The sequence below is a fragment of the Aromatoleum toluolicum genome, assembly GCF_012911005.2.
Lineage (GTDB): Bacteria > Pseudomonadota > Gammaproteobacteria > Burkholderiales > Rhodocyclaceae > Aromatoleum > Aromatoleum toluolicum.
Genome location: NZ_WTVS01000290.1, coordinates 1 through 53,449, shown reverse-complemented (window position 1 = coordinate 53,449; position 53,449 = coordinate 1). Strand labels below are relative to the sequence as shown.

The following is a 53,449-nucleotide window of genomic DNA, read 5'->3' as shown; positions in this document are numbered from 1 at the left end:
GCACCCGGCTGACGCGCACCAGGGCGAGCAGGCCCGCGCGTCAGCCTCACCCTCGACCATCCAACCCAAGGACATGACCATGAGCAAGACCGCTACCGACACTGCCACCAACGAACTGATCCGCCACGCTATCGCCGCATGGGGCTACTTGGTGCGCTGGGGTTCCCGCCTGACCCTGGCCGAGTTCGCGGCCGCGATCCGCCGCCACTCGTCCCATGCGCGCGCCGAGGCCCTGGCCGCCGCGCTCGAATCGGCCACCGGCTTTGTGGCCCGCGACTGGCGCGGCTTCCGTGCCAACTGGCAATGCTGATGACCACCGCCCGCCTGCGCGGGCGGGCGCTCTTGGGGCTGCGCCCCGCCGCGCGGCATCCTGCTGGGCTTGGCCGGCACGGCTACGCCGTCCCTGCATGGCCCTTTTCCGGGTGCGCGCCGTGGGCGTGAGAGCTGGCCAGGGCTTCGGTTCCCGGAAGCCGAAACGTGGGCTTTGCCCGGCGTGTGCAAAGCGCGGCATGACGCAATGGCGGGCCACGGCTGCGGGGATGCTCCGCTGGTGCCAGTATTGCCAGCACAGCGAAGGGCAGGGCGTCTATGACCTGTTGCACCAGGATTCCCGCCGTCGTTAGGGCGTCTCCCCTGCGGGGCCGGGCTTTCGTGCTGCGCATCGAGCCGCCTGCGGCGTCTCGCCCCTTCGGGCGTCAATCCCTGACGCCTCCGCGCCGTGCCGGCGCTGCGCGCTCCGCTTGCCCGGCCTGAAGGCCGCACCGAGGAACTTTCGCGCGCGAAAGTTCGGGCTGTGGATCTGATCCGTGGTGTGCCGGCGCTGGTGCGCTGAATCCGCTACGCGCGGGGCCGCACCCCACCACTACCTCGCGCCTTTATTCGTCGTCATGGTGCCCTCCGGCCGGGCTTCTCCGGTCAAGGGCCGGGCTGCGCCCTGAAATCCTCACCCGTTCGGTGCTCGCCCTTCGGGCTGCGCTCCGCGTGCGGCCTCCGGTTTCTCCCTTGACCGCGCCCGTCCTGCGTGCCCCTGGACGCCGAGGCGACGAGGTAGATGGTGGGATGCAAAAGCCGGCCCCGCGCTCCGCTGGCCATGTGGGTAATCGACGGGGAGCAGGGGAGCTTGTGCCCCTGCGGGGCAAGAGCAACTGCAACACCTTGGGGGCCTGTTCCGGCCCCCAAACCCCGCCCCGAGGCTCCAAGGTAGCTTGCCTGAACCCCGAAGAAACACAAGCCGGGAACCCGCGAAAAATCAGGCTTTTTTCTCTCACAAACTATTGACGGTCAATAGTTTGACGGGTAGAATATAGGCATTGCTTCAGTGATGAGGCGATGCCCCGGCAGGGGTGACGGTGAGCAGACCAGACCCCAGCCGCTTAGACCATCTTCAACCCTCCGCATAAGGAAAACGACCATGCAAACGCTGACCGCCACCTATTCCCCCGAAGACAACAAGCTGCGCCTTTACCCGTCCTCACGACTGGACAGCGCGACTTATGAGCGCGTGAAGGCGGCCGGCTTCAAGTGGGCACCCCGTCAAGAGCTTTTCGTGGCCCCCATGTGGACGCCGGCCCGCGAAGACCTCCTGATGGAACTGTGCGGCGAGATTGGCGACGAGGACACGGGCCTAGTTGAGCGCGCCGAGGAACGCGCCGACCGCTTCGAGGACTACAGCGACAAGCGCGCCCATGACGCCAGCGCAGCGCGCAACGCCGTGCAGGCCATCGGGCAGCGGTTCGAGTTCGGGCAACCCATCCTTGTGGGCCATCACAGCGAACGCAAGGCCCGCAAGGACGCCGAGCGCATGGAAAATGGGATGCGCCGCGCCGTGCAGATGTGGGAAACCTCCGAATACTGGAAGCAGCGCGCAGCCGGTGCCCTGCGTCATGCGAAATACAAGGAGCTGCCCGCCGTCCGTCATCGCCGCATCAAGGGGCTGGAGGCCGACAAGCGCAAACAGGAGCGCAGCAAGCAAGAGGCCGAAATGTGGCTGAAGCTGTGGCTTGAATGCGAGGCCGAGCAAGACGCCGAGCTGCAAAAGGCCGTGGCCCTGCGCATCGCTGGCATGTGCTGGCTGCACTTGCCGCGCAAGGAAGGCGACCGCGAAGACTGGAGCCACACCCCGACCGCTTACGACGCCTTGAACGGCTCGCATCCGAACCTCTACGCGCCGCGCACCCTGGCCGAAGTGATCGAGGCCGCCAAGAAGACCTACCCGGCCACGGTTGCCCACTGTGACCGCTGGATTGCCCACTATGAAAACCGGATTGCCTACGAGCGCGCCATGCTGGACGAGCAAGGCGGTTTGAAGGCCGAGGGTTTCGACATCCAGCCGGGCGGCCGTGTCCTGGTTGATGGTGAATGGCTGGTGGTGATGCGCGTCAATAAGAAGGGCGGCCAGATCAACAGCGTGACCACGAACGCCCGTTATGTGCGCGTGCGTGGCATTGAGGAAATCAAGGACTACCGCGCGCCGACCGAGGAAGACGCCGCCAAGGTCAAGAAGGCCGCCAAGCTGCCGCCGCTGGTGAATTTCCCCGGTGAAGGCTTCATCGAAATGACCGCCGAGGAATACAAGCGCAAGCCCACCGATTACAAGGGCACCCGCACCGCGCAAGCCACGGCCGAGCATGGCGCGTACCGCTACCGCACCGCCTTTTTGGCCAATAGCGGCTATCGGATCGTGCAGGTTTACATCACCGACGCCAAGCGCGTGGACAAGCCCGCGCCCGAGGCGGCCGAGCCGGTGAAATTCGAGCGCGAACCCGTGGCCCCGGCCCCGGTGACGGCCGAGCAGGCCCCGGCCAGCACCGAGAGCACCGACAACCGCGCCGCGATGGCCGAGGACTTCCAAGCCATGCGCGACCAGCTCAAAGCCGGCGTGCAGGTTGTGAGCGTCCCGCAACTTTTCCCGACCCCGGCCGATCTGGCCGCGCGCATGGTTGAGCTGGCCGACATCGAGCCGGGAATGCGCGTGCTGGAGCCGAGCGCCGGCACCGGCCGGATTCTGGAGCAGTTGCCCGAGGGCTGCGAAGTGGTGGCCGTGGAGATTAACGCGGCCTTGGGCGGCCGCCTCGATGCAGACCGCCGCGCCGTGGTGATCGGTGATTTCCTGCAATGCACGCCCGAAACCCTGTGGGGATCGTTCGACCGCATTCTGATGAATCCCCCCTTTGCCAACGCCGACGACATCAAGCACATCCGCCACGCGCTGCGCTTCCTGAAGCCGGGCGGCAAGCTGGTGGCGATCTGCGCCAACGGCCCCCGCCAGAATGACCAGCTCCGCCCGCTGGTGGAGCAGCACGGCGGCGAATGGGAGAACCTGCCCCCCGATACCTTCGCGGAATCCGGCACCGCCGTAAATACCGCCCTTTTCACCCTGACCGCCTAACCCACCAACGCACGCGCCCCGGCTTCGCCGGGGCCTCTCAAGGAGTACGAGCCATGCAACCGAAATTCATGCCTTGGGTTGACCTGCTGCCGGAAGTGGGCGACCCGATCCGCAACGAGCGCAACAAGCTGGCCGCCAAGCTGGCCAGCGCCGAGGAACTGGAAAAACAAGCGGCCGCGCTGCGCGCGGGAGTCCGTGAGGGCCGCGCCGCCCTGCTGGATCGAATCATGAAGCAATGGACACTGCACGACATCGAGCAGGCCGCGACCGCAGCCGCCGACCGTGGCCAGCCGTTCCCGCCTGGCTTCGTGAAAGACGGCGAGCTGCGCGAGGCGCTGCGCGCCCTCGATGGTGCCCCGTCCCCGCTGGAGGTGCTGCAAGCCTTCCACGCTGGCCGCGTGATCCGGCAGCACAACCTTTTCAGCACCGCGACCGAGGAAGAACAGCGCGCCACGCTGCACCGGGTTTTCGACTGGTGGAATTACGGCGCTGTCCCGCTGCTGACCCGCTTGGAAGGCTAGGGGAGGGCGGCCGATGTCTATACAGGAGCAGGCCGCCGCACTGGTGGCCGCCGTCGATCCGGCCGCTGTCGCGGCCCTGATCGCGGAATTCCCCGAGGCCGAGAAGGTGGGCATCCGCGCCAACTGGCAAAGCCTCGATCCCCATCTAGGGCACCGCGTCCCGAAGGCCCCGGCCGACCGGGCCGAGTACCTGGCCCTGAAAATCGAGCAGTACGAGGCCGAGCTACAGCGCGACATCGCCACATATACGCGCTACCGCGAGCAGGGCCTAGCGGCCCTGTCCGCTTACGACGTGTGCATTTCCAGCGGTAACAACCCGCTGGGCGCGCTGCGCACGGCGCTGCGCCTGAAGGACGCCCACATTTCCTATGACCTGTCCATTCTGGTCAAGCTGACGCTTGAGCTGGAGGACGTGAAAACCGAGCTGGCCGAGGCGGAACCCCCGCAACTGGCCCTTTTTTGAAACGCGCGGCCGCCCGGTGGCGGCCGCAACTGGAGCACCTACTATGCCCCGCGCCCATGTCCCGACTATTGACGAAGTTTTAGCCGATCCCGCCGCCTCCCACTGGATGAAAGACGCGCTGCGCTCCGCGCTGACCCGTGACCCGGTGGACGTGGCCAACGATGCCGCCTTCCTGTGCGCCCTGCTGGACAAGCGGGCCGATGCTGCTATGGAGGCGGGCAGGGCGGCCGTAGCCGCGACCGCTCCCCAGGTGGAGCGGTAGGCCGGCGACAAGCCCGGCTGCGCCGGGCTGGAAGGGCAGGGCTTCGCCCTGCTGGCTGGGCCGGCAAGCCTGCGCGCTGCGCGCGCCGTCCTGCCGGCGTCCTTCCTTGTGTCGCTGCTGCTGGCTGGGTCGATCTTCTCCTTCCCCGTGTTCCTCTCTCTCCCTGGCTTCCTCTAACCCCTGAAATCCTGCCGGGCGAATCGTCCCGCGTTGCGGGCCGACCGGGCTGCTCCAGGTTCGCGCATTCGCGCTCATCCCCTTCGGGGACTGCTGCGCAGCCTTGCACATCCCTTTCGCTTGCGCCCTCCGGGCGCTGGCCTGTCGGCCTGAAGTGAGCTTTCGCGCGCGAAAGCTAGACAACTGCACAAAGGCGTCCGTGGTGTGCAGAGGGTGGGGTTGCCTGTCACTTCCAAGGGTATCAGTTCGTTCTCGCCGTCAAGGGCTGCGCGCCCTGGCGGGCGCTTGCGGCCGCTGGCCGTTTCACCCTTGACCGCTGCGCTGCGAACCGATCCAGAGGAAGTAGGCAATCCCGCCCACTTCCTGGAGTCCATGACATGACTGCTTCGCACATCGACCTTTTCACCATTGACGACAACGGCCAGTTTCAACTGGCCAGCGCCGGCCAAGTCATCGAGGCCGCCTTGGCCATCCTTGACGAAAAGGTGATGCGCAACGGCCTGATTTCCGCGCCGGCTGACGCCAGCGCCTTCTTCTCGCTGCGCCTTGGGAGCTTGGAGCATGAAGTGTTCGCGGCCATCTTCCTGGACGCACAGAACCGCGTCATCGAGTACATCGAGCTGTTCCGGGGCACGCTGACGCAGACCAGCGTGTACCCGCGCGAGGTGGTGAAGACCTCGCTGCGCCTGAACGCCGCCGCCGTCATCTTCGCGCACAACCACCCCTCCGGGGTGCCCGAGCCGTCACGCGCCGATGAGAACCTGACCAAAGTGCTGAAGGATGCGCTCGCCCTGGTGGACGTGCGCGTGCTGGATCACGTCATCGTCGCCGGCGGGGCGTCCGTGTCCTTCGCTCAACGCGGCCTGCTGTAGCCGCTGCCAGCCGGGTGAAAAACCCGGCAAACGCCCCTCCGGGGCGTTTTGCCCGGTAGTTTTAACGACCGTTTTTCCTGCCGGAAAAAGCGGCATTAAAACGTACCTTTTAATTACCGTCGAATCCGGTAAAATTCGCCCTTTCTGGACAAATAACTACCGTGAGGCCCTTATGAGCGAGCATCGCCCGATCTACGGCGCGAATACAGCCGTTTTGAGCGACTTTCCCGAGCCGGTGAGGGCAACCCTTCACCTGATCGAAAAAAACCCGTCTAACGAGGCCGCGCTGATCCTGCTCCAGTGCGCCGCTTCCGCCGCGCACCCGGACTACCTTTTCAGTCTGGCCATGCTCAGTGCTCTCCCCATCGAGTACAAGGAGGCCGCACTGGAGCTGATCGAGCACAGCCTGACCAGCGGTTTCACCGTGGACGAGCAAAGCGCATTGCTGCGCTTTGTGGAGCCATTGATGGCCACCGCGCTGCGCGCTCCGCGCGCCCGCTGACGCGCCGGCCCATCATGGCGCTCGACATCTTCGCGCTGCTGACTTCGGACGGCGACCACGCCCAAGCCGACCACATGTTCACCGGCAAAGCCGGCGACATGGTGGCCGTGGCCGACGTGCTCGATGCCGTGCATTGCGAGAATCGCCGGCTGCGCGCCGTGCCGGCGCTGGCCAGTCGATTCCGCAATGGCGCTACCTATCCCATTCCCTGCGTGCGACTGACCAAAGCCGAGTGCCGCGTCCTGGTGGACGCGATCACCGACTTTGGCCAATCCATGCCCAAGACCACCAAAGCCCGCAAACTCGCTGACCTGCTGGCCAGCTCCGTTTGCGTCTACTGATCGGAGCCCTTCATGGATGACAAAACCGCCGACCGAGTGATGTCCGCATCCCTCGACTATTTCAGCCGCAACACCTTCTTTGCGCTCCTGGTGCTTGTCGCCGGCTGGGGCCTTGGCTGGCTGCTGGGCTTCGCTCTCGCTCGCAGCATCCAGTCCAAGACCGGCGCGGCATTCTGCCGCCGCCTGTGCCCGATTGTGGGCGTCCTGGCCGCTTTCCCTCTCGCCTACAAACTCATGTTCTCCGCGTGAATCTGCCGTGCCTCGTTACTTCGCATACTTGCGAGTCTCGCGCGACTCGCAAGACGTGGCGAACCAGCGGCTTGGCCTGCTGGATTTCGCCAACTCGCGCGGCTACGCCCCGCTCGTTGTCGTTGAAGAAACGGCAAGTCGCTCTGTTCCCTGGCGGGAACGCGCGCTGGGCTCGCTCCTAACGGAGCAGGCCCAGCGTGGTGACTTGCTTTTAACTTCCGAATTCACCCGCTTGGGCGGGTCTCCCGGACAAGTCTTTTCGATTCTGGAGACTGCCGCCGAGCGCGGCGTCACCATCATCATCACGAAGAACGGCACCGTCATGGACGGTAGCCTGAATGCTCAAATTCAGGCCGCCGCTTTCGCTATGGCCTCCATGATCGAGGTGGAATTCACCCGTGCGCGCACCCGTGAAGGCTTGCAGCGTGCTCGCCTTGAGGGCCGAATCGGCGGCCGGCGCAAAGGCAGCACCGGCCGCCTCAAGCTCGACCCTCAACGCGACAAAGTAGGGGAGCTGCACGCCCTCGGTTTGACGACGCCGAAGCTCGCCAAATACTTTGGCGTCACCGAGAAAACCATGCGCAAGTTCCTTGCGCGGCACTTCCCCAAAAAAGCGCCGGATTGACACGGCTGGCCCTTCGGCCCAACCGTGCCAATCCGGTTTTCCCGCTCCGCTTCCTTGCCGGTCTTTCGTTCCAGCTTCGCCGGAACTCAGGCCGCAACCTCTCCGCTTGCACTGGCTCGATGGTGGCCAGCCTTCGGCCGACCACCATCCTTGCCGTATGCCTTTCTCGCGGCTCTTGATCTGGATCGCCGCGAAAGACGCAGGCCACGCAATGCGCGGCCTGGCTCGCAGTTGGTGATCGCCTATTCGCTATCGCTTCTAGGCTTTCCACTTCTCGCCCCGTAGGCTGCTACCGTTGCCATTCTGCTTCGTGTCGCCGGGCCGTCTCGGTTCCCGCTGCCGCCATTCGGCGGCCGTCCCGGCCCGTCCGCTCCGCTGCCGGTTTTGTACAACTTTCGCACGCGAAAGTCGGGGAGGCGCAATACGGCTTCCCTTGCTTCGCAGCGGTTCGCCTTGCGCCTTCTCCCGCTTTCCGTCCTGCTGTTTCGTTCCGCGCTTGTGCCGCGTCACGCAGGGCCGGAAAGTGCGAAAGGCGAGGGCGACTTCCTTCGTCCGTCGCCTTCGCCTTTCCTTGTCACGCAACCGCGCCCGTTCCGTGGCGTGTGTCGGTTGCCTTGAATTCTGAATGGCTGCACTACAGCGTGCCCCATTCCCTTTCGTGATCGTCAGTTGAAATGCGCTCCAGGATGCCGGCGCATCCTTCCGCGTTGTTTGCGTAGAACCCCACGTCGATGCCGTAGGGGTTCGTGAGCCAAATTTCCGCACCGTCCGCGTTAATCGCCCAGCCGTCAATTTCCGCGCGTCCGTGGGTCTTCAGGTGCTGGTATAGCTCCTGGCTCCCGATGCTTTGCTCCATCGTCTTCACCGTCCGTTGTTGGGCGAATCGTCCCGCTTTGCGGGCCGACCGGGCTGCTCCAGGTTCGCGCATTCGCGCTCATCCCCGCGTTGCGGGGACTGCTGCGCAGCCTTGCACATCCCTTTCGCTTGCGCCCTCCGGGCGCTAGACCGTGCCACTATCAACCGCCGCGTTTCCCACAAGCTCCACAGGCCCTCGCGCTGATCCGCTTTCCCACAAGAGGTTTCTTGTGGAAAAGCGGGCGCGACCGTTGCCTCTTGCGATATTGAGGTATCGCGGGCAACGGCTACGGGGCCTGTGGATTTGTGGAAAACGCTCGTCCGCTGCTTGCAGCCTTCTGCCCCTGGGTGAGTCAAAAACCAACCCCACCCGTTTCGTCTCCCCGTGAGGGGAGCCGACCAAAGGCGCGCCTCTGGACTCCGGGCCGTCTCTCCTGCAACCGCCGCGTTTCCCACAAGCCCCACAGGCCCTCGCGCTTTTCCAGTTTTCCACAAGAAGTCTCTTGTGGAAAACCGGGCGCGACCCTCTCCCTTTGGGATATTTGGGTATCCCCGGTCGAGGGCACCGGGGCCTGTGGATTTGTGGAAAACGCTCACTGGCTGGCCTCGGCCGTCGCTGCTACTTCAGGCGCAGTCTGAACAGGCGTCACCGGCTCTGCCGGTTTCGCTGCATCGACTACCAGAAGGGCCTTGATCTTTGGCATCGCTTCGCGCCAAAGATCAGATGGAACCGCATCAAGCCGTTCCGTCTTGATGAGTTCCATCACTGCCTTCTGGTTGCGCTCGCGTTCCTTGCGCTGCTGCTCTCGCTGTCGTTCCTCCAGCTTCCGCAGCTTCTCGCGTTGTGCTGCGATTTCTTCATCCAGCGTCTTGGCCTTGCGGCCTGACTTCGGATTCGTCGTTTCACTACTCATGGCTCTTACCTCGCGTTGTGGGTTCTAGTGGAAAACCTGCCTGATCTGGCGGGACGTGCTGCGTCCCTGATCGGCTGCATTTTACCAAATGCGCGGTTTTCTTCCACTAGGGCCTGGGGGAGAGAACGGCACCGTTCTTCCAGCTCGCAGGGCAAGCCCCGCGCCCCGGAAGAACGGTCACACACCACGCAACATGGTTGCCGGTGCTAAAAGCCGCGCTGTGGCGCGCCTTTTAGCGTGGCGACACCGAAAAGACAACGCGGCGACACCGAAAATGCTATAATGGCCTAAACCCTTATGGAGTAAAGGAAAATGCCGAGAGCGAAAGGAACAGGGAAAGGCCCAACCGAGCGGTTCAACATCCGACTCGATGAGGACACGGCGGGGTTCTATCGAACCAAGGCAAACGAGCACGGAATCAGCATTTCCGAGTTTTTGCGCCAAACGCTGGTGCAGGGCGTGATCGCAGAAAACGTGCAAGACATCGAGCAGCGGCTGCGCCGCCTTCTCGATGAAATCCGCGCTGGCGGGCAGGGTGGCGGAAAGGTCGAGATTCCCGATGAACTGTGGCTTTCGGTCTTCACTGCGGAGTACATGCTGGCGGCGATTGTTGAGGCGCGTGACGTGCAGCAGTTGTACGAAGCGCAGAACAAGGCGAAGGCAAAGCTCAAGCGAGTGAAAGGAGGCTGAAATGGCAAAGAGAGAGGAAAAGGGAAGCGCCGGTAGCTTCTCCCGTGGGGCCGAGTTGTGGATGCACCAAGCCAGGCTGTTCGTGGTGGCCATCTGGACGGTTGTGCTGATTTCCATCTTGGCCGGTCTGGCAGTCACGACGGCGTACTTCTGGAATGCGACTACCGCAGACGAAAAGTACGCGCTGGAGCGGAACGTCTTGGCGCACACGCGGGATGCGCTCTACATGACGGCCGGAAAGATGGAGCTGAACGTCAACGGCGAGCTGCGCAAGATGGAAGTTTCCGAGGTTGCCTTGCTGACCGACGACATGGCCGAAGATGCTTGGCGAAAGCTGCGCAACGGCGGCATGTTCGGCTTGCTGACTTCCATCGGTGTGGTGTTTCTGATCTCTTTGTACTGGTGGGGCTATGGCCGTGAACGGATGCAGGACAACCAACTGCGCGGGGCCAAGCTGGTGGAAGGAAAGGAGCTTGCGCGACTGATCCGACACCGCGACGAGGCAAGCCCTTATGAGATTGCGGGCGTGCCCATGCGCGTGAAGTCAGAGACGCTGCATACGCTGTTTGCCGGCGCGCAGGGTACGGGTAAGTCACAGCAGTTTTTCGCACTCATGAAACAGGTGCGGGCGCGTGGCAAGCGGATGATCGTGTATGACCCGACCGGCGAGTTCACCCAGGCGTTCTACCGTGAAGGCAAAGACATCCTGATGAACCCGCTGGACTCCAGAAGCCCGAACTGGAACATCTGGAACGAAATCGCCAAGGACTACCACTTCGACAACATGGCGAACGGCCTGATCCCCGATCCGGCCGAGTCCGATCCATTTTGGGCGCTTGCGGGCCGGATGGTGCTAAAGGACGTGATTGCAGTATTGGGGCGCGAGGGCCGCCGCACGAACCGCGACCTCTACAACGCTATCGCCAAGAGCAACCTGGACGCCATGCACGCATTGTTGCAGGGGACAGCGGGCGCAACCTATGTTGATCCCACGACCGAGCGCACGGGGATGTCACTCAAGATGACTGTTCAGAACCAGCTTGAAGCCTTCCGGTTTTTGCCAGATGAGGGCGAATCGTTCTCCATCCGAAAATGGGTACATGAAGAAGGCGATTCATGGATGTTCATCACAGCACGGGAAGCGATGCGCGAGGCATTGAAGCCCGTTCTGTCGTTGTGGATCGACACGGCAATCAAGGCCGTGCTTGACTTGGAGCCGATCCACCGCGAGCGGCTTTGGTTTTGCATTGACGAGCTGCCGACACTCCAAAAACTCGACATCCTGAAGCTGGCTCTGACGAACACACGGAAGTACGGTTTGTGCATGGTGCTGGGCGTGCAGGACTTCAGCCAGCTCTACGAAATCTACGGGCACGATCTGGCCAAGACGATCATTTCCGGGTGCCAAACGAAGCTGCTGCTGCGTGTGACGGATGGAGCTGCGGCGAAGCTGTTGGCCGAATTGATGGGACAGGCCGAGGTGGATGAAAAGGATGAAACATTGAGCTACGGCCTCAGCTCGCAGCGTGACGGCGTGAGCGTGATGGCGCGCCGACAGATGCGCGACCTTGTGCTGACATCGGAGATTTTGACGTTGCCCGATATGACCGGCTATCTGCTGGTTCCGGGCGACTATCCCATTGCCCGCGTCAAGTATGGTTACGTGCCGACAGAGAAACAGGCCAACGGCTTCATCGAGCGCGACGGCTTTGCGATCAGCTTCAAGCCGACCACGGCGGCCGCAGCGCCGGCACCCGCTCCGTCCGCCGCTGAAGTTCAGCAGCCGGCCGCGCCGGAGCAAGGCGACATGTTGGATGACGACGATATGGACGCGCCGGCTACGGTGGAGGTTATGCGCAACGAAAATGGCGATGTGATCGACAAGGCAACCGGCGAAATCATCAAGCCAGCCGAGAAGGTTTCGCGCGCGAAAGATGATGCAGATGCGAAATCAGCCGGCCAGGGCAAGAAGCCCAACCCGCTGGCGGATGCGCTATAGGAGGATACCGAATGAAAACTCAGAGACGGGCATTTCTACATTCCGTCGCGGCCGCCTGCTTGGCGGCTTTTTGCGTTTCCGTGCAGGCCGAGCCGGACTTGCTGCAACCTGATGAAGCCTTCCGGGTGTCGGCTCGCCGGGTGGATGCGCGAGTGGTGGAGCTGGAGTACATCATCGCACCGGGCTATCACCTGTACCGCGACCGTTTCAGCTTCAAAACGGACAACCCAGCCGTGACGGTGGCCGGCGTTGAGCTGCCGCCACCGCTTGAAAAGTTCGACAAGGCGATGGGCCAGAACATGCGCTACTACACCGAGCGGGTGGCGGTGCGCGTGCGCTTGGCTGGGGGCAATCAGGCCGTCAAACTGGTGGCTACGGCACAGGGCTGCGCGGCGATTGTGGGGGTGTGCTATGCACCGATCACCAAGGCTTTCAGCGTGCCGGCAATGGGAGGAAGACAGGGATGATTAGCATGAACAACGTGGGCAGCGCCGGGCAGGCACTGCACTACTTTTCCGCTGACAACTACTACACCCAGGACGAGGGCTTGGAGCATTCCGAGTGGTTCGGCAAGGGGGCCGAACACCTTGGGCTTTCCGGCAAGATTGATCGTCAAGCCTTCTTCGAGGTGTTGAACGGAAAGGTGGATGGCCAAGAGCTGGGCAAGTGGGTCAAGAACGAGGAAACCGGCGAGAAGGAACGCGAGCACCGGCCGGGCACCGACATGACGTTTTCCGCGCCCAAGAGTGTTTCTCTCATGGCCGAGGTGTACGGCAAGCGGGACGTGCGGGAGGCGCATGAGGCGGCCGTCAAGAAGGCACTCAGCCACATCGAAACCGAGCTGGCCAGGACGCGGCAAACCGTGGACGGGAAGACCGAAGCGGTACAGACCGGCAACGTGACTGTGGCCATGTTCCGGCATAACACAAGCCGCGACCTCGACCCGCAGACGCATACGCACGCCGTCATCATGAACGCCACCAAGCGGGAGGATGGGCAGTGGCGCTCCCTGACGAATGAAGAAATCTACAACGCCCAGCGCGTTATCGGGGCCATCTACACGTCCGAGCTGGCCGACCGGCTCCAGGCGCTGGGCTACGACATTCGCCGCACCGACGAGAAAGGCAACTTCGAGATTGCCGGTATCACCCGCGAGCAGATCGAGCACTTCAGCCAGCGCCGGGCAGAAATAGAGGCGGCGCTGAAAGCCAAGGGCGTGGACATCGACGATGCCAGCGCGCAGCAGAAGGAAGACGCCACGCTGAAGACCAGAGCGCGCAAGGTGGACGTGGATCATGAAGCCTTGATCGGGAGCTGGAAGGAACGAGCCAAAGACATCGGGATCGACTTCGACGCCATCCAGGCCAAGGCCGACGCGCAACGGGCGCAAGGTGGTGTGGTGCGCGCTGACAAGCTCACCGGGCGCGAGGCGATGTCCTTTGCGGCCGCACACCTGATCGAGCGCGAGGCCGTGGTATCCAAGAACGACCTCATGGCGGCGGCCATCGAGCACGGGGCAGGGCGCGTATCGGCATCGGAGGTGAAGCGGGCCTTCGACAAGCTGGAGAAGGATGGTGATCTGGTGGCCTTGCCTGACGGCAACTACACGACCAAGAAGATGCTGGGCAGCGAAATGTGGGCACTCGACCAAGTGCGCGCACAGAAGGGCCAGACGCCGAAGATGATGGAGCCGGAAGCGGTGGCAGCGCGGATCGCGCAGGCCGAGGGCCGGCAGGGCTTCAAATACAGCGAAGGCCAGAAGGAGGCCATCAGCAAGGTACTGACCACTGAAGATCGTTACGTGGCGGTGCAGGGCCTTGCCGGGACGGGTAAGACCACTATGCTCAAAGGCGTGCGCGAAATGGCGCAGGAGCAGGGCTACACGGTGCGCGGCATGGCTCCGACCGGGGCGGCCAGCAAGGTGCTGGCTAGGGAGACAGGTATTGCTACTGATACCGTCTCGATGTTCCAGATCAAGGAGCGGCAGCTACAGAAGGACATCGAGTTTGCCAAGCAGTACGCACCCGACTTCCAGCGCAAGGCGGAAGTCTGGATCGTGGATGAATCGTCCTTCCTGTCGCAGCGCCAGAAGGCCCAGCTCGACCACATGGCCGAAAAGGCCGGGGCCAAGGTGGTGTACCTGGGCGACACGCTCCAGTTGCAGGGTGTAGAGGCCGGCAAGCCCTTCGAGCTGGCCCAGCGGGACGGCATGGAAACCGCCTACATGACCGAAATCAACCGCCAGAAGACCGCCGACCTGAAGCAAGCCGTGGACATCATCACCGGCCGCGACAACCTGGGGGACGGGCAGCGTCTCACCCAAGTGGAGCTGGCCAACAACGCACGGGCCTTCGAGTACATGGACAAGGCTGGGATGATCCGGGAAATCCCCGAGAAGTCCGAGGACGACAAGGGCCGCCTGGTGGCGGCCGTTGTGCAGGACATCTTGAAGCTCGACAAGGCCGAGCGGGAGCGCACCATCGTCATTACCGCCTATAACGAAGACAGGCGGGCCATCAATGCCGGCGTGCGCGAGGGGCTGAAGGAACAGGGCGAACTGTCGCGCTCCGAGGACACACGCGAAATCTACACCTCGAAGGGGTGGACGCGGGCCATGCAGAAGGAGGCGCAATACTACAAGGCCGGCGACGTGGTGCGCTTCGGGCGGGACTACCAGCAGATCGACGCCAAGAAGGGCGAATACATGCGCGTGTCGGCCGTGGATGCCCCCAATGGCACTGTGGTGCTCCAGAAGGAAGACGGCTCTGTGATCGCATGGCAGCCGAAGAAGCACAACAAAATCGAGGTGTACGACCGCGACACCCGCGAGCTGGCCAAGGGCGACCTGATCCGTATCACCCGAAACGAAGGCGAGTTCAAAAACGGCGAGGTGGCGCGCGTCACGGCTGTGGCTGGGGACAAGGTGACGCTGGAGCTGAAGCAAGGCAAGGATGTGTCACTGCACCAAGTGGATCTCTCTCGCAACAAGCATTGGGATCATGCCTACGCGCAGACGGTTCACGCCTCCCAGGGCGCGACTCAGCACCGGGCCATCTTCCACATCCGAGCGCCTCAGACCGAGAGCGAGAAGAAGCAGGAGCGGGCGCTGGAGAACATGGCCAAGGTCTTCGGGGATCGGAGCTTCTATGTCGGGGCCACGCGCGCCTCGCATGAGCTGCGCATCTACACCAACGACAAGGCGGTGGCGGCCAAGGCGGTGGCGGCGAAGCAAGACAAGACCAGTGCGGTGGAAACGCTCCGGCAACACGAACGGGCCACGGCAATCACGGCCGACAAGGCGGGAGAACGCCCGGTGTCGCCGCAGCGAAACGGTGACGTTCAACGGTAATCCCTATAAAATGTCAACTTACGCGCGCTGGCCTTAACCAACTTTCGCGCGCGAAAGTTGGCGGCTGGTTCTGCCTTTCGCCAGTAGGCAAGTCGGCTTAGACTTGTGTGATGAACCTTTGACTATGCTAAAGAACAAGCCATGACCGACCCAAAGGACGCCGAGATGTCGGCCGATGGGCAGGGAACTAAACGCCGTAGAACTCGCAATTATGGCGACCGCCGAACGGTATCCCTGCGGATGGACCCCGAGCTGCACGAGCGCATGATGGACTTGTGCGACGATCTGAAAATACCTGCCAACACCTATATTTCGGGACTCATCGAGACCGACCTGAAGAAACGGAAAAAGTGACCGCGCCATAGACGCCTCGCCCTGTTTGCCGGGGTGCCGAGAACCCGAATATCATGTGAGGTTCATCGGTGGATTCAGGGAGAGGCGCGCGTGTCTATTATTTCAACGATCAACTGGAAACGTCTGGCTTCGGTTTTTGTGCCGGGCGTACTGATCGCAGCCATCAGCATTTATGTGCTGGGCTTTCGTGCCCCGCCTTCCCCTGATCTTAGGGTTCTGCCCGGTAAAGCACTGGCCGCCTACGACGACTTCTACCCGATCCGCGCCGATGACACCGGGGCGCTATACCTGGATCGGGAATTGTTCGTGAAGGCGGTCAACTACCTCTCTCAGCATCCCTCGCCGCGCGCCGTGGCGGATTTGATCTACCTGGGCAACTCCAACAACGTCACCCTGTTGCTGGACGGGCCGACCAAGGCCAAGTACCTCATGCTGACCCAGCAGCCCGACTATGTGGCGCTGTCGGAGGTGGATCGGGAGAAGGATCGCATCTTCCAGTCCTATGCGGACATCGTGAACGGCATTGGCCAGACGTTCGCGGGCACGCCGGTAGAGATCGTCTTGCACGACACGCGCAACCCGCTGCGCTCGATTGTGGCTGTGCAGAACCCCATTTCCGGCCGCAGGCTGGGCGACACGAATACCAACTTCGGTATCCAGCTCATCAAGAACTACAGCTATGGCGAAGGGCAGGGCCAGGGGCGTGGTGCTTCGTTTGTGAGCTACGACCTCACCCTGAAAGACGGACGCGCGGTGAAGTCCACCACGATCCCGATTTTTCACGATGTGTACGGCTTGATCGGATTCATCTGCATCAATATCGACATATCGAAAATGGACAAGAAACACCCGGAATATATCGAGCATTTTGTTGATACCTTCAAGGCTACCATCGCCAATGACGCCATTAACGAAATGATCCAGAACAGCAAGCGTAAGAACTGATTTTCTCAACCCTCTCTGTAAAGGAAATGACTATGGACGCTGGAGCCATTCAAGAGCACCTGGAGCTGCTGCAATTCGATCTGGCGCGGCCGCTACTGGTAATGAAGGCCCCCAAGGGGATTCTCGGTTGCGGTTATATCAATGTGGAAACCTGCAACAAGACCGGCGAGGTTTGCGCCATCGTCACCGGGGTGAATACCTTTGACGACATGCGCAAGGCCAAGGTGGTAGCCACCTCGAACAAAGCGGTTGAGCTGGGCATCCAAGTGGGTGAGTCTGGCCAAGACGCACTGAACAAGATGCGGTGATTTAGACCGTGCCGCCTGGAGATTGGAGCAAGGCCATTCAAGTGGAAGTCATCTTCTATACGAGCTGCGCTTTTCTGCTGACCGTCTTTTTGGTCAGTATGGTGCTGGCTCTGCGCGGCAACCAGGCGGCCAAGTATTTCCTGTGGGTATGGGCGGCGCTGATGATCCTGGCGCTGCCGCTCATGAACCGGGCCAACATGATTTCGCACATCGCCGCTGGCCTGATGCTTGTGTTTTTTCTCTACGTGCTCTACATCACCGTCCGCTATGGGATGGAGCGCGTGGACGTTTCTCACGAAGAAACCCGCCGTGTCCTGGCTGAATCGAACCGGCGCATTGACGAGGAACGGCGCACCCTTGCACGCCGTCTGCACGACGAGGTGAATCCCCAGCTCCTGCTCACGCGCAACGTACTGAAGCAGCTTGAGCCGCTGGTGGCTGGGAATGGGCGGGCCGCCGAGCTGCTGGGTAATGCCTCGGGAATGCTGAATGATGCCTATGCCGAAATGCGCGACATCATCAAGAACACGCGAATCGAGGTGATCGACTCCATCGGCTTCACTGCGGCCTTGGAGTCGCTGGTGGCCCACTACACGAACATTTCCGAAAAGCCGGCCATCACGCTGGAGCACGATCTACCAAAGCGGCCTGCGATGCCAGAGGCATCGGCTATCAGCGCCTACAAGATCATCCGGGAAGCGATTTTCAATGCCATCAAGCACTCCAAAGCTGCCCAGGTGCGCGTCAGCATCCACCACAACAAGGCGCTAGACACCTACAAGGTGGAAATCACCGATGACGGGGTGGGGATGAAAGCCACGGCTCGCAATGGAGAGCACGCCGGCATTGGACTGATCGACATGCGCGAGCGGGTGCGGGTGCTTGGTGGTGCGCTGAAAATACAGGCGGCCGATCCTGCCAACCAGAAGCGGCCGGGAACGAAACTCAGCTTTTCGTTTTCAGGGCAGTTGTCGTAATGCCGTGACGGATCGCCAGCTTGGTGATGTCAGCTTGGCTTTCAACGCCTAGCTTGGCTTTTACGCCCTTCATCAAGTGGCCAATGGTCTTGGTGGACAAGTCCATCGCGGTGGCAATTTCGGTCATGGATGCGCCATCGGCTGCAAGGCTGAAGGCCCGCATTTCGTTCTCATCCAGGAGCCGGTTCGGGTTCCGATCCTTGACGGCCGACCATGCGAGTAGGCGGGCAATCTCGGGGGAAAAGTATTCCTTGCCCTGGGCTACCGTGTTGATCGCCTCGTTGAGCACTTCCGTACTTTCATCCTTGCGCACAAAGGCCAGCACGCCGAGCTTGTAGGAACGCTCGATGATGTATTGGTCGTCAAACTGGCTAAAGACAATGATTTTGGCCGAGGGGTCGCGGGCCAGTAGTTCCTCGCACACGTCCAGCCCGTTCTCACCACAGCCTTTGCTGTCAAAGCGCACGTCGATCACCAGGACATCCGGCTTGACCTCTAAGAAGCGGTCGATCAGCCCATCCAGGCTGTAGGCCACCTCTACTACGTCGATCCCGTAGTCCTTCAATACATCGCGGAAACCGGCTACCAGCAGCCGGTGATCGTCCGCAAGAAATACTTTTATTCCCAAAACGTCACCTATTGGTTTGGGATCGTATTGATCCCGAAGTTCGTTGGCCATGCAGGCAGGCGCTGCCGTGCTTGGCGGATAGCGGCCATGCAGATCGGCGGTGGGTGCAACACCCTCGCCGGCGAGGCAATAACCGAATTTTGACAGAAAAGCCGCATTCGATATACCGCGCCCGGCTGATCTAGCCATGATCCGCACCGTTCGGGGGACGGCATTATACGTGCGAACTAACCTATTGCTTCCGCTGACAGGAAGTTATTTTTCTCCTGCATGGTATCATTTGGCCCCTTGTCGTGGGCATTTCATGCCTTTGGCAAGCTGGATTCGGCGGGTAAAGCGGGGCTGTCGGATGGGTGCCTCAACGCCACCTCCCACGATGACAAACCTAGGCTAGATGCCTTGTCGCTCTAGGTTTTTTCTGTTATCGTGCTTTCATCGTGAAAGCAAGTTGACTGCTACAATATCGCAATGGGAAACGCCTCTATGTACTTCTCTGCACGCGCACTGATCGCGGCGGCATCGCTGATGCTGCCGCTCGCTGCTTCTGCAACGTGCTGGGATGAGGCTGGGCGCGGCTACGGGATCGACCCCTTGCTGTTGAAGGCGATTGCCTGGAAGGAATCGCGCGGCTGGACGGGTGCAGTCGGCCCGAAGCTGAAAGACGGCAACCGCGCGCTGGGCCTCATGCAGATCAACACGATCCACCTGCCGAACCTCGCGCGCTTCGGCATCCGCCGTGAACACCTGTTCGACGCTTGCACCTCGCAGAAGGTGGGGGCCTGGGTTCTGGCCGACTGCATCCAGCGTTTCGGCGCTACCTGGAAGTCCGTGGGCTGCTACTACGCCGGCCCGGCATCGACCAATGTGAGCGCCCAGGTTGAGTACGTCCGCGACGTGCAGCGGTTCTACGAGGGCTACCGCAGACAGCAAGCCCACCAAATTTCAACTTCACCGGCCCAAGTGGCCAGTTTCCAAGGGGATTGATATGGCGTTGCCAGCCAAACCGTTTCGCATTTCTATCGTCTTTGCGCTGGCTGCTGCTGGCGTCACTGCTGCCAATGCGCAGTCACTGAACCAGCCCAACCCCCTGGATCGTCTCTCCGACGTGGTGCAGTTCGGCGTGCCCCGCGACACCAAGTTTGTGTTCTGCGACGGGGAAGACTGCCCGGAACGCTCCATCAAGCATCTGTACGTGCCGCCTCCACCGCCGCCTGCTGTCCAAGAGCCGGTCATGCCTGCGCCTCAATCCATCCAGCCGCCCGAAGAACTTTCGCACGCGAAAGTCCCGGCCAAGAAAAAGCCACTGAAGAAGAAGCGGAAGAAGCCCGCGATTCAGTACGAATGCAAGCCTGTCAGCAAACCGAAGTGATGGGCTTTCCGTCTTTGCGCATCCCCCTGGCGCAAGGCCCCACACGGGGAAATGCAGGGGTTCCAACCAACTTTCTACGTAGGAGTTATTGAAGATGAACGCAGCAATTCAAGCAGTCGATGTTCGCAAGGAAGCGGGCCAGTGGTTCAAGGCCCTGATGCTCGCCGGCCTGATCCTGGGTCTGATGATGCTGGCTTCCGGCGCATACGCCAGTGACGGCACGGAGTTCGACGCCGCCGTAACCAAGTGGGACGGCTGGGTGAAGGGCAACCTGGGCAAGCTGGCCGCCCTGATCGCCATCGGCGTGGGTTCCGTCGTCGCCGCCGTCAAGAAGGACTGGAGCTGGTTCTTCGGCGCGGTGGTGCTGTCGATGGGTATCGGCGTGATCGTCGGCATCGTCAACGCCAGTTTCACGGCCGTCATCTAAGCGCAGGAGGTGGCCATGTCCGAAAAAACGGATCTCTCTCACTACATCCCGCGCCGATTGGACGACGGAGCCAAATTCCTCTTTTGGGAAATGGACGTTGCCATGATCGGCCTCATGGGCGTGTTGGTTGGCATTGGCTCAGGCTTCCCGGTGATTGGGCTGTTCCTCGGTATTGGAGCGGCCTTTTTCTACGGGAAGCTGAAGGCTGGGAAGCATCCGGGCATGGCCACCCACCTCCTGTACTGGTTCACCGGGTTTCCCGAGCCGAAAGAGCTGCCGGGTAGCCACATTCGAGAACTCAATGGATAGGGGCTACACGCGCTATGGCACCAGATAAAGCAATCAATGAGCGGGACAAGTTGCAATCGCAAGTCCGCTTCCACCGCGCGATGAACGCGGGCCTGCTGGGCACTCTGTTTTTCGGGGTGCTGCTGCTGGGCTTCGTCGTCGTGCGCGACACAACCAAGATCGTGCCGCCTGAAGTTAAGCGGCCCTACGAGATTGGATCGAACTACGCCAATAAGGACTACCTGCTGGATATGGCCGGTTATGTCCTGGGCACGGTGTTGACCGTCACGCCGGAGACGGTTGATTACAACAACAAGGTGATTCTCAAGATGGCCGACCCGGACGGCTACGCCGGGTTGAAGACCGCGCTTGATGCGGCCGCAATGCGGCTCAAACAGGAGCGAGTCACCACTATTTGGGTTCCTCGCAAAGAGGAAGTCAGCGAGCAGGACAAGCGCGTGAAGGTCAGCGGAAAACTCAAGACCTTTATTGCCGACAAGCTCACTTCCGAACGCGAGAAGGACTATCTCGTTGAATTCACCATCACTACCTCGGGGCGTCTCTATGTTTCCAAGATCGAAGAAATCGTTAAGCGCGATCCTTCTGCTAACAAGCCTGCTGGCAACTGAAGCAGGCGCAACGCAAGTCGTTGAGAACGCTGACCGGGGCCACGTTCAAGTCAATATCTCGGTCAACGAAACCAATCGTCTCGCAATCGACGGGCGCCGCATTGCCAATGTGGTGCCCAGCGTGAAGGGCGTGCTGGCAGGCCAGAAGGACGAGGCCCTGGGGGCTTACTACTTCACGCTGGCCAGCGAGTCGCCCAACCAGGGCACGGTCACGGTTTTCGTGTCCGACGAGAAGGGCGTTACCTACAAGCTGATCCTCGTTCCGCGTCCGGTGGCCGGCGAGGAAATCATCATCCGGCCGCCGAGCGAGAAGGCTACGCCTTCGAGCCGCGCAGCCGCTGATGGCCGCACCGTCTCCTACCAGCGCCGCATCAAGGACTTGATGCTGGTGATGGCCGACGACGAGCTGAAGGACAGCGTTGAAACCATCCAGGTGAACAAGGAAGTGCCTTTGTGGAAAGAGGGGCGCTTGATCTTGGTGGCCAAGTACATGGATGGCGAAGTGGTGGGCGAGAAATACCGCCTGACCAACGTTTCCCCCTCCGAAATGCTGCTGGTCGAGCAGGAGCTTTACCGCCGTGGCGTGCGCGCCATTGCCGTAGAGCACCACACGCTGATGCAGGGCGACGGGACGGACATCTACATCGTTCGGGAGCGCAAAGACAATGAGTGAGCCGAACGCACAAACAAAGAAACGCCAGATGATGCTCATCGGCGGGGCAGTGACCGGCATTCTCGGTCTGGCCGGGGCTGGCATGTTCCTGTTCGACAGTGGCCCAGCACAGCACCGCGAAAAGCCCAAGACCGTCAGCATCACCGCACCGGGCACCGTAGATGACAAGGATGCGTGGCGTGCGCAGCAAGCGGCCAAGGAGAAGTCCAACGAAGCCTTGATCGGGGAAGTTAAGACCCAGCTCAAGGCCCAGGAGGAACAGAACAAGAAGCTCGCGCAGGCGCTGGAGGAACTGAAGGCCAACAAGGCCGCAGCCGGTTCGGCTGGCAGCGCAACGGCTGCGAAGCCAGATGCTTCGGTTCTGGACAAGCCTTTGCCCATTGGCAACGGCACCGGGCCGGGCCAGCGTGTTCTCCAGTCACCGAACGGCAAGGGCGGGGCCACCACCCTAAACCAGCCGCTCAATCAGGTGGATGTGCCGGCGCGGCGGGAAGTGGAAATCATCACCTTCAACAATGCCGAGGGCAAGGGCGCAGCGGGCGCAGCCGTTGGCGGCGCTGGTGGCATCACCGAGGTGCTGGGCTTCCCAACCGACGAGAAGGCCAAGAAGTACGGCACCACCTCGGGCGGGGCAGACGGCAAGAAGCAGACCATCGAGTTTCTGCCGGCTGGCTCCTTTGTGCGCGTGGCCATGCTCAACGGCGTGGATGCGCCGACAGGCGGGCAAGCCCAATCGAACCCGCTGCCGGTGGCTTTCCATGTGCTCGATGTCGCCAATCTGGCCAACAAGCACAAGCTGGACATCAAGGATTGCCGCATCGTGGCCGCCACCTGGGGCGATCTGTCCTCAGAGCGGATGATGGGCCGCACCGAAACCCTGGCCTGCGTTATCAACGGCGAGGCCGTTGAAATGGCGATCAAGGGCCAAGTGATTGGGGAAGACGGCAAGGCTGGGGTTCGGGGCCGTCTCGTCACCAAGCAGGGCCAGTTGCTCGCCAATGCCCTGTTTGCCGGCGCGCTCAGTGGTATCGGCAAAGCCTTCCAGTCCTCCGCAACCATCACCAGCACAGGCGGCGGCGGCATCACGCAAACCATCGACCCGGACAAGATCGGGCAAGCCGCTATCGGTGGTGGGGTAGGCAGCGCGGGCCAGCAGCTCGCTCAGTACTACCTCAAGGCTGCGGACAAGCTGTACCCCGTCATCGAAACCGATGGCGGCCGTACCGTCGAAATCCTCATCACCAAGGGCGCTGTTTATTCCGGCAAGGCGCTCGCCAAGGACGATTACCGGGGCCTCCTGAAGCGCACCGGCACCAACTCCAGGAGATACGAAGATGATTAAACGAGTGTTGACCCTCGCGCTGGCTGCTGCGCTGGCTGTTCCCGCATTTGCCCAAGATGAAGCGCCCGCGTCCGTGGTCGAGAAGTTCAAGACCATGTACCCGAAGACGACCTTCAAGGAAATTCGCAAGTCGCAAGTTTCCGGGCTGTATGAGGTAGTGATGGGCGAGAACATCGCCTACACCGACGAGTCGGGCCGCTACTTCATTTTCGGGCACCTGTTCGACATGCAGCAGCAAGTCGATCTGACTGCCCAGCGCAAGCTCGATAGCAAGAAAACCGAGTTCCCGGCACAGCAACTTGGCCAAGCGATCAAGACGGTCAAGGGCGACGGCAGCCGAATCCTGGCCGTGTTCAGCGACCCGGATTGCCCCTACTGCAAGCAGTTGGAGGGCGAGCTGGCCCGCCTGGACAACGTGACCATTTACACGTTCCTGTACCCGCTCGAATCGCTGCACCCGGAAGCCAAGACCAAGGCCGTCAGCGTGTGGTGCGCGCCGAACAAGGCGAAAGCCTGGAGCGAGCTGATGCTGGCCGGCAAGAAGCCCAAGCTGGTGGCCTGCAACAACCCCGTCAACGACAACTTGGTGCTGGGTTCCAAGCTGGGCGTGGTGGGCACTCCTACCCTGATTGCCGCCGATGGCCGCGTCCTGCCTGGCTCCGCACCGGCCGAGAAGATCGACCAGTGGCTGAACGCCGGTAAGCCTGGCGCGCCGGCCGCTGCGCAGGAGGCAACCCAATGAAGCGCACCGCCTTGATGTTTGGTGCCGGCGCGCTCGCCTTGGCCCTGACGGGCTGCGGTTCGCTCGCTGGCCGCGACTGCGGCGCTTGCTGCAAGGGTGTCGGTTTCAGCGGCAGTGCCGCGCACGCATGGGAGGGAAGCAAATGAAGGCACTGGCCTTGACCTTTGGCATCGGGGCCGTGGTGGCCCTATCCGGTTGCAGCAGCATGTCTGGCTTTGATGCGAAATCCGAATTCGCGTGCAAGGCCCCGGACGGCATCTTGTGCGAGTCGATGAGCGGCATCTACGCCAATGCCCAGGCGAAGAACCTGCCGGGCCAGCGCGTGAATGCGCGCGGCGAGGCTCCGGTGGAACTTTCGCAGGCGAAAGCCGGCAGCAACGTGATGACCAAGCCCATCTACTCGGGCACGCCGATCCGCAGCGCACCGCGCCTGCTTCGCGTCTGGTTCGCCCCGTGGGAAGACACCGATGGCGATCTGCACGACCAGTCCTACGTGTACCTGCCGGTCGATTCCGGCCGCTGGCTGATCGAGCACAACCGCCGCCGCATCCAGGACAACTACCGGCCGGTACGCGCCCCGTCGAATGTGACGGCCCAGGCTGCGCAGCCGCAAACGGCCGGCGCTGGCCAGCAACGGCAAAGCCCTGGCGTGCTGGGGCAGCAGCCAACGCCTCCCGCTGACAACGGGATGGAGTCTATCGGCGTCCGTCAAGACCGCATGAGCAACGAGCAAGCCACCGAGCTGCTGAACGGAATCATGCGCCCCGGCAACGTCATCCCGGACAGCGAATAAGCATCGCTGGCCGGGCGGCCAACATGGAGAACATTCAATGCAAGACAGCATGATGGACAAGCTAAAGGGTGCTGCCGCCCGGTTTTGGGACGAAACCGTGCTGGGCAACACCTCGGATGTCGGGAGCCAGCCGGCCCCCGTGGCGGCCGCCAACGAGGTGACGAGCCTCTATGGGCTGCACAGCATCCTCAAGTACGACCAATACGACCCCGACACGGGCCTTTTCTACAACGACAACTCGGTGGCCTTCTGCTTTGAAGTCATCGCGCAAACCGGCGCGGACGACGACATGGCGAGCCGCCTCAATACGCTCTTTACCCCGGTGCCGCCGCACTACGGAATTCAGTGGTGCCTGTTCGGTAGCCCGGTGCTGGATGACCAGTTCCAAGCGTACATGGATCAACGCCATATCGCGGTGGACAACGGCAAGACCACGCCGTTCTTTCAGGAGCTGGCCAAGCGCCGCGTGGAGTACATCTACAAGGCAAAGGGCAAGCCGCTTTGGCCCAATGACAACTACGTGGTGAAGAACATCCGCCTGCTGTTCTCCATCACCAAAGCCGGTTCCTTCCGTGACGCCAAGCTGGTGGAGGAAATGTACGAGCTGCGCGAGACAGTGCGCGCTTCGCTGCGCACGGCAAGCCTGCCGTCCTTCCCCCTCGATGCTGACGGGCTGATTAGCTTCCTGTGGCCGATCCTCAACCCCGAAAGCATGTTCAGCAAGGAGCCGTTCCCCGATCTGCGCTACGACGACGGGAAATCCATCAAAAACCAAGTCACGGCCTTTGGCCAGCATGTGCGCGTGAAAGCCAACGAGCTGCTGTTTGGCCTGCCGCCCGAGAAGCAGGGCGACGAAGACAAGCGCATCGCCGTGCGTGGCTTCGGCGTGCTTCAGTACCCGCAGAAGAAAGAGCTGTGGGAGATGGCCAACATCATCGGTTCGTTTTTCGATGACGGCCTTCAATACCCGTGCCCATTCCTGGTGTGCGGTGGCGTCTTCACGCTTGACCCCAACGTGGTGGACGGCAAGGCTCAGATCAAGGCCGCACGCACCAAGCAAAACGCCAAGTCCAAGATGGCCGAGTTCCAGCCCGAGCTTCAGGCCCAGGCGAACGATTGGGACATCGTGCTGCACCAGCTCAACAACGGCGGCAGCATGTGCGAGCTGTACCACACGCTGCTGCTGTTCGCACCCAAGCGCGTCATCAACCGGGCAAGCCAAGTGGCCCTGAACGTGTGGCGCAGCGAACGCTTCACGATCTGCCCGCTGCAACTGCTGCAACTGACGGCCCTGTATTCCAGCCTGCCCATGACGCTCACCGAGACGGTGCGCGACGACTTGCAGAAGCTACGCCTCATCACGTCCAAGACCACGGTGAACGCGGTGGACATGGCCCCGGTGATTGGCGAATGGAAGGGCGCAGGCGACCCGGTGATGATGTTCTTTGGCCGTCGTGGCACCCCTACCTTCCTCGACTTCTACAGCAACCAGCAGGGCAACTACAACGTGTTCGTGGCGGGCGTGTCCGGTTCGGGCAAGTCCGTGACCATGAACGAAGTCGTTTCGGCCTATCGAGGTATTGGCGCGCGGGTGTGGGTGATCGACGTGGGCCGCAGCTATCAGAACCTGATCCGGCTCCAGAAAGGCACCTTCCTGGAGTTCACGCCGAGCACGAAGCTGTGCATCAATCCATTCACTTGGGTGGGCACTGACGACGAGCTGGATTTCAAGGCGGAAATGCGGATGCTCAAGCCGATGATCGGCCGCATGGCGTCCCCCAATGCGCCGCTGACGGAATTCCAGTACGCGCTGATCGGGGAGGCGATTACCGCCGTCTGGCAAGACTACGGGCAGGACACCAACCCGACCCGCATCCGCGACTACCTGTTGAGCAACATCAAGAACGAGTCGGGCAGCACCGAGCGCGTGGCCTACGAGCTGGCCAAGCAGCTCGCGCCGTTCACCAAGGATGGCGTCTATGGGGACTTCTTCAACGGCCGCGCCAACATCAGCTTGGACGCCGACATGGTGGGGCTGGAGCTGGAGGAACTGAAGAACGCTCCCGAGCTGCGCCGCGTGGTGCTGTTCGTGCTGACCTCGCGCATTGCCCACGACATGTATCTGACCCGCGACCGCAAGAAGCTGTGTCTGGTCGATGAGGCATGGCAGCTCCTGGGGGCTGACAAGGAAACCGCAGAGTTCATCGAGGAAGGCTACCGCCGCGCCCGGAAGTACAACGGCATTTTTTGTGTGGGCACGCAAGGTATCGAAGACGCCTATAAAAATGATGCGGCCCAGGCGGCCTACAACAACGCCGACTGGAAGATTCTGCTGCGCCAAGACCGCAAGAACCTGGAAAAGCTGATCGAGGACGGCATGGTGAATTTCTCGCCGGCCGTGAAGCGGATGCTGCTGTCGCTGCGCACCGAGCGCGGCCGCTTCAGCGAAATGCTCATTTCCTCGCCCAACGGCGATTCCGTGGTGCGCCACATCCCCGATCCCTTCTCCCTGCTGATGGCTTCGACCAACGCGCAGGACTTCAACGAATGCAACGCGCTGCTGGAGCAGGGCCATTCCACGATGGAAGCCCTGGAAATCATGCTGGCCCGCCGCGCCCCTCAAGAACAACTGTCCCCGCGCCGGAGGAAAGATGACTACTGAACCGAACACCAACCCAACCCCCGAGACGCCAGCGCCGGCCGAGGCCGCCGTGCCGGCCGCCGACCGGATGCGTTATGTGATCCCGGCCGTGCTGTCCACCTTGCTCACGCTGGTGGCGCTCGCGCCAGTGGCCTACGTCATCAACCGCAACATGCCTGCGCGTGTGGCCACCGTTGATTTGCAGGTGCTGGTGGAGGAAGACCAGAAGCGCACCCTCGACGTGATCGGGAAGGGTGGCGACGTGACCGACGAGCAGCGCGCCGTGGCGCAGAAGCTGACCATCGACTTTGCCAAGAAGCTGTCCGCGACCGTGGATGCGCTGGGGCAAGAGTGCAACTGCGTGATCGTCAACAAGGCGGCGCTGCTGGGTGGCGTGACCATCGACTACACGGATCAAGTCCGGGCGAGGATGAAGTGATGAAGGCGAAGCGCATCTACTGGACAGTTTGCGCGGGTGTGTTCGCCGTGGGTGCGCTGGCCGCCGCCACTACCCCTTGGCTGGATTACACCTTCAACCTCACCAACAGCCTGCCCGGCACCCTCTACGTGATCCACAAGGGCGGGGAAGTGAAGAAGGGCGAGCTGATCGCCTACCGCTGGCATGGCGGTGCGACCTATCCCGCTGGCACCACCTTCATCAAGCGCGTGGCCGGTGTGGCTGGCGACACGGTTAAACGGGCCGGCAGCGCGTTTTGGGTGAATGACCAATACATCGGCACCGCCAAGCCCTTCTCGAAGGCTGGCGTGCCTCTCCAGCCCGCGCAAGAGGGCGTTATCGGGGCAGGGGAGTATTTCGTTTCGACGCCCAACCCGAACAGCCTGGACTCGCGGTATGCGCTGACCGGCAACGTGAAGCAGGCCGAAGTCATCGGGAGGGCTTATGAGATTTTCTAAGCTGATCGCAGCCCTGCTGATCGCCTCGATCCTGCCTGCCGCGAACGCGGCGAGCTTGGGCAGCATCGGGCCGACCTACCCGATTGGGGAGGAAAGCGCCCTCGACATGATTATGAAGAAGCTGCGCGAAAAGGAGCGTAGCGGCGAGCTGAAGCGGTTGCAGGAAGAAGCCATCCGCCGCTCGATGGGCAGCATCAAGAACATGAAGCCGGTGGACGGTATCACCACCGTGCGCGCCCGCGCGCAGCGTTTCATCGACCCCACCGTGACCTACACCAAGCCGGTGACGACCGACGACGGCCGCATCGTGGTGCCGGCTGGAACGAAGATCAACCCGCTGGACATGACCAGCCTGACGAAGACGCTGGTTTTCTTCGACGGCCGCGACCCCGAACAGCGCGAAGCAGTGGGGCGCTTGGTGGCCAAGGGCGGCCAGCTCAAGGTGAAGCCGATTCTCGTTGCTGGGTCTTGGCTCGACCTCACCAAAGCCTGGAAGACCCAAGTTTTCTACGACCAGAAGGGCACCCTTTCCAAACGGTTCGGCATCACGGCCGTGCCGGCTGTGATTCGTCAGCAGGGAAAGATGCTTGTGCTCGATGAGATTCCCGCGAAGGAGCTGCAATGAAACGCTGGCTTGTAATGGCTTTCATGGTGCTCGCGGCGACTTTCGCGCGCGAAAGTATGGCCGGCGTGTGCCAGGGCAAGTTTGCCAACCCCATCACCGATATTTGCTGGAGCTGCCTGTTCCCGCTGACGTTGGGCGGCACGCCGATCATGACGATGGGCCAGGAGGACACCGGCAACCCGGACGGCTTCCTCTGCACCTGCACCAACCCGCTGCGCATCGGCATCAAGACCGGCTTTTGGGAGCCGGCGCGGCGCGTGGATGTGACCCGCACCCCGTACTGCTTTGTCTCGCTGGGAGGCATCAAGCTCGATCCCGGTATCCGTGCCCCGGAAGGCGAGATCCGTTTGCAGCAGGACAACACCAAGCAGTCCAACTATCAGGTTCATTGGTACGCCGATCCGATCCTTTATTGGCTGGAGGTGATCCTGGATAACCCGTGCCTGGAGACGGGTTCCTTTGACGTGGCCTACATCACCGAAGTCGATCCGACTTGGAACGACGACGAGCTGACCATGCTGCTGAACCCGGAAACTTTCCTGTTCGGCAACCCCATTGCCCAAGCCGCGTGTGCCGGCGACTGCGTGTTGTCATCGGCTGGCTTTGGCAGTAACGCGCTTTTCTGGTGCGCCGGCTGCCAGGGTTCGATCTACCCCTTCAACGGCCATGTGCAGGCCCACGTCTCACACGTACAAGCCAGTTCGCTGCTGGTGCAGCGCATGACGGCCAAGCTGCACCGCGAATTCCTGATGTGGGGCACCTCTGGCGCTGACGGCTTGTGCGGCATCTATCCCGAGCCGGTGATGGACAAGACCCAATACAAGTACCAGATGCTCTACCCGATCCCGCAGACGGAAAAGATCAACGGGCGCTGCTGCCAACCCTATGGCCGCACGACCGCGATTTGGGGCGCTGGCAAGAGCTACCCGTATGCCGGCGAAGACTTCGCCTACATGATTTTCCGCAAGAAAAACTGCTGCCTGGGAGTGGGATTCTGATGAACAAGAAAACTGTCATCGGGCTGATGCTGCTGGCCGCTTTCGCCCGCGAAAGCGTGGCGCAGAGCACGCCGACCGCATCCCAGCTCGACCAAGAACGCCAACGCATCGAGCTTGAGCGCAAGCAGATGTTTGACCCGAACAACCCCGCCTCGAAGGCCAAGAAGGGCGCTATGCCCAACTCGGCCGACATCGACCGGGAAATGCGCCGCGTAGATCGTGAGCGCAAGCAGATGTTCGATCCAAACAACCCCGCGACCAAGAACGCCGCCAACGTGTTCCCCAACGTGCCGACGCCGGAGCGCGCCGGGATCGACATCGAGGCGCTGGCCAAGCAATACGAGCAAAAGGCCCAGGCCCGCAAGATGGATGACCTGATGATTTTCGCCAGCTTCACGATGCCGGCCGAATCACTCAAGCGGATCGTCAGCCAAGCCAACCGGGTGGGGGCTTCTGTGGTGCTGCGCGGTTTCAAGAACAACTCGCTGAAGGATACGGCGCTGGCCATCAAGGAGCTGGGAGAGCAGGGCGGCAACGTCCTGGTGAACCCCAACGCCTTCACCAAGTACAAGGTCAAGGCTGTTCCCACGATGGTGCTGGCCAAGGCCGCAACCATCGACCAAGTGGACAACGAGGGCTGCGCCCTCCCTGACAACTTTGTGGCAGTGGCCGGTGACGTTTCGCTGGACTACGCCCTGGACGAGATTGTGCGCCGCGCGCCGCAGTTTGAAGCCGTGGCGTCTCGCTACCTTCGCCAGATCAGGGGGAACCAATGAAGCGCGTCCTTTCCATCGCCGCGATGCTGGCCGCTGTGGGCGTAGCCAGCGCACAAACCATCACGACGCCGGCCGACGCCTTCAATGCCGGCAAGGACTTCGCCAACACGGGCAAAGGTGTGGTGGGGGGCAAGATCAATGGGGCAACTGGCTCCAACGTGCTGCCGTACTACAGCACCACGGCACCGGAGACGGCAAACTTCCAGGAGGGGCGCAACCTCATCGGCGGGGCGGGCACGAACAAGCAGATTCAGTGCGAGACGTACAAGGCCCCCAATGCCTTCCAGCAGCAGGAATGCGACGCGGTGAACTTCATGAGCAAGAACCCGACGCAGCGGCCGAAGTTCACCATCGACAAGCAGACCGACCCGATCCTGACCGGCTCCAAAGGCGTCATCAACAACCCCGGCAGCATCCCCGGCGCTTCGACGCAGCAATGCCGCGTGGAGCGCGTGAAAAACCCGGCGACCTACATCACCGAGACTTGCACGGAAACGCAGACGCTGGAAAACCTGTCCTGCAAGCGCGTGCTCAAGGTGGCGTGCGATCCAGAACGCGACGGCTGCGACCAGGGCGGCATTGTCCCGAATAGCTGGGCCGGCGACATGGCCACCAGCTTCACCCCGGACGGGGCCGGCAACTACATCCTCCAGTTCGGCACCATCGCGGACAACTATTGGGGCGGCTGGGGTGCGGTGTACGACCGCAACCTCACTTTCGACATCCGTGACGTGGGGCTGATTACCCGTTTCGCCCTGACCCGTGCCGCGTTTGACGACTGGCTGATGGTCAAGGTGAACGGCAACCTCGTCTATGTCGGCCCGCGTGGTGGCGACCGCCTCGAAATCTATTCGCCGCCTCCGGTCTTCGAGTCCTCCAGCACGCGCTCATGCACGCAGACTTGGGACGATTGGGGCAGTGGCTGGCAGTGCTCCGATACGGGCGGCGGCGGTTGGTGGGGCGGCGGCGGTGGCGGTAATGCCGTCTCCTACCAATCCTGCACGGCCGTGGGCGGCGGCTGGAATTGCACAACCAGCGACTACCGCACCGGCATGGTTCAGTACTGCGCCACCTGCTTCAGCGGCCCGGAGCTTTCGACGAGCTGGAACTTCGGCTTGAACATCGACGTGAAGCCCTACCTCAAGAACGGCTCCAACACGATCTTCATGCGGACGATTGTTGCGGGCGGCGGGGAAGGGGCGATCCAGCTCACGACGCGCCAACTGTGCCCGCGCAACTGCTATGACCAATGGGACAACAGCCAGTGCGCTCCCCTGGAACAGAGGGCTCAATGATGATGAAGAAGATTCTTGCCGCATTGGCCTTTGTCGCCAGCTTCAGCGCCTTCGCAGCGCCTGACTGCCAGAAGACGGGAACGGTTTGCACCGCGCCCAACCAGACCCGCAACGTGTCGGGCCTGTCCGTCTTTCGTGAATGCTGGGAATACCAGGACACCTATCAATGCCGCAGCCAGAACATGGTCAACGACTGCCAGCCGCTGCGAGACAAGGGGTGCTCTCAGATCGGATCGTCATGCGTGGAGCGCGACGATTCCGGCACCTGCGTGATGTACGAGCAGAAATACAACTGCCCGGACAAGCCTGAAACCTACACCGAGAAAACGGTGTGCGATCAAAGCGCCTTCTGCCAGAACGGCGGGGCTGGGTGCTTTGATACCAGCGCGCCACCCGACAAGGACTTTGGCCAAGCGGCCGTGATGATGGAGGCCGCCCGCGAGGCCGGCGTGTACGGCATCGACCCGAACAAGGTCGAAATCTTCAAGGGCTACATGGAGGAATGCAGCATCAAGGTCTTGGGTGGCACCACGCTCAAGAGCTGCTGCAAGTCAGCCGGTGGTGGCGCTGCCTTCAGCAATTACGCGCTCCTGGGCGCCGGCATGAAGGCGGCAGGCGAAGCGGGCCGCGAATCCATCGTGCTGGGTTCCAAGTACATGTACGACTCGCTGTATGGCCAGCTCGACAGCTCCCTTGTAGATAAGGGACTTGGCGCAATGAATAGCTGGGCCTCCGGCTTGGGTGATGGTGTCTTCAATCCGCAATTCGGGTTCTATGGCTTCACTTTTGAGTTCACCTTTGCCAACGGCTTCCAGTTCGTCGGTTTTGACCCGTACAGCTTCGCCCTGTCCGTGGCAATCATGCTGGTGCAGGAATGGTTGAGCTGCGATTCGGCCGAGCAGGTCATGGCCATGAAGCGCGGCCAAAACCTGTGCGTCCATATTGAGACGTATTGCAGCAAGAAGGTGCTCAAGGTCTGCGTGGAGAAGAAGGAACGCCACTGCTGCTTTAACTCCAAGCTGGCCAAGATCATCAACCGCCAAGGCCGCGCCCAACTCGGGATGCCGATGAATAGCTGCGGCGGCTTCAACCAGGCGCAGCTCCAGGCCCTCGATTTCTCCCGGATTGATCTGTCCGAGTTCATCGCGGACATCGTGCCCAAGGATGTGCCGGCATCGACCATGAGCAACCGGGTGCAGCAGACCGTCAACAAAAAAGTTCAGAGCTACTACGACCAATGAAAACTCTCTCTATCGCCCTCATTCTGCTGGCCTGCTCGACTTTCGCGCGCGAAAGCCTCGCTGGGCCAACCGTCTATACCCGGCAACACGACGTGCTGGCCGCTGCGATCCGCAACGGCAGCTCCAGCGGCGTCATGGAAGGGGAGGTGGCCGAGCACTTCACGCGCCAATTCCGCTCGACCGGGCCGCTGCTGGTGACTGCGAAGGTCATCAAGTCTTTCAGCCGCGCCGACTGCAAGCGCCTTGAAATGGTGTTCACCAAGAAGGACGTGGATACCCCACAAGGCCGCACCGACGCGATCCTGAAGACCCAGCTCAACTACTGCCTCGACGGCACCCCGCCAATTTCCGTGGAGTAAGCCAATGATGAAGCGAAGCCTTCTCCTGCTGGCCCTGCTGTCCGGGTACGCCAATGCGCAGTCACTGGATTACCCGTCTGTTTGGCAGTGCGATGCGAACAAGCCCAACTGGTACTGCGACATGGAAGACGCCAAGCCGCAACCTGTGCAGCCGACGCCGGCACCGGCACGGCAGCAGACTAGCCGCAAGGCTGACCAGCCAAAGCGCATCGAGCTGAAGGACATCAAGACCGCCGAGCAACTGCGACAAGAACTGAAGCGCCGGGAAGACGTGGCGGTGATGAACCCCACCGACCAGAACATGAAGGACTACCTGGAGCTTTGGCAGATGACGCAGGACAAGGGGGCTGTCTTCGCTGACAACTGGCGGCGCGTGGTCTGGCAAAACCCGAGCCTCGACTACGCGCAAAAGCGGCCGGTCAATAACTCCGCGATCAAGATTTACGACGAAGGCCGCATTCAGAACGAGGAACAGCAACTGAAGATGTTGGCCAAGGAGCACGGGCTGATCTTCTTCTTCCGTAGCGACTGCCCGTACTGCCATGCAATGGCCCCGACGCTGAAGATGCTTTCCGACAAGTACGGCATCGAGGTGCTGCCGGTATCAGTCGATGGCATGGGCCTGCCCGAGTTCCCGAACCCCCGCGACGGCCGCGCGCAAGCTGCGGCTTGGGGGATTGAGCGCGTGCCGGCACTGTTCATTGGCTCAAAGCAGACCGGCGACCGTGCGCCCGTGGGCTTCGGAATGATGGCCCTAACCGAAATCGTCAATCGAATCTTTGTCCTCACCGGCACCAAGCCCGGCGATAACTTCTAAGGAGCTGCCCATGCTACTGAAAAAAGTAACGGCGCTGGTGACGGCATTTGCTTTCACCACCTCTACCTACGCCATGAACATGCAGGAGCTTTTCGACTCCGTGAATGCTCAAGGCAACGTCAGCAACCCGGCCGTGCTGCAAGGCCAGACGATGAACCTCTACACCGGGGGCAGTCTGTTCATGCGGATGCCCAAGCGCACCTACCAACTGGCGACGGTGACGCCGCCGAGCTGGAACGCTGGGTGCGGCGGCATTGACCTGTTCGCGGGCGGCTTCTCGTTCATCAACAAAGAGCAGTTCGTGGCCATGCTGCGCAACATTGGCTCGAATGCCCTGGGCTACGGCTTCAAGCTGGCCATTCAGAACCTGTGCCCGACCTGCGACAACGTGATGCAGGCCCTGCAAGCCACGGCGCAAGCTGCCAATCGTCTCAACATGGATTCCTGCGAGGCGGCCAAGGGGATCGTCAATGCGGCCGTGCCCGACACCTGGACGCGCGGCAAGCAAAACGCGGCTAAGAACTTCGGTGTGGACACCAACATTTTCGAGAACATCACCGACGCTTGGACGAACGTGATGAACAGCGAAAGCCGGGCCAACCAGACGGTGAACTCGGCGGCCAGCGCGCGACCCGAGGCGAAAGACCAGCTCCCGACCGGCAACGTGGTTTGGAAGGCGCTCAAGAAGCTCGATGGCGTCACCGACGAGCAACGCATGATCCTGATGTCGATGATCGGCAGCATGATTTTCCCGACCGGCGACACCCCGCAACTGCCTATCCCGCTGCTGCGCAAGGAAATCACGGTGGAGGCCCTGGTGGGTGCGCGTACCACCTCCGACACCATCACGGTGCCGATCTGGCGTTGCGACACCACCAGCGCGGACGGCTGCTTGAGTCCGACCGAGGATGAAGTGACCACCAAGAGCTTCAAGACGATGGTGCGGGAGAAGATGGAAAAAATCTCCGACAAGATCGCCAACCGTTCAGCTCACGACGACATGGCGGCCACCATCGGCTTCCTGAACGCAACCGATCTGCCCATCTACAAGATGCTGGCCGTGACGACAACCCTCAACAACACCTCGATGGCCGACGCGCTGATTGGCCGCTACCAGGAGCTGATCGCCGCCAAATACGCCGAGGTTTACATCCAGCGTGCCGTCACCGACCTGCGCGGCGCGATGGCGAAGTTCTCTGCCGCAGCCGATGCCACCCAGGCCGCCGAGCTGGGCAAGATGAAGCCCGAGCTGGAGGAAATTTCGCGCGCGGCAAAGCAGGTGCTGGCCACTGCCTACTCGCAGACCATCAGCACCTACAACATCGCCCAGGAGGTGCAGTACATGGAGCGTGCGCTGAATGCCAACCTGTCGCAGACGCTGCGTAACTCGCTCGCCTTCGGCAAGAGCCTGCGCTAAGGGGGGATGCCGTGGACATCGAAATTCAAACCTACTGGAACGTAGAAACGCTCTACTACGTCTTCAACGCCGTGGCCTCGATGATGGCCGGCGCTGGCTTCGCTGGCTTGCTGAAGCTGGTTTTCCTGTTCGCCATCGCAATCGGCATGTTCGGCTACATGAACAAGCAGCTCGAAATGGCGAAGTGGTTTATCCACGCCCTGGCCTTTGTGACCGTGCTCAATCTGCCGATCGCGCGCGTTGCCTTGACAGACAAGACAGGGCTGGAGCCGCCGCGCGTGGTTGATAACGTGCCCTTTGCCCTGGCCGTCACTGCGCAGACGACCAATCTGGTGTTCGGCGCGCTGACCAACACCTATGAAACGGTCTTCGGTGTCCCTGAAGACCTGGGCCTGCAAAAAGGGGATGTGGGCTTCGGGCACCGCATCCTGAAACAAGTCAATAACGCGACGATCCGCGACCCCAGCTTGCGCTCCGACCTGATGCAGTTCATCAAGGAATGCACGCTGTACGACGTGAAAGACGGTGAAATCACCCCGCAGCAGATTGTGGGCGGCACCGATACCTGGAACGTGATTTTCAACAACACGAGTCCAGCCCGCTTCGTCACCTACAACACCCTGACGAATGCGCCTACCACCGATACCTGCACCAATGTTGCGGCCATCCTGAAGGAGAAGGTCAACGACGCGGTAACGGCTGGCCAAGCCTTCTACGGCAAGCAGGCTTTCACGCGGGCAAGCAGTGATGCTATCGCTACCAGCATGTTCGTTTCGACGGTGGGCACGTCCTACGACTGGATTCTGAACAACTCCAGCAACGCCTCAGACGCGATGAAGCAGGCGATGTTCAACAACATCTGGAAGGAGGCCGGCACCGAGCTGCCGGCGCTGCTGAACGATCCTGCGCGGGTGGCCGAGGTTAATGCCCTGGCCGGCGCTGCCCAAGCGGCGCGGCAAGCGGACGGCTCCAACAGCACCTTGAGCCTGCTGGCGCAAGAGACGCTGCCCCACATGCGCAACTGGATCGAGGCAATCATCTACGGTCTGTTCCCGGTTGTTGTGGTGCTGATGGTTGTCAGCTCGACCGAGGGGGCAAAGAAGATCATTGCGGGCTACATGATGTCGCTGGCCTGGATCGGCCTGTGGCCAATCTTGTTTGCCGTCATCAACCACCTGTCGCTCATGCACTTGCGCTACAAGGCGCGCGCGCTGGAGCTGGCGGCCGGTGTGCCGTTCCAGCTCACCGATGCTTTCGACGCCACGCTGACCAACGAGCAGGCGGCCATCGGCTACATGGTTGTCCTGGTGCCATTCATCGCCGGGGCCATCATCAAGCTGGGGCAGGGCGGTTTCATGGGTGTTGCCGACCGGATGATGACCGGCTTTGCCTCTGCCGGGGCGGCGGTGGGCGCAAGCAATGCCAGCGGCAATGTCAGCATGGGCCAAGCTGGACTTGATACCGCATCGGTCAACACGACCTCGATGAACAAGTACGACAGCAACATCGGCCTGCAAGGCGGCGGGGCAACCATCGGTCGGGGCAATGGCTCGACGGCCACGATGGCCGCGAACGGCGCGGTTGCCTTGCAACAGCTCCAAAACCGGATGCTGACGCAGATGAACATGGATCACCGACTGGAAGCCGGCCGCAACCAGGAAGCGCATCGTACCGACATCACATCGACCGGGGATCAACTGGCGCGCCGGCACGGCGACAGCTCCAGCCTCACGGACGTGAAGGGGCACGATACAACCCGTGGTCAATATCAGAATACGGGTGTGGTGGCGGCTCGCGGGAGCGAGGGTGGGTATGGTGGCCAGCACTCAACCGGCCAGAACTTGGATCGCAACTTCCGTGAGGGTTCGCACTTCCGCACGGCGGCCGGTGCCAATGACCAGCTCCACATGAATTTGGGTGTTGGCCGTGGGAACCCCAACGGCGGCGGTGCGCCTGGTGCTGGCGGTGCAGGCGGTGCGCCTGATCCGCGCGAGGAAAAGCGCATTGCCGACGCCATGAAGCAGGGCGGCGCGAACCAGCAACAGATCGACCAAGCTCTGAAGAACTACCGGGGCGGCAAGGGTGGTGCCCAGCCTTCGGGCGGCCTCATCAACGCGGGCCTGGGGTACAACGGCGCGAAGACCTACACGGCCGAGCACGGCCGGGATCGGGGCGTGGATACGGTTCATGGCAACCAGGAAGCCGCGCGCACCGAGCGCACGTTTGCTGAACGCGGCTCACGAACCGAGCAGGCCGGGACGGGCAACCAATCGGCCCAAAACGACCGCCACGGCCGCGATGCAGCCCTCACAAACGTGGATGAAGTTTCCCGCGTGCGTGATGTCTCTGACCGCCGTGAGTTCGGTACTGGCGACCGCGCCAACCGTAGCGACAGCAACAGCTTCACGACTCACAAGGATCTGATGGCCGATCCGTATCTGTTCGAGAAGGTGGCCGCGCGCAATGGCATGACCGCCATGCGTTTCGCCAACCAATCCGAAGACCGGATCATGGACATGGTGCAGGACTACGTGAGCGAGAAGGGCATGGTTCAACAAGCTACCACCATGCCGCAGCAGACTTTCGCAGGCGAAAAACTGCCGACCACGAAGGGCGAGCTGGAGAAGCAATCCGCCAAGGATCGCGCCGGCATCCCGCAGGACATCCAGGGCGTCCACAAGAAGAAGGTGGCACAGACCGGCTACGGCGGAACCGCTCCGCTCAAGGTCGATACCTCTGCGCCTCCGATCATTGCGGAATCCAGAGGGGACGTACAGGGCCAGCTCGACCCGAAGAACAAGGGCAGCATCCCGGCGCGTGCTGGGGCCTTGGACGAGAACGTGAATGCCTGGGCCAGCCCGGACAAGGCTGTAGGCGCTGGGCGGGCCAATCCCGCAGCCGTCAACGAGGACAACATGATCCGCGACGGCAAGGACACCGTTCAGAAGGCTTGGGACAAGCTGACTGGCGGCGACGGTACGGCAGACGGCGAAAAGCTGAACGACAACATGAAGCGGGAAACGGCCGCCTCGGTTCAGATCAACAACGGCAGCAAGTAAAGGGAAAGGGGGCTTTGCCCCCTTTCAAGAATTGCCGCCCGTGTAGTTATCGCCCCAGGGTAAATGATGAACAACACAAGACTTGCCGGTAAATGGATTAACGCCTGCTGCGCTATTTGGCGCGCCAGTGCCGGGCCATTTCGACATTCCCTTGAATCCATCGCTTAACCACCATGCAAGCCAGAATGGAATCCAGAAAATCAATCCGCCGCCGAGCATTGGAATGTAGTCGGCAAGGAAATTACCACCGGATGCCGAAAGTGCGGCAGCGGCCGGCAATGGAAGCCAGAGCATCCAGCGCCTTCGAGAGAACAGCATTTTTTTCAGTCGCATCATTATTGTTCCTCAATAACCAGCATCACGTAGGTGGCCGTGTTTTTGTCATCTTGCATATGCACGACACGGAAGCCCTTTTCGTAAATCTGCTTGATCGTCACCTTGCCGATGTGTTCGCACTGCAACACCGAGTCGCCACCACGGAAGGGGCCGATGCAGACACCGCCACGCTTCGCGGCGGCCGCTTGGGCGCTGGCGTTCGTCATGCCGGCAAGTGCTGCCACGATGAAAGCAACGTAAAGCATCTTTTTCATTACAACTCTCCTTCCAATTTGGATAGAATTTGCGCATCTTGTCTATTGACAAAATACGCTCAAAACCCTTACGGTGCAAGGGGATGAGCCAGATATTCAAGACTGTTTCCGCAGCGTGTGGCCATGTGTCGCGTGCTGTCTTCGTGAAAGCAGCGCGGCGGCTGGGTCTTTCGTCCGAATCTTACCGCATCGCTGAAGAAGTGTTCCTCAAAGGCTACCGGCAGGCAACCGTCGCGCGCCACGTCGGCGTCTCGCGTCAGCGGGTGCATTCAGTGTGCCGGGAGCTGCTGGAAGAAATCAACAACCAACTTTCCCCTGAAAGGGCAACCGATGAAAAAACTACTCCTGATTCTCATTACCACGGCCACCTTGGGCGGATGTGCTTCGCAACAGCCTCTCAGCATGAGAAATGACTGGCGCGCTGGCACCGATCAAACGCCGTATCGCTCGATCCCCACAGCCTTAATCTGTGACGACTGCAATTTGCAATGATCCCGTCTCACTGGTTCAGACGGATCATTCTGATCGTCTTCATCATGGAGGTTGCTGGCGGCATTTTGTGGGTAACTGGCAGGTTATCCACGAATCCGGCCGCCAAGCCAATGACTCAGGCTCTCGGTAGCCTGATATTCCTGTTCGGCTTTTATGCCAGCGCGCCATTATCGGCGCGCTTCCTTGCTCCGCGACCGTCGCGGGATGCTGTGCTTCAAGAGCGTTTGGCAAGGATAGTGGCAACCGTCCCTGATAGTCGCCCCGTCTTCCTGTATGACCATGCCGACAAGGAAGCCAACACCGTGGGGCTGCTGCCGAGTCATTCGCGCATCTACGTGACAACCGGCCTGCTGGCCAGCATGAGCGACGAGGGTATGCGGGGCGTGATCGCCCATGAAAACGCACATGTTCATGAGCGCCATATCTTCGCCACGTTCACCTATGCCTGCTGCTTTGCTGTGAGCAGCCACCTCCTGGACAACAACAACTTTTTCTTTGCCGCCTTCCTCCTGTTCCTGGGGATTCGCCGGTATTGCGAGTACCGGGCGGATGCCGGCGCTGCGCAGTCCGTAGGGCGCGAAGCGATGTTGACGGCGCTGCGCGAGCTGGCCGTGTTGTACCCCTCGAAATCCTGGGTTCGCTGGTTCTCGTTCGCCAATGCTTACCCAACCTTGGCCATGCGGATGCGGGCCGTGGAAACCGGGCGAAAGGCCCTTCTGTGAGGTGAGTGCGCATGGATGCCTTCTACCTGCAATGGATCGGCTGCGCGTTTGGGGTGCTGGGGGCCTTGCTGCTGGCCCTCAACAACCGTTTGTCGGGCTGGGGGTTCGTGTCTTTCCTAGCCTCGAATGTCTGCTGGATCGGCTTCGGCGTCATGACCGACGCGCCGGGCCTTATCTTCATGCAGGTGGCTTTCACTGCCACAAGCCTGCTGGGCATTTATCGCTGGATGCTGGCCAAGCCCGGCTTTCGCGCGCGAAAGCAGGAGGGGTGATGAGGCGGGCGAAAAAGTACCACACCATCACCGACATCGTAGGCACGGTTTACTGCGAGCAAAAGGTGGTTTTCGACCGTGAGCGCGGGGATGCCCGGCCGCTGGAGGTTCGGGCGAAGGCCGCTGCCGGCACCTTCGAGCACCTACGGTTTCAGGTCGAAGGGCAGACGCGCGCGGCGATTGACCGGCGCTGTTTCATTGCCACCGCGATCTACGGGCCTGACGCCGCCGAGACAAATTTCCTCCGCGCTTGGCGTGACCGGGTGCTGATGCCGGCAATGGTAGGGCGCTTGTTCGTCCGAGCCTACTACGTCGTCTCACCTGGCTTGGTGCCTCTGCTGTGCAGGAGCCGGTGCGCGGCCACGGCTGTGCGCGCTGGGCTGAACGCCCTGCTTCGCTTGCTGGGGATGCCGCGATGAGCAACTTGGCCAGCTACATCCTATTCGCCCTGGCCCTGGTGCTGGCCGGCTGGACATTCATGGTCTGGCGAGGGTTCACTCAGAACTGGCTCCCTCCCGAGCTTGCGGCCGGCAAGGTGGCTCAAGTGGAGCGCAACCTGTTCATCAATGCACCGTTCCCCGTCGTGGGCCGGCCCGATCAGGTGTATCGGCTTCCTGATGGGCTGCATGTTCCCCTCGAAAACAAGAACCGCGATGCCCACCGCGTCTATGAGACGGACATTGCACAGCTCTCTTTGCAAGCGTGGCTGCTTCGCCTGAACGGACTCGAAACAGCGCCCTTTGGCTTCGTGGCCATCAACAACCGAAAAACCCGTGAGCGCCGAGCCATGCGCGTGGAGCTGCGCGACGACGCCTATTGCGAGCAGTTGGTGGCCCGGTACATCGACCTCACCGAGCGCAGGGCCAAGGCGCGCAAAAGCCGGGGCCGCAAATGCGACACATGCGGCCATCGTTCCGAATGCTTTTCTCTCAACCCTTAACCAACAACATGGAGATTCCACCAATGACTACCCCTGACCGCGAACTGCGCCTGATGGAAACCTTTGTCGGCCTTCTCAGCGACCATCAAAAGGACTTCGAGGGCTTCGTGCGCGACGTGGAGAACGTCCGCTACTGCCATACCCCCATCGACGGCCAGCAAATCAATCGTTGCGAGTATGCGCTGCGCAACATGGAGATTCGCCTGCTGACCATCCACAACTGCATCCAGGCGGGGCGGTTCGACGCTGAAACGCTCGATGCGTTGGTTCAGACCAAACATACCTGGGCCAGCATGAAGAACCGGGTGGATAGCTACCTGGGCGAAATCCACCAGATCATCAGCCAGACATCCGCCGCGCTGCGGCCGGTGCGCGAGAGCTTGGTGGCGTGATCGCCCTCCCCTTCCTATTGACGTTATCGCGCTAAACGCCTAGTGCCAGTAGGATTTTTTTGATAAACTTGCTTTCACCGTGAAAGCAAACAAACGGCATCTGAATACTGGCACTGGACACCCGCATGGACAACTTACCGATGGATGCGCTGCTGACGCAGATATGGCAAATGGTTTCTCCCTACGTGGGCGGGGCCTGGGCCGCACTGCAACGCATCTTCGCTGAAACCCCTACCCCGCTGTTAATCGGCATTGTCGTTGGCTTGTTGCTCGCGCGCGTGCTGCGCGGCGTGCTGATCGTGGCGGGGCTGGCGGCAGTGGTGTTTGTTGCCGTGCGGGTGTTTGGCATTGCTGTGCCCGGCTTGGGCTGACTGGAGGCGAACATGGAAGACAAGAACCCTTATGAACTCGATACCGGCCCCGTGGCTGCGCCCCATCCGGCCGACGTGCGCCGTGCGCAGTTTGTTCAAGCCAATGCTTCCCTGTCCCTGGAGGGGATGCCGGTGGACGCCGCCGACCTCGCCATTCAGGAGGCCGTCATCGCCGGCACCCTGACCCCTGACGAGGCGGTAGCCAAGTACCTGGAGCGCGCACGCGGGGCCAGCCAATGAGCGAGCAAGAGGACTACACCTACCCCGGCACGCACGTTCTCAAGAACAAGGCCGACATCCGCGACCTCGCGGCGCTTCAACGCTTCGAGCGCGGCGCAACGGCCGTTCGCATCCAGGAGCTGCGCGAAAACCCGGTACGGGGCGAATACGACTTGGCCCACCTTCAGGCGATCCACAAGCAGGTTTTTCGGGATGTCTACGAGTGGGCCGGCGAAGTGCGCAAGGTGGATATTGCAAAGGGGCCTGCGGGCGACCGAACCCTGTTCACCTTCAAGGAAGACATCCCGCAGAAGGCGCAGGAAATCCAATCCGCGATCAAGGAAGCCAACTATCTGCGCGGGATGGACAAGGAGCAGTTCAGCGGGAAGATGGCCGAGGTCTATGCCGGCGTGAACGAAATGCACCCCTTCCGCGAAGGGAACGGCCGCACGACGCGCGAATTCATCGGGCAACTCGCCAAGGATGCGGGCTACCAGCTCGATTACTCCAAGGTCGATAAGCAGACGTGGAACGAGGCCGCCAAGGAATCCGCGCGCGGCAACTTGGAGCCGGCGCGCGAGGTTTTCTACGAAATCACGACCGTGGAGCGGGCGGTGGCCTTCGACAAGCTGGCCACGCGCGAAGCTCTGGCCAAGCATCCCGAGCTGGATGGTGCCTACAAGATGCTGCACGACGCCCACCGGGCCGGGCAGGACGCCGCTTACCTGCGGGCAGAAATTTCCAAAGAGCTGCACAGCGGCCGGCTGGTGGGCGATGGCGTGACGCTGGACGAGTCCAAGCGAGTCATCGACCACGCCGCAGCCTATCGCGGCCTGATGGTGCGGGATGCCGAACGGCTTGGCGGGCAATTCAAGGGCGAAGTGGTGGCGGTTTCGTCGCACCACGCGATGCTCCAAGTGGGCGACATGATCGCCGTGCGCTACGAACGCGCCAATCTGGATCGTGACCTTGCCGTGGGCGACCGCGTGACGATCCAGTACGACAAGGCGCGCAGCCAAGTCTATGAGCAGGGCAAGGAGCCGGCGCGGGATCGTGGCGGCAAGGACATGCAGATGGAGCGCGAGCGCGTGCCGACGCCGCGCTGACTTTCGCGCGCGAAAGACCAAAGGAGAAGAACATGAATCGAGAAACGCTTGAGCTGCTGGTTTTTGTGGGGATGTGCTTTGCCGCGTCCTACCTGTTGATGCGCGAGTTTCGTGCCTACCTGGATGCCGTCTTCAGCCGTTCCCCCGGAGAGCTGTGGGCCGATGTCTGGAAGCGCGCTCATGCCGAGCACGACCTGAACCGTAAGGCCCAGCTCGAAATGTTCGGCTCCAAGTGGGCGACCGTAGGGGGCCGCTTGCTTGTGGTGGGGCTTGTCATAGCTGGGGTGTGGTTTCTGGCTTTTGTCCCGGCTGCTGCCGTGCTGCTGGCCGTCTATCTGGCTTGGGGGTTGTACGCCACCCGCAGCCTTGGGCTGACGGCCAACGACGTGTATGCGCGCCTGCTGAAGCGCGACCGCATCACCTACCGCCTGCTGCACGCGGCCCTGTGGCCGCTCCATGCAAACCAAGCCAAGAACCAATCCGGTAATCAGTGAGGAATCCAGACCATGACCAATCAACTTTTCAGCCGTGCCGGCGTCCGCTACGAGGTGGCGCTGGATGTCCTGGGGGCCATCATCGCCCACCACTCCGAAGCCATTGCCGCCGAGCGCGAAAAAGCTACCCCTGACGAGGCCGTGATTGCGGCCGCTCAGAAAGCGAAGGACGAGCTGCGCACGATCCGCGAAGACCTCGATCCGAATGCTGACGAGGCCATCGAGCGCGTCATCACTCAGTACGGCCAGCAGGCCCGCGACCTTTACCAATAAGGCAGGAGGGCAGACAAATGGCTGGGGAGGTTTCCAAGTACGCAATGGAGAGCGCCTACAAAGACGTAGAGCGCGATGCACTGGCAAGAACGACGGCGCAGGAGAATCCGAAGGCGATCCTGTTGGGTGGCCAACCGGGATCGGGTAAATCGGCGCTGGCGGCCGAGGCGATCCGCGAGCTGCGCGCCAACGGTGGCGCTGTGGTGATCGACGCCGACCGGATGCGCGAGGAAAACCCGCGCTACAAGCAGCTTTCGCGCGAAGACCCCCAGCACGCCGCCGACCGAACGCAGAAAGAGGCCGGCGAATGGGCTACCCGCCTCACGCTGGCCGCCGTGGAGAACCGCCGCAATCTGGTGGTGGACGGCACGATGCGCAGCCCGGAGAACATCCGGGACTTGACCACTCGCCTGAAGGAACAGGGTTACGAGGTGGAGGCCAGAGTGTTGGCCGTCAACCCGGAAACCTCAGTGACCCGCGCACGGCTGCGCTTCGAGGAACAGGTGGCCGAGCGCGGCACCGGGCGGTTCGTCAACAAGGAACAGCACGACAACGCCTACAACGGCATGGTGGAGTCCGTGCGCGCCTTGGAGCGCGACAAGCTCACCGACTCGGTGCGCGTCTATGACGCCAACCAACGGCAAATCTACGAGAACAGCCAAGAGCGCGGAGAGTGGAAACGGCGAGCAGCAGCGGTTGATGTGTTGGAGCAGGAGCGCGGGCGCGCCTGGACGCACGCCGAGCGGCGCGATTACGTGTCCGCCCTGGACGACATCAATACGCTGGCCAAGCAGCGGGAAGGTGTGCGCGACAACGTGACCTACACCGTGGGCACCGTGGCCAAGAACGATGCGAAGGACTACAGCAACGTCAATGAAGCCGCCAGGGCCTTCCGGGATGCCAAGGCTGAAGACCAGCCCTATGTGATCCGCACCGAGCGCCTTCCCAATGGCCGGGAGTCGGCCTCGACGCCGGGGCAGACCACGTACACCGAGAAGGAGGGTGTGCGGGAGTATGGCAAGTACATCGGGGGCAACGACGAGGCCCTGAAGCGGGCCTACGCTGATGCCTTGCGGCCGGAACAGGAGCGCACCGCGCGGCCGGTGCTGGCCGACCGTGACGAGCTGGCGGCCAAGCTCGAAGCGGCTCGAAACGACTTGGCCCATTTCGAGCAGACCCCGGCCTATCAGCGCGCCCAGGCATTCGACCAGCTCACCAAGCGGGAGGCGCTGGAGCGCCACCCGGAGCTGGACGGGGCCTACAAGCAGCTTCACGACATCAAGCAGAGCTGGACACCTCAGACCAGTCAAGACCAGCGGGAAACCAGCTACTTCAATGCGCGTGCCGAGCTGTCCGAGCAGCTTCATCGGGGCCGCGTCCCGGAGGGAAGTGTCACCGTGGATGAATCGCGGCGCGTGATCGACATGGCCGCCAGTCATCGGGGCTTGGTGGTGCTGGATGCGCAAGAACTCAAGCAGGACGTGAAGGGCGAAGTGGTGGCCACCTCATCGCATCACGCCCTGGTGAAGATGTCCGACATGGTGGCTGTGCGCTACGAGAAGGAAGGGCTGGATCGGGATGTCCGGGTAGGCGAGAAAGTGACGATCCAGCACGGCAACGAAAAGAGTCAGGTGTACGAGCAGGGCAAAGAGCCTGCGCGGGAGAACGCGCGGGACGTGGGCCGGGACATGGGCCGGTAAGCAAGGGAGAAAAACATGGCGATCTACCAGATTGGCGGGCAATCCATTCATTCAGACGACCCAGCCTTGTCCGAGCTGCTGGCCAATATCTACAGCTCGCGGGAGCGGCCGCTGTGCCTGTGCCGTACCCCTGGCATTGAAATGTACGTGGCCAAGGTCGATGACAAGTACCTCATCAAACGGATGCCCAATTCTGGTAGCGGCCACGCCCCGGCCTGCGATTCCTACGAGCCGCCGCCCGAGCTGTCCGGGCTTGGCCAAGTCATTGGCTCCGCGATCCAGGAGAACCCCGACGAAGGCACCACGGCGCTGAAGTTCGACTTCGCGCTGTCCAAGGGGGCCAGCCGATCCGCGCCGGCACCGAGCGGAAAGGAGACGGATAGCGTCAAGACCGATGGCAACAAACTGACCCTGCGCGGCACCCTGCATTACCTGTGGGAAGAAGCGGGCTTCAACCGATGGGCACCGACGATGGCCGGCAAGCGCAGTTGGTACGTGATCCGCAAGTATCTGCTGCAAGCAGCCGAGGACAAGACTGCAAAAGGCGCGAGCTTGGCCGGAATGCTCTACATGCCCGAATCGTTCAACGCCGAGAAGAAGAACGAAATCACCCAGCGGCGACTCGCGCAGATGATGCGAATCGCCACGCCCGAGAAGGGCACCCGGCGCTTGATGCTGGTGGTGGGGGAGGTGAAGGAACTGGCTCAGTCGCGCTACGGGCACAAGATCGTCCTCAAGCACCTGCCCGATTGCCACTTCATGATGAACGACGACATCTACAAGAGGCTGCTCAAGAGATTCGAGGTGGAGCTGGGCCTGTGGGATGCCTTGGAGGGCACCCACCTGATGATGATCGGCACTTTCAGCATCGGCGCTACCGGCGTGGCCTCGCTGGAGGAAGTCGCGCTGATGTGCGTGACCGAGAACTGGATTCCGTTTGAAAGCACCTTCGAGAAGATGGCGCTCGATGCTCTGACGCAGCAGAACCGGCGCTTCATGAAAGGGATGCGGTACAACCTGCCTTCCACGCGGCCACTGGCCTGCGCGGTGGCTTCGGATACCGAGCCGGAGCCGACCGCCATGTACGTGGTTCCGCCTGGGGCCAGTGAAGACTATGCGGCCGCCGTCGATGAATTGATTGCGGAAAGCAAGCTCCCTTCATGGAAGTGGGTGGCTGGCGAGGCTCCTATGCCGGCGCTGCCGGCGCTGCCGGAGCACGGCCGATGATGAGCGCCCTACTCCGCTTCGTCGGCATTCGCCCGACCGTCGCCCCGACTTTCGCGCGCGAAAGTCTGCCGGCGACTCAACGCGCAACACGATGGGCGCTTCAGCGTGCTCCCCGTGGCCCCGTCCTGATGCTGGACATCGACGGGGTTCTACACCCTGGCCAGTCTGGCACGCTGATTTACCTGCCCCTGCTGGAAACATGGCTGCGAACGCATCCCGATGTTGATGTGGTGATTTCGTCCAACTGGCGCGAGACGCACACGCTGGATGAGCTGCGCAACTTCTTCTCCATCGAGCTGCGCGAGCGCGTTATCGGCTGCACGCCCGTTTTGCCTGATTGCACCAGGCTGGACGAGATCCTTTGCGTTGTCCGCGAGTACGGCGTCACCCAGTGGGCTGCCCTCGATGACCGCGTGCAGGAATTTCCAGATACACGCCGGCTGGTGGCCACCGAGTATCTGGACGGACTTACCGGGGAGTCGCTGCTTCAGCTCACCCGCGTGATGTGGGCCGCACCGTGAAGGTGTGGAACGCCCTGCTTTGCCTGTTTGGCATCCATTCGCCGCTGTCCACGCCCATCTATTCGAGCTGGGACGGAACCCAAGTACATGAACGGCGCTGCGCCCGTTGCGGCAAGGTGCTGGGTCATATTCTCAACTGACACACGGAGATTTCCATGAACCGACAAGACCTGATCGACGCCATTGCTGAAGACACCGAAGCATCCAAGGCGGCCACCACGCGCTTTCTCGATAGCCTCATCACCATCGTACAAAACGAGGTGGCCAAGGGCGGCGCGGTGAAGCTCACCGGCTTTGGCACTTTCGAGAAAGCAGCCGTCGCGGCGCGCACCGGGCGCAACCCGAAGACCGGCGCGCCGATCAAGATTCCCTCGACCCACAAGCCGAAGTTCACGCCTGGGGCCACGTTCAAGGACTTGGTGAAGGACTGAACCATGAGCAAACATCCCGACTTGAACGGAACCGCGCTTGCGCTGCTGCGTGCGCTCGACCGTGGCGAAGTGCGGGGCATTCGGGTGCTTTCGGAACGCGCGGCGGGCCGCCCATTGTGCGGTGCTGTCGATCTGGCCGTGATGCGCGAGTACCTGGGTGAAACCCGCCACCTTATCGACCGCGGCTATCTGTCGCGCAAGCCTGCCGGCACATCCATCCGACTGTCTCTGACGCGCAAGGGCCGGCGCGCACTCCATCCTGGCACGCCGTTCTGGCCAGCGCCTGTGACTTGGGCGCTAGGGGCGTCCATGCTTGCCGCTGGCGTAACCGGATGCGCGCCGATGCCTCCCGAGCAACCCCGTGTGCTCCTGATGGGCGCGCCCGTGCTCACCGGGCTGGCCCAAGTGCGCGATCCACAAACCGGCACCGACTACTTTGTGCCATGCAATCCGTGTGCGGCACCAACGCCCAAGACTCCGATGCTGGGCAGCACCGATGCTGCACCAGAGGCGACTGGCAAGGCGGCTGCACGGCCGCAGCCTTCGGTCTTGGCCAAGCTAGACGCCCATACTGTCGCCACACTCGCCATCCCGGCCGAAGCGGATGCCATCCCGGCCGGCTCCGCCCAGCTCACCGACGACGTGCGCCCCGTGACGGTAGTTGCAGTCGGCCCGGCCACGGCCGCGCCAGTCGCGGCTACTGCCTCCAGTTCGTTGCGCTCGCTCCCGTTTTCTAGCTCCGTGGCAAATCTGAACGATGAGGCCAAGCGTAGCTTGTCCGAGCTGCTGCCACTGGCCATGACGGCCGAGCGCGTCTTGATCCGTGGCCGCACTGATTCGACCGGCACCGTGGCCGGCAATCGCGCCTTGGCCATCGCAAGAGCTGCGACTGTGCGCGCCGCGTTTGCCCGTGGTGGCGTTGACCCCCGAAAGCTGAAAGTCTCCTACTGCGTGACCTGCTTTGTCGCCTCGAATGACACCGAGGCTGGGCGCAGCGCAAACCGGCGCGTAGAGGTTGAGCTGGTGATGCCAGTGCCGGCCGTGGTCTTCAGTAAGTGAAAGCTGGCCATGAGCGCAGATGACCGGGATTGGTATCGAGAGCGGGCCGCGAAAACCATGCAGGATCATTACTATGACCCGAAGGTGTTTCGCGGTTCGCGCGAGGTTCGCGCAGACCAACCCCGTATCACCTTTTTGCAGTTCGTCATCGCCAATGCGCTGCCCTACGCCTTTCTGATTGTCGCGGGCGCGATCTGGCAAATAGCGCATGGGGCGACTCCACACGACGCCCTCTTGATGACGACCCAATGGCTCAAAGGTTTCGTGTTGAGCCATCCGGTCTTGTGCCTCCTGATGGTGGCCGGTGCGGCCTTCTACATGGCAAGGCCGCGCCTCGCCGGCATCGCCTATGTCTGGATCGGGATCGGGTTCCTGTGCTTTGTTGCCTTCGATTACTTCGGCAAAAAGCCTGCCGCCACGGCCGCACAACGAGCGGGCGAGCCGCCGCGCGTGGCCACCATGAGCGTGCCAAAGAATCAGCGCGGGCACTATGAGACGCCGGGCAGCATCAACGGCCAGCCTGTCACCTTCATTGTGGATACCGGCGCGGGCGTGACATCCGTTCCTGGCTCGCTGGCCAAACCCTTGGGCATCACATCATGCGAACCTCGCCAGTTCAGCACGGCGGCCGGCGAGGTCTTCGGATGCGTCGCCACGGTAGCAGAAGTGGTTTTCGGTTCCTTCCGTGCCCATAACGTCCAGGTTGCCGTCATGCCCACCATGAACGGCCCTGCATTGCTGGGCATGAACATCCTGGGGATGGTGCAGATCGAGCAACGCGGATCGGCGCTGCTGTTCTCCACCACCCATTTCCGAGAAGACGATTGAACATCAAGAACAACAAGGAGGAAAACATGCGTCACCTTCCGCTTTACCTGCTTCTGACCGCTGCGGCCGGCTGCACCCTACCTGCGCTGGCCAGTTCTGAAGCGGTGCCCGACGATGCTCCGGCTGCTGTAGCGGCCGCCACGGCCGCCGAGGTCAAGGTGGCCATCACCGGGCGCATCGACCTGACTGCTGATCGAGGGCGCAAAGTCTTCATCGAATTCCTGGCCAGCCCAAAGCTGACGGCCGCCGCGCGGGCTTCGCTGGCCTCCAGCGGCTTCGAGCTGGTGGACACCCGCGAACAGGCTGACGTGGTGTACGAGCTGGATGGTGCCTTCCAGGCGCTGCGCCCCGCGACCCGGCGTACCGCCGAGGTTCGCGTGGGCGACTATGCCGAGAACCCCGCACCCTTGGCCACCAAAAGCGGCCGGGGCGGCTCCGTGATGCTGTCGCTGAACCCGCTGGCCATGCTGATCGGCACGATTGCATCCAATGTCGGGAATGCAACCGGCGCGCAGGACTCGGTGAACGCGGCCACGGCCGGCGACCCGGACGGCAAATGCCTGTCGCGCTGCGAGACGTGGCGCTACCGTCAGCGCAATGTCGTCAACCTGACGCGCAAGGAAGGCAGCACGGAACAGAAGTGCTCCGTGCTAGCCACGGCCGAGGATGCCGAGCTGGTGCCGGCGCGACTCATCCAGTCGTCCCTTGCGGGCTTGCAGGAGGCTGCCGGCTTGATTGTGGCCCTGGGCCTCTCCGCTGATCCTGCTTTGGCGAAATGAACGCGCCGGGCCTGTCACTGGCGGATCGCTTTTGGATCGCCCATCGCTGGGCCGCTTTTGCGCTGGGCACGGTGTTCCTTGGGGGCGTAATTGTCGCCAGCATCGCCGGGCGTATCCGGCCTCACTACGCTTGGGCCTATGCGCTCATGAGCAACTTGGCCTTTCTGGCCTACGGCCTCGACAAATCAGCGGCCGTCGCTGACCGTTGGCGCTGGTCTGAAAAGTCTTTGCACTGGATCGCGCTGCTATGCGGCTGGCCCGGTGCCTTGATTGGTCAACATGCCTTCCGCCACAAGTCGCGGAAGGCTTCCTTTCTGTTTTTCACCTGGCTGGCCAGTGCCGCGAACGCCGCTATTTTCGCGCACTTGACTGGCTTCTATCGCTGGAGTTGGCAATGAACGCTACTCGCGCCCTTGTGGCACTGATGGCCTGCCTTGCCATTGGAACATCGCACGCGCAGCAGCGCGAATACATCGTCTATGACGGCCAGAGCTACCCCGGCGACCAGCTAGACGTTGCGGCGGCCTCTCCCGTGATGGTCAAGCCGGCGCAGCGCCTGGGCAATGGGGACTACTCCATCCCGCGCGCTGCGGACGGCCACTACTACATCGCCGGGGCCGTCAACGGCTTTCCCGTGGTCTTCATGGTGGACACCGGAGCGCGCTTCACGACGCTGCCGGTCAAGCTCGCCCGCAATGCTGGCATCCGCGCTGGCCGCGCAACATCCTTTGACACGGCCGCAGGCCGTGAACGTGGTGGCATCACTGCGGCCAACACGGTGATCGTCGGCCCCTTCGCCGTTGAGGGTGCGGCTATCGCCGTCCTGGAGCGCCTTTCCGCTCCGCTGCTGGGGATGGACGTGCTCAACCGCTTCCAGATCGCCTATTCGGGCGGCTTCATGATCTTGCGAGGCGGCCGATGACGCAGGCAAAGGCGCGCGCGTGGGTTCGGCTTCCTTCTGGCCGTCGCCTCGACCTCATCAATCCCGATCCCGGCGCGTGGCTCGACAGTGACCTTGCCTTGCGTTTGGCGAGGACGTACCGCTGGGGTGGGGAATCATCATGGCCCCTGCCCCTCTCTGTGGCCCAGCATTCGCTCCTGGTGCTCGCTTTGCGCCGGCTGTGGAGCGACACCCCTTTGCCGGCCTCTGACGCGCTCCTGGAGCTTCTACACGACGCCGAGGAAGGTTTCCTTGGGTTCGATTGCATTTCTCCGTTGAAGGACGTGCTGGGCCTTTCCTTCCGTGCTGTTTCGTCTCGCCTGATGGCTGCGGTTTCGGAACGGTACGAGCTGCGCGCTTGGTCGCCGGCAGCGCACGCCGTCCACAAGCGGGCCGACTCGGTGGCGGCCGCTTCCGAGGCTGTGCATTGCATTGGCTGGGCAGCTCATGAAGTGCGTGATGTCCTGGGCATCGTGCATCCGGTGCTTGATGTCGATCCGCTGGCTGAAATCTACGGTTGTCGGCCGTGGGAGCCGTGGGCGGCTGACGTTGCGGCCGAGCGGTTCCTGGATGCGCTGGAGTCGTTGCGTGCTGCTGTGCATGGGCAGATCGAGGCGCAAGCGTGACCCCTGGGCGTCTCCCCTGCGGGGCCGGGCTTTCGTGCTGCGCATCGAGCCGCCTGCGGCGTCTCGCCCCTTCGGGCGTCAATCCCTGACGCCTCCGCGCCGTGCCGGCGCTGCGCGCTCCGCTTGCCCGGCCTGAAGGCCGCATCGAGGAACTTTCGCGCGCGAAAGTTCAGGCTGTGGATCTGATCCGTGGTGTGCCGGCGCTGGTGCGCTGAATCCGCTACGCGCGGGGCCGCACCCCACCACTACCTCGCGCCTTTATTCGTCGTCATGGTGCCCTCCGGCCGGGCTTCTCCGGTCAAGGGCCGGGCTGCGCCCTGAAATCCTCACCCGTTCGGTGCTCGCCCTTCGGGCTGCGCTCCGCGTGCGGCCTCCGGTTTCTCCCTTGACCGCGCCCGTCCTGCGTGCCCCTGGACGCCGAGGCGACGAGGTAGATGGTGGGATGCAAAAGCCGGCCCCGCGCTCCGCTGGCCATGTGGGTAATCGACGGGGAGCAGGGGAGCTTGTGCCCCTGCGGGGCAAGAGCAACTGCAACACCTTGGGGGCCTGTTCCGGCCCCCAAACCCCGCCCCGAGGCTCCAAGGTAGCTTGCCTGAACCCCGAAGAAACACAAGCCGGGAACCCGCGAAAAATCAGGCTTTT

General features: G+C 62.0%; 66 protein-coding genes. 61 read left to right on the top strand and 5 right to left on the bottom strand.

Going from position 1 to position 53,449, the window contains the following annotated elements:
• The first annotated feature begins 79 nt into the window (after positions 1-79).
• From GPA27_RS29100 to GPA27_RS29055, 10 genes are all read left to right on the top strand, one after another.
• Positions 80-310 carry a hypothetical protein gene (locus GPA27_RS29100; RefSeq protein ID WP_009242149.1) on the top strand — a complete coding sequence of 77 codons (231 nt, stop codon included), beginning with the start codon at positions 80-82 and terminating at the stop codon, positions 308-310.
• 1,101 nt (positions 311-1,411) lie between these two features.
• Complete coding sequence (locus tag GPA27_RS29095) at positions 1,412-3,388, top strand: DUF3560 domain-containing protein (RefSeq protein ID WP_009242058.1); 1,977 nt, start codon at positions 1,412-1,414, stop codon at positions 3,386-3,388.
• A gap of 53 nt (positions 3,389-3,441) precedes the next feature.
• Entirely contained in the window at positions 3,442-3,909 is a 468-nt protein-coding gene (gene kleA / locus GPA27_RS29090; RefSeq protein ID WP_009242059.1) for a stable inheritance protein KleA, read from the top strand.
• A 13-nt stretch (positions 3,910-3,922) separates the two neighbouring features.
• Positions 3,923-4,372, top strand: coding sequence for a hypothetical protein (locus GPA27_RS29085; protein ID WP_009242060.1), 450 nt, complete (start codon positions 3,923-3,925; stop codon positions 4,370-4,372).
• A 43-nt stretch (positions 4,373-4,415) separates the two neighbouring features.
• Positions 4,416-4,634 (top strand): hypothetical protein, encoded by a 219-nt coding sequence (locus GPA27_RS29080; RefSeq protein WP_009242061.1) that lies wholly within the window; start codon positions 4,416-4,418, stop codon positions 4,632-4,634.
• A 554-nt stretch (positions 4,635-5,188) separates the two neighbouring features.
• Entirely contained in the window at positions 5,189-5,683 is a 495-nt protein-coding gene (radC, locus tag GPA27_RS29075; protein ID WP_009242062.1) for a RadC family protein, read from the top strand.
• A gap of 172 nt (positions 5,684-5,855) precedes the next feature.
• A complete protein-coding gene (locus GPA27_RS29070) occupies positions 5,856-6,185 on the top strand; it encodes a hypothetical protein (protein ID WP_009242063.1) in 330 nt (109 codons plus the stop codon).
• A 14-nt stretch (positions 6,186-6,199) separates the two neighbouring features.
• On the top strand, positions 6,200-6,526 hold the full coding sequence (locus GPA27_RS29065) for a ParB N-terminal domain-containing protein (protein WP_009242064.1): 327 nt from the start codon (positions 6,200-6,202) through the stop codon (positions 6,524-6,526).
• A 12-nt stretch (positions 6,527-6,538) separates the two neighbouring features.
• Positions 6,539-6,775 carry a hypothetical protein gene (locus GPA27_RS29060; RefSeq protein ID WP_009242065.1) on the top strand — a complete coding sequence of 79 codons (237 nt, stop codon included), beginning with the start codon at positions 6,539-6,541 and terminating at the stop codon, positions 6,773-6,775.
• 7 nt (positions 6,776-6,782) lie between these two features.
• Entirely contained in the window at positions 6,783-7,400 is a 618-nt protein-coding gene (locus GPA27_RS29055; protein WP_009242066.1) for a recombinase family protein, read from the top strand.
• Positions 7,401-8,034: 634 nt separating this feature from the next.
• Here GPA27_RS29055 and GPA27_RS29050 read toward each other — a convergent pair.
• Together GPA27_RS29050 and GPA27_RS29045 are read right to left on the bottom strand one after the other, a co-directional pair.
• Complete coding sequence (locus GPA27_RS29050) at positions 8,035-8,256, bottom strand: hypothetical protein (RefSeq protein ID WP_009242067.1); 222 nt, start codon at positions 8,254-8,256, stop codon at positions 8,035-8,037.
• Between the two features lie 592 nt (positions 8,257-8,848).
• Positions 8,849-9,169: a hypothetical protein gene (locus GPA27_RS29045; RefSeq protein ID WP_009242069.1), complete on the bottom strand. Its 321-nt coding sequence runs from the start codon at positions 9,167-9,169 to the stop codon at positions 8,849-8,851.
• A 312-nt stretch (positions 9,170-9,481) separates the two neighbouring features.
• On the opposite strand from GPA27_RS29045, the gene GPA27_RS29040 reads away from it, so the two are divergent.
• From GPA27_RS29040 to GPA27_RS29005, 8 genes are all read left to right on the top strand, one after another.
• Entirely contained in the window at positions 9,482-9,859 is a 378-nt protein-coding gene (locus tag GPA27_RS29040) for a plasmid mobilization protein (protein WP_009242070.1), read from the top strand.
• Between the two features lies 1 nt (position 9,860).
• Positions 9,861-11,858, top strand: coding sequence for a type IV secretion system DNA-binding domain-containing protein (locus GPA27_RS29035; RefSeq protein WP_009242071.1), 1,998 nt, complete (start codon positions 9,861-9,863; stop codon positions 11,856-11,858).
• Between the two features lie 11 nt (positions 11,859-11,869).
• Positions 11,870-12,325 carry a protein-disulfide reductase DsbD N-terminal domain-containing protein gene (locus GPA27_RS29030; RefSeq protein WP_009242072.1) on the top strand — a complete coding sequence of 152 codons (456 nt, stop codon included), beginning with the start codon at positions 11,870-11,872 and terminating at the stop codon, positions 12,323-12,325.
• Positions 12,322-15,207, top strand: coding sequence for a MobF family relaxase (mobF, locus tag GPA27_RS29025; RefSeq protein WP_009242073.1), 2,886 nt, complete (start codon positions 12,322-12,324; stop codon positions 15,205-15,207). The genes GPA27_RS29030 and mobF overlap by 4 nt, the downstream gene beginning before the upstream one ends.
• Positions 15,208-15,348: 141 nt before the next feature.
• Positions 15,349-15,561, top strand: a complete 213-nt coding sequence (locus GPA27_RS29020) for a hypothetical protein (RefSeq protein ID WP_009242074.1) — start codon at positions 15,349-15,351, stop codon at positions 15,559-15,561.
• A 90-nt stretch (positions 15,562-15,651) separates the two neighbouring features.
• Positions 15,652-16,506, top strand: a complete 855-nt coding sequence (locus tag GPA27_RS29015; RefSeq protein WP_009242075.1) for a PAS domain-containing protein — start codon at positions 15,652-15,654, stop codon at positions 16,504-16,506.
• Between the two features lie 32 nt (positions 16,507-16,538).
• Positions 16,539-16,814, top strand: coding sequence for a YunC family protein (locus GPA27_RS29010; protein ID WP_009242076.1), 276 nt, complete (start codon positions 16,539-16,541; stop codon positions 16,812-16,814).
• 41 nt (positions 16,815-16,855) lie between these two features.
• The gene (locus tag GPA27_RS29005; protein WP_232295875.1) at positions 16,856-17,791 is read left to right on the top strand and encodes a sensor histidine kinase; all 936 of its coding nucleotides are present in this window, start codon (positions 16,856-16,858) and stop codon (positions 17,789-17,791) included.
• On the opposite strand, the gene GPA27_RS29000 is transcribed toward GPA27_RS29005, so the two are convergent.
• A complete protein-coding gene (locus tag GPA27_RS29000; protein WP_231403503.1) occupies positions 17,760-18,608 on the bottom strand; it encodes a response regulator transcription factor in 849 nt (282 codons plus the stop codon). The genes GPA27_RS29005 and GPA27_RS29000 overlap by 32 nt on opposite strands.
• 294 nt (positions 18,609-18,902) lie before the next feature.
• Here GPA27_RS29000 and GPA27_RS28995 point away from each other — a divergent pair, with 294 nt between their 5' ends.
• The 22 genes from GPA27_RS28995 (at position 18,903) to GPA27_RS28890 (ending at position 38,825) form a co-directional block, all read left to right on the top strand.
• Positions 18,903-19,403 carry a lytic transglycosylase domain-containing protein gene (locus tag GPA27_RS28995; RefSeq protein WP_009242079.1) on the top strand — a complete coding sequence of 167 codons (501 nt, stop codon included), beginning with the start codon at positions 18,903-18,905 and terminating at the stop codon, positions 19,401-19,403.
• A 1-nt stretch (position 19,404) separates the two neighbouring features.
• Positions 19,405-19,788, top strand: a complete 384-nt coding sequence (locus GPA27_RS28990) for a hypothetical protein (RefSeq protein ID WP_009242080.1) — start codon at positions 19,405-19,407, stop codon at positions 19,786-19,788.
• A 94-nt stretch (positions 19,789-19,882) separates the two neighbouring features.
• Entirely contained in the window at positions 19,883-20,215 is a 333-nt protein-coding gene (locus GPA27_RS28985; protein WP_009242081.1) for a TrbC/VirB2 family protein, read from the top strand.
• A gap of 15 nt (positions 20,216-20,230) precedes the next feature.
• Complete coding sequence (gene traL / locus GPA27_RS28980) at positions 20,231-20,524, top strand: type IV conjugative transfer system protein TraL (RefSeq protein ID WP_009242082.1); 294 nt, start codon at positions 20,231-20,233, stop codon at positions 20,522-20,524.
• 14 nt (positions 20,525-20,538) lie between these two features.
• A complete protein-coding gene (locus tag GPA27_RS28975; protein ID WP_009242083.1) occupies positions 20,539-21,132 on the top strand; it encodes a type IV conjugative transfer system protein TraE in 594 nt (197 codons plus the stop codon).
• Positions 21,068-21,805, top strand: coding sequence for a type-F conjugative transfer system secretin TraK (locus GPA27_RS28970; protein WP_009277744.1), 738 nt, complete (start codon positions 21,068-21,070; stop codon positions 21,803-21,805). Before GPA27_RS28975 ends, GPA27_RS28970 begins: the two co-directional genes overlap by 65 nt.
• Entirely contained in the window at positions 21,798-23,147 is a 1,350-nt protein-coding gene (locus GPA27_RS28965) for a TraB/TrbI/VirB10 family type IV secretion system protein (protein WP_009242085.1), read from the top strand. The genes GPA27_RS28970 and GPA27_RS28965 overlap by 8 nt, the downstream gene beginning before the upstream one ends.
• On the top strand, positions 23,140-23,889 hold the full coding sequence (locus GPA27_RS28960) for a DsbC family protein (protein ID WP_009242086.1): 750 nt from the start codon (positions 23,140-23,142) through the stop codon (positions 23,887-23,889). The genes GPA27_RS28965 and GPA27_RS28960 overlap by 8 nt, the downstream gene beginning before the upstream one ends.
• Positions 23,886-24,035, top strand: coding sequence for a hypothetical protein (locus GPA27_RS28955; RefSeq protein ID WP_009242087.1), 150 nt, complete (start codon positions 23,886-23,888; stop codon positions 24,033-24,035). Before GPA27_RS28960 ends, GPA27_RS28955 begins: the two co-directional genes overlap by 4 nt.
• Before the next feature lie 59 nt (positions 24,036-24,094).
• The gene (locus GPA27_RS28950) at positions 24,095-24,682 is read left to right on the top strand and encodes a TraV family lipoprotein (RefSeq protein WP_256223011.1); all 588 of its coding nucleotides are present in this window, start codon (positions 24,095-24,097) and stop codon (positions 24,680-24,682) included.
• A gap of 37 nt (positions 24,683-24,719) precedes the next feature.
• Positions 24,720-27,344: a type IV secretion system protein TraC gene (gene traC, locus GPA27_RS28945; protein ID WP_009242089.1), complete on the top strand. Its 2,625-nt coding sequence runs from the start codon at positions 24,720-24,722 to the stop codon at positions 27,342-27,344.
• Entirely contained in the window at positions 27,334-27,762 is a 429-nt protein-coding gene (locus GPA27_RS28940) for a hypothetical protein (protein ID WP_009242090.1), read from the top strand. Before traC ends, GPA27_RS28940 begins: the two co-directional genes overlap by 11 nt.
• Positions 27,762-28,238 (top strand): S26 family signal peptidase, encoded by a 477-nt coding sequence (locus GPA27_RS28935; protein ID WP_009242091.1) that lies wholly within the window; start codon positions 27,762-27,764, stop codon positions 28,236-28,238. Before GPA27_RS28940 ends, GPA27_RS28935 begins: the two co-directional genes overlap by 1 nt.
• The gene (traW, locus tag GPA27_RS28930) at positions 28,225-28,863 is read left to right on the top strand and encodes a type-F conjugative transfer system protein TraW (protein ID WP_009242092.1); all 639 of its coding nucleotides are present in this window, start codon (positions 28,225-28,227) and stop codon (positions 28,861-28,863) included. The genes GPA27_RS28935 and traW overlap by 14 nt, the downstream gene beginning before the upstream one ends.
• Positions 28,860-29,861: a conjugal transfer pilus assembly protein TraU gene (gene traU, locus GPA27_RS28925; protein ID WP_009242093.1), complete on the top strand. Its 1,002-nt coding sequence runs from the start codon at positions 28,860-28,862 to the stop codon at positions 29,859-29,861. Before traW ends, traU begins: the two co-directional genes overlap by 4 nt.
• A complete protein-coding gene (trbC, locus tag GPA27_RS28920) occupies positions 29,861-30,637 on the top strand; it encodes a type-F conjugative transfer system pilin assembly protein TrbC (RefSeq protein WP_009242094.1) in 777 nt (258 codons plus the stop codon). The genes traU and trbC overlap by 1 nt, the downstream gene beginning before the upstream one ends.
• On the top strand, positions 30,634-31,932 hold the full coding sequence (locus tag GPA27_RS28915; RefSeq protein ID WP_009242095.1) for a hypothetical protein: 1,299 nt from the start codon (positions 30,634-30,636) through the stop codon (positions 31,930-31,932). The genes trbC and GPA27_RS28915 overlap by 4 nt, the downstream gene beginning before the upstream one ends.
• Positions 31,929-33,173: a conjugal transfer protein TraN gene (locus GPA27_RS28910; RefSeq protein ID WP_009242096.1), complete on the top strand. Its 1,245-nt coding sequence runs from the start codon at positions 31,929-31,931 to the stop codon at positions 33,171-33,173. Before GPA27_RS28915 ends, GPA27_RS28910 begins: the two co-directional genes overlap by 4 nt.
• Positions 33,170-33,532 carry a hypothetical protein gene (locus GPA27_RS28905; protein ID WP_009242097.1) on the top strand — a complete coding sequence of 121 codons (363 nt, stop codon included), beginning with the start codon at positions 33,170-33,172 and terminating at the stop codon, positions 33,530-33,532. Before GPA27_RS28910 ends, GPA27_RS28905 begins: the two co-directional genes overlap by 4 nt.
• A gap of 4 nt (positions 33,533-33,536) precedes the next feature.
• On the top strand, positions 33,537-34,349 hold the full coding sequence (locus GPA27_RS28900) for a conjugal transfer protein TraF (protein ID WP_009242098.1): 813 nt from the start codon (positions 33,537-33,539) through the stop codon (positions 34,347-34,349).
• A 10-nt stretch (positions 34,350-34,359) separates the two neighbouring features.
• The gene (locus GPA27_RS28895; RefSeq protein ID WP_009242099.1) at positions 34,360-35,766 is read left to right on the top strand and encodes a conjugal transfer protein TraH; all 1,407 of its coding nucleotides are present in this window, start codon (positions 34,360-34,362) and stop codon (positions 35,764-35,766) included.
• A gap of 11 nt (positions 35,767-35,777) precedes the next feature.
• On the top strand, positions 35,778-38,825 hold the full coding sequence (locus tag GPA27_RS28890) for a conjugal transfer protein TraG N-terminal domain-containing protein (protein ID WP_009277742.1): 3,048 nt from the start codon (positions 35,778-35,780) through the stop codon (positions 38,823-38,825).
• Between the two features lie 24 nt (positions 38,826-38,849).
• On the opposite strand, the gene GPA27_RS28885 is transcribed toward GPA27_RS28890, so the two are convergent.
• Positions 38,850-39,161: a hypothetical protein gene (locus GPA27_RS28885; RefSeq protein WP_232295882.1), complete on the bottom strand. Its 312-nt coding sequence runs from the start codon at positions 39,159-39,161 to the stop codon at positions 38,850-38,852.
• On the bottom strand, positions 39,161-39,415 hold the full coding sequence (locus GPA27_RS28880; RefSeq protein ID WP_009242139.1) for a hypothetical protein: 255 nt from the start codon (positions 39,413-39,415) through the stop codon (positions 39,161-39,163). Before GPA27_RS28880 ends, GPA27_RS28885 begins: the two co-directional genes overlap by 1 nt.
• Before the next feature lie 83 nt (positions 39,416-39,498).
• Here GPA27_RS28880 and GPA27_RS28875 point away from each other — a divergent pair, with 83 nt between their 5' ends.
• The 21 genes from GPA27_RS28875 (at position 39,499) to GPA27_RS28775 (ending at position 52,807) form a co-directional block, all read left to right on the top strand.
• Positions 39,499-39,828, top strand: coding sequence for a TrfB-related DNA-binding protein (locus tag GPA27_RS28875; RefSeq protein ID WP_009277741.1), 330 nt, complete (start codon positions 39,499-39,501; stop codon positions 39,826-39,828).
• A gap of 75 nt (positions 39,829-39,903) precedes the next feature.
• Positions 39,904-40,629 carry a M48 family metallopeptidase gene (locus tag GPA27_RS28870; RefSeq protein ID WP_009242138.1) on the top strand — a complete coding sequence of 242 codons (726 nt, stop codon included), beginning with the start codon at positions 39,904-39,906 and terminating at the stop codon, positions 40,627-40,629.
• An 11-nt stretch (positions 40,630-40,640) separates the two neighbouring features.
• Entirely contained in the window at positions 40,641-40,901 is a 261-nt protein-coding gene (locus tag GPA27_RS28865; protein ID WP_009242137.1) for a hypothetical protein, read from the top strand.
• Positions 40,901-41,320, top strand: coding sequence for a CFI-box-CTERM domain-containing protein (locus GPA27_RS28860; RefSeq protein WP_009242136.1), 420 nt, complete (start codon positions 40,901-40,903; stop codon positions 41,318-41,320). Before GPA27_RS28865 ends, GPA27_RS28860 begins: the two co-directional genes overlap by 1 nt.
• Positions 41,317-41,841 carry a PD-(D/E)XK nuclease family protein gene (locus GPA27_RS28855; protein WP_009242135.1) on the top strand — a complete coding sequence of 175 codons (525 nt, stop codon included), beginning with the start codon at positions 41,317-41,319 and terminating at the stop codon, positions 41,839-41,841. The genes GPA27_RS28860 and GPA27_RS28855 overlap by 4 nt, the downstream gene beginning before the upstream one ends.
• 23 nt (positions 41,842-41,864) lie before the next feature.
• The gene (locus GPA27_RS28850) at positions 41,865-42,233 is read left to right on the top strand and encodes a hypothetical protein (RefSeq protein ID WP_009242134.1); all 369 of its coding nucleotides are present in this window, start codon (positions 41,865-41,867) and stop codon (positions 42,231-42,233) included.
• Between the two features lie 140 nt (positions 42,234-42,373).
• A complete protein-coding gene (locus GPA27_RS28845) occupies positions 42,374-42,604 on the top strand; it encodes a hypothetical protein (protein ID WP_234710895.1) in 231 nt (76 codons plus the stop codon).
• Positions 42,605-42,616: 12 nt separating this feature from the next.
• Positions 42,617-42,844 carry an antitoxin VbhA family protein gene (locus tag GPA27_RS28840; RefSeq protein ID WP_009242132.1) on the top strand — a complete coding sequence of 76 codons (228 nt, stop codon included), beginning with the start codon at positions 42,617-42,619 and terminating at the stop codon, positions 42,842-42,844.
• Positions 42,841-43,929, top strand: a complete 1,089-nt coding sequence (locus tag GPA27_RS28835) for a Fic/DOC family protein (protein ID WP_009242131.1) — start codon at positions 42,841-42,843, stop codon at positions 43,927-43,929. Before GPA27_RS28840 ends, GPA27_RS28835 begins: the two co-directional genes overlap by 4 nt.
• Positions 43,930-43,961: 32 nt before the next feature.
• The gene (locus tag GPA27_RS28830) at positions 43,962-44,423 is read left to right on the top strand and encodes a hypothetical protein (RefSeq protein ID WP_009242130.1); all 462 of its coding nucleotides are present in this window, start codon (positions 43,962-43,964) and stop codon (positions 44,421-44,423) included.
• 12 nt (positions 44,424-44,435) lie between these two features.
• Positions 44,436-44,696, top strand: a complete 261-nt coding sequence (locus tag GPA27_RS28825) for a hypothetical protein (RefSeq protein ID WP_009242129.1) — start codon at positions 44,436-44,438, stop codon at positions 44,694-44,696.
• Positions 44,697-44,713: 17 nt separating this feature from the next.
• On the top strand, positions 44,714-46,396 hold the full coding sequence (locus tag GPA27_RS28820; RefSeq protein ID WP_009242128.1) for a zeta toxin family protein: 1,683 nt from the start codon (positions 44,714-44,716) through the stop codon (positions 46,394-46,396).
• Positions 46,397-46,411: 15 nt separating this feature from the next.
• Entirely contained in the window at positions 46,412-47,623 is a 1,212-nt protein-coding gene (locus GPA27_RS28815) for a DUF1173 domain-containing protein (protein ID WP_009242127.1), read from the top strand.
• A complete protein-coding gene (locus tag GPA27_RS28810; RefSeq protein ID WP_009242126.1) occupies positions 47,620-48,144 on the top strand; it encodes an HAD domain-containing protein in 525 nt (174 codons plus the stop codon). Before GPA27_RS28815 ends, GPA27_RS28810 begins: the two co-directional genes overlap by 4 nt.
• Before the next feature lie 155 nt (positions 48,145-48,299).
• Positions 48,300-48,575 (top strand): HU family DNA-binding protein, encoded by a 276-nt coding sequence (locus GPA27_RS28805; RefSeq protein WP_009242125.1) that lies wholly within the window; start codon positions 48,300-48,302, stop codon positions 48,573-48,575.
• Positions 48,576-48,578: 3 nt separating this feature from the next.
• Positions 48,579-49,634: an OmpA family protein gene (locus tag GPA27_RS28800; RefSeq protein WP_009242124.1), complete on the top strand. Its 1,056-nt coding sequence runs from the start codon at positions 48,579-48,581 to the stop codon at positions 49,632-49,634.
• Between the two features lie 9 nt (positions 49,635-49,643).
• The gene (locus GPA27_RS28795; protein ID WP_232295879.1) at positions 49,644-50,462 is read left to right on the top strand and encodes a retropepsin-like aspartic protease family protein; all 819 of its coding nucleotides are present in this window, start codon (positions 49,644-49,646) and stop codon (positions 50,460-50,462) included.
• On the top strand, positions 50,459-51,241 hold the full coding sequence (locus GPA27_RS28790; RefSeq protein WP_009277738.1) for a hypothetical protein: 783 nt from the start codon (positions 50,459-50,461) through the stop codon (positions 51,239-51,241). The genes GPA27_RS28795 and GPA27_RS28790 overlap by 4 nt, the downstream gene beginning before the upstream one ends.
• Positions 51,238-51,639: a DUF1294 domain-containing protein gene (locus tag GPA27_RS28785; RefSeq protein ID WP_009242121.1), complete on the top strand. Its 402-nt coding sequence runs from the start codon at positions 51,238-51,240 to the stop codon at positions 51,637-51,639. Before GPA27_RS28790 ends, GPA27_RS28785 begins: the two co-directional genes overlap by 4 nt.
• On the top strand, positions 51,636-52,163 hold the full coding sequence (locus tag GPA27_RS28780) for a retropepsin-like aspartic protease family protein (RefSeq protein WP_009242120.1): 528 nt from the start codon (positions 51,636-51,638) through the stop codon (positions 52,161-52,163). The genes GPA27_RS28785 and GPA27_RS28780 overlap by 4 nt, the downstream gene beginning before the upstream one ends.
• On the top strand, positions 52,160-52,807 hold the full coding sequence (locus GPA27_RS28775; RefSeq protein ID WP_009242119.1) for a phosphohydrolase: 648 nt from the start codon (positions 52,160-52,162) through the stop codon (positions 52,805-52,807). The genes GPA27_RS28780 and GPA27_RS28775 overlap by 4 nt, the downstream gene beginning before the upstream one ends.
• The last annotated feature ends 642 nt before the right edge of the window (positions 52,808-53,449 follow it).

What these genes read in the sequence shown, in the direction of transcription:
- GPA27_RS29085 (WP_009242060.1), top strand. Translation starts at nt 3,923, where the DNA reads ATGTCTATACAGGAGCAGGCCGCCGCACTGGTGGCCGCCGTCGATCCG.
- GPA27_RS29020 (WP_009242074.1), top strand. Translation starts at nt 15,349, where the DNA reads ATGACCGACCCAAAGGACGCCGAGATGTCGGCCGATGGGCAGGGAACT.
- GPA27_RS28835 (WP_009242131.1), top strand. Translation starts at nt 42,841, where the DNA reads ATGAGCGAGCAAGAGGACTACACCTACCCCGGCACGCACGTTCTCAAG.
- GPA27_RS28860 (WP_009242136.1), top strand. Translation starts at nt 40,901, where the DNA reads ATGAGGCGGGCGAAAAAGTACCACACCATCACCGACATCGTAGGCACG.
- GPA27_RS29040 (WP_009242070.1), top strand. Translation starts at nt 9,482, where the DNA reads ATGCCGAGAGCGAAAGGAACAGGGAAAGGCCCAACCGAGCGGTTCAAC.
- GPA27_RS28895 (WP_009242099.1), top strand. Translation starts at nt 34,360, where the DNA reads ATGCTACTGAAAAAAGTAACGGCGCTGGTGACGGCATTTGCTTTCACC.
- GPA27_RS29030 (WP_009242072.1), top strand. Translation starts at nt 11,870, where the DNA reads ATGAAAACTCAGAGACGGGCATTTCTACATTCCGTCGCGGCCGCCTGC.
- GPA27_RS29000 (WP_231403503.1), bottom strand. Translation starts at nt 18,608, where the DNA reads ATGGCTAGATCAGCCGGGCGCGGTATATCGAATGCGGCTTTTCTGTCA.
- traL (WP_009242082.1), top strand. Translation starts at nt 20,231, where the DNA reads ATGTCCGAAAAAACGGATCTCTCTCACTACATCCCGCGCCGATTGGAC.
- GPA27_RS29035 (WP_009242071.1), top strand. Translation starts at nt 9,861, where the DNA reads ATGGCAAAGAGAGAGGAAAAGGGAAGCGCCGGTAGCTTCTCCCGTGGG.
- GPA27_RS28995 (WP_009242079.1), top strand. Translation starts at nt 18,903, where the DNA reads ATGTACTTCTCTGCACGCGCACTGATCGCGGCGGCATCGCTGATGCTG.
- GPA27_RS28850 (WP_009242134.1), top strand. Translation starts at nt 41,865, where the DNA reads ATGACTACCCCTGACCGCGAACTGCGCCTGATGGAAACCTTTGTCGGC.
- GPA27_RS29080 (WP_009242061.1), top strand. Translation starts at nt 4,416, where the DNA reads ATGCCCCGCGCCCATGTCCCGACTATTGACGAAGTTTTAGCCGATCCC.
- GPA27_RS28965 (WP_009242085.1), top strand. Translation starts at nt 21,798, where the DNA reads ATGAGTGAGCCGAACGCACAAACAAAGAAACGCCAGATGATGCTCATC.
- GPA27_RS28855 (WP_009242135.1), top strand. Translation starts at nt 41,317, where the DNA reads ATGAGCAACTTGGCCAGCTACATCCTATTCGCCCTGGCCCTGGTGCTG.
- GPA27_RS28780 (WP_009242120.1), top strand. Translation starts at nt 51,636, where the DNA reads ATGAACGCTACTCGCGCCCTTGTGGCACTGATGGCCTGCCTTGCCATT.
- radC (WP_009242062.1), top strand. Translation starts at nt 5,189, where the DNA reads ATGACTGCTTCGCACATCGACCTTTTCACCATTGACGACAACGGCCAG.
- GPA27_RS28845 (WP_234710895.1), top strand. Translation starts at nt 42,374, where the DNA reads ATGGATGCGCTGCTGACGCAGATATGGCAAATGGTTTCTCCCTACGTG.
- GPA27_RS28910 (WP_009242096.1), top strand. Translation starts at nt 31,929, where the DNA reads ATGATGATGAAGAAGATTCTTGCCGCATTGGCCTTTGTCGCCAGCTTC.
- GPA27_RS28935 (WP_009242091.1), top strand. Translation starts at nt 27,762, where the DNA reads ATGAAGGCGAAGCGCATCTACTGGACAGTTTGCGCGGGTGTGTTCGCC.
- GPA27_RS29010 (WP_009242076.1), top strand. Translation starts at nt 16,539, where the DNA reads ATGGACGCTGGAGCCATTCAAGAGCACCTGGAGCTGCTGCAATTCGAT.
- GPA27_RS28815 (WP_009242127.1), top strand. Translation starts at nt 46,412, where the DNA reads ATGGCGATCTACCAGATTGGCGGGCAATCCATTCATTCAGACGACCCA.
- GPA27_RS28795 (WP_232295879.1), top strand. Translation starts at nt 49,644, where the DNA reads ATGAGCGCAGATGACCGGGATTGGTATCGAGAGCGGGCCGCGAAAACC.
- GPA27_RS28880 (WP_009242139.1), bottom strand. Translation starts at nt 39,415, where the DNA reads ATGAAAAAGATGCTTTACGTTGCTTTCATCGTGGCAGCACTTGCCGGC.
- GPA27_RS28820 (WP_009242128.1), top strand. Translation starts at nt 44,714, where the DNA reads ATGGCTGGGGAGGTTTCCAAGTACGCAATGGAGAGCGCCTACAAAGAC.
- GPA27_RS28830 (WP_009242130.1), top strand. Translation starts at nt 43,962, where the DNA reads ATGAATCGAGAAACGCTTGAGCTGCTGGTTTTTGTGGGGATGTGCTTT.
- GPA27_RS28885 (WP_232295882.1), bottom strand. Translation starts at nt 39,161, where the DNA reads ATGATGCGACTGAAAAAAATGCTGTTCTCTCGAAGGCGCTGGATGCTC.
- traC (WP_009242089.1), top strand. Translation starts at nt 24,720, where the DNA reads ATGCAAGACAGCATGATGGACAAGCTAAAGGGTGCTGCCGCCCGGTTT.
- GPA27_RS28985 (WP_009242081.1), top strand. Translation starts at nt 19,883, where the DNA reads ATGAACGCAGCAATTCAAGCAGTCGATGTTCGCAAGGAAGCGGGCCAG.
- GPA27_RS29100 (WP_009242149.1), top strand. Translation starts at nt 80, where the DNA reads ATGAGCAAGACCGCTACCGACACTGCCACCAACGAACTGATCCGCCAC.
- GPA27_RS28975 (WP_009242083.1), top strand. Translation starts at nt 20,539, where the DNA reads ATGGCACCAGATAAAGCAATCAATGAGCGGGACAAGTTGCAATCGCAA.
- GPA27_RS29060 (WP_009242065.1), top strand. Translation starts at nt 6,539, where the DNA reads ATGGATGACAAAACCGCCGACCGAGTGATGTCCGCATCCCTCGACTAT.
- GPA27_RS28940 (WP_009242090.1), top strand. Translation starts at nt 27,334, where the DNA reads ATGACTACTGAACCGAACACCAACCCAACCCCCGAGACGCCAGCGCCG.
- GPA27_RS28950 (WP_256223011.1), top strand. Translation starts at nt 24,095, where the DNA reads ATGTCTGGCTTTGATGCGAAATCCGAATTCGCGTGCAAGGCCCCGGAC.
- GPA27_RS29065 (WP_009242064.1), top strand. Translation starts at nt 6,200, where the DNA reads ATGGCGCTCGACATCTTCGCGCTGCTGACTTCGGACGGCGACCACGCC.
- kleA (WP_009242059.1), top strand. Translation starts at nt 3,442, where the DNA reads ATGCAACCGAAATTCATGCCTTGGGTTGACCTGCTGCCGGAAGTGGGC.
- GPA27_RS29050 (WP_009242067.1), bottom strand. Translation starts at nt 8,256, where the DNA reads ATGGAGCAAAGCATCGGGAGCCAGGAGCTATACCAGCACCTGAAGACC.
- GPA27_RS28775 (WP_009242119.1), top strand. Translation starts at nt 52,160, where the DNA reads ATGACGCAGGCAAAGGCGCGCGCGTGGGTTCGGCTTCCTTCTGGCCGT.
- GPA27_RS28990 (WP_009242080.1), top strand. Translation starts at nt 19,405, where the DNA reads ATGGCGTTGCCAGCCAAACCGTTTCGCATTTCTATCGTCTTTGCGCTG.
- GPA27_RS28865 (WP_009242137.1), top strand. Translation starts at nt 40,641, where the DNA reads ATGGATGCCTTCTACCTGCAATGGATCGGCTGCGCGTTTGGGGTGCTG.
- GPA27_RS28955 (WP_009242087.1), top strand. Translation starts at nt 23,886, where the DNA reads ATGAAGCGCACCGCCTTGATGTTTGGTGCCGGCGCGCTCGCCTTGGCC.
- GPA27_RS28805 (WP_009242125.1), top strand. Translation starts at nt 48,300, where the DNA reads ATGAACCGACAAGACCTGATCGACGCCATTGCTGAAGACACCGAAGCA.
- GPA27_RS28900 (WP_009242098.1), top strand. Translation starts at nt 33,537, where the DNA reads ATGATGAAGCGAAGCCTTCTCCTGCTGGCCCTGCTGTCCGGGTACGCC.
- GPA27_RS28915 (WP_009242095.1), top strand. Translation starts at nt 30,634, where the DNA reads ATGAAGCGCGTCCTTTCCATCGCCGCGATGCTGGCCGCTGTGGGCGTA.
- GPA27_RS28825 (WP_009242129.1), top strand. Translation starts at nt 44,436, where the DNA reads ATGACCAATCAACTTTTCAGCCGTGCCGGCGTCCGCTACGAGGTGGCG.
- GPA27_RS28905 (WP_009242097.1), top strand. Translation starts at nt 33,170, where the DNA reads ATGAAAACTCTCTCTATCGCCCTCATTCTGCTGGCCTGCTCGACTTTC.
- mobF (WP_009242073.1), top strand. Translation starts at nt 12,322, where the DNA reads ATGATTAGCATGAACAACGTGGGCAGCGCCGGGCAGGCACTGCACTAC.
- GPA27_RS28810 (WP_009242126.1), top strand. Translation starts at nt 47,620, where the DNA reads ATGATGAGCGCCCTACTCCGCTTCGTCGGCATTCGCCCGACCGTCGCC.
- GPA27_RS28960 (WP_009242086.1), top strand. Translation starts at nt 23,140, where the DNA reads ATGATTAAACGAGTGTTGACCCTCGCGCTGGCTGCTGCGCTGGCTGTT.
- traU (WP_009242093.1), top strand. Translation starts at nt 28,860, where the DNA reads ATGAAACGCTGGCTTGTAATGGCTTTCATGGTGCTCGCGGCGACTTTC.
- GPA27_RS29095 (WP_009242058.1), top strand. Translation starts at nt 1,412, where the DNA reads ATGCAAACGCTGACCGCCACCTATTCCCCCGAAGACAACAAGCTGCGC.
- GPA27_RS29045 (WP_009242069.1), bottom strand. Translation starts at nt 9,169, where the DNA reads ATGAGTAGTGAAACGACGAATCCGAAGTCAGGCCGCAAGGCCAAGACG.
- traW (WP_009242092.1), top strand. Translation starts at nt 28,225, where the DNA reads ATGAGATTTTCTAAGCTGATCGCAGCCCTGCTGATCGCCTCGATCCTG.
- GPA27_RS28800 (WP_009242124.1), top strand. Translation starts at nt 48,579, where the DNA reads ATGAGCAAACATCCCGACTTGAACGGAACCGCGCTTGCGCTGCTGCGT.
- GPA27_RS28870 (WP_009242138.1), top strand. Translation starts at nt 39,904, where the DNA reads ATGATCCCGTCTCACTGGTTCAGACGGATCATTCTGATCGTCTTCATC.
- GPA27_RS28875 (WP_009277741.1), top strand. Translation starts at nt 39,499, where the DNA reads ATGAGCCAGATATTCAAGACTGTTTCCGCAGCGTGTGGCCATGTGTCG.
- GPA27_RS28840 (WP_009242132.1), top strand. Translation starts at nt 42,617, where the DNA reads ATGGAAGACAAGAACCCTTATGAACTCGATACCGGCCCCGTGGCTGCG.
- GPA27_RS28970 (WP_009277744.1), top strand. Translation starts at nt 21,068, where the DNA reads ATGTTTCCAAGATCGAAGAAATCGTTAAGCGCGATCCTTCTGCTAACA.
- trbC (WP_009242094.1), top strand. Translation starts at nt 29,861, where the DNA reads ATGAACAAGAAAACTGTCATCGGGCTGATGCTGCTGGCCGCTTTCGCC.
- GPA27_RS28785 (WP_009242121.1), top strand. Translation starts at nt 51,238, where the DNA reads ATGAACGCGCCGGGCCTGTCACTGGCGGATCGCTTTTGGATCGCCCAT.
- GPA27_RS29070 (WP_009242063.1), top strand. Translation starts at nt 5,856, where the DNA reads ATGAGCGAGCATCGCCCGATCTACGGCGCGAATACAGCCGTTTTGAGC.